A 55,727-nucleotide genomic window follows, 5' to 3' on the forward strand; every position below is an offset into this window, starting at 1 on the left:
ATGTCGACGACTATATCGATATCGTCGCCGGTGCTCCCTATGTGCCGGGCTTCCCGGGCATTCCCCCGTTTGTCTGCAACGTCCCCAATCCGAACCCGCAGATCTGCTTCCCCACCCAGCAATATCAGAACATTGCCAAGGCGCGCCTGATGGGTGTCGAACTCGAGGCCGCCTATGACTGGGGTGCCGGTTTCGTGTCGATCGCCGGATCGCACACCAACGGCAAGAACCGGGTGACCGACCAGCCCCTGAACTCGGTGGCGCCCAACAAGGTCAGCGGTACCGTCGGCCTGCGTTTCTGGGATGATCGCCTGACCGTCGGTTCGCGGGTCACCCTGGTCGGTGCGACCTCCCGCAGGGTGACCGAACCCAGCGGCGGCTATGGCTTGGTCGACGTCTTCGCCAGCTACAAATACAGCGATAATGTCAGCGCCAGCCTGGCGGTCGATAACATCTTCGATCGCCGCTACAAGGCGTTCCTCAATTCCGATTACTCCACCGGACTGGCGGCGAAGTTCGCGCTTACCGTCAAGCTCGCGGGCAAGTGAGGAGGCGGTGATGAGAACTTCCGAACTCAGCCGTCGTGATGTCCTGGCAGGGGGCGTCTTGGCCGGCGCGCTCGCCTTACTGGCCCTGCCGGGCATAGCTCGCGCCGAAGGCATCCAGCGCGTGGTCTGCGCCGGCGCTGATGTCACCGAGATCGTGGCCAAGCTTGCCGGCGTCTCGGTCATCCAGGGCGTCGATACCACCTCCAAGGCGCCGCCTGAGGTGACCAAACTGCCGTCCATCGGCTATCTCAGACAGATCTCGGTGGAAGGCATCCTCTCCCTCAAGCCGGACCTCCTGATCGCCAATCGCGATTTGGGACCGCCGACCGCGGTGGAGCAGCTGCGCAGCACCGGATTGCGCATCGAGATCGTTTCCTTCCCCTTGAACGGGGAGGGCATGGCCGCCAAGATCAAGCATGTCGGCGGCTTGCTCGGGCGCGAGAAGGAAGCAGAGGCTCTGGCGGGCACGGTGATTTCAACCATGGCCGATGTCTCCAAGCGTCTCGACGGCATCACCAGCCATCCCAAGATCGGCTTCATCCGTTCCATCGACGGCGGCACGCCGATGGCGGGCGGCAAGATGGGGCTGGTCGATGCCACCTATGCCCTGGCCGGCGGCGCCAATGCGTTCGGAGACTTCCCCTTGTTCAAGCCGGTGTCGCGCGAGGTGCTCGCCGCCACGCCGCCCGATTTCATCCTGGCGGATAGCGCTGTCGTCTCCAACACCGGCGGCGCGGCGGTCTTTCTCGAGCAGTTGGGACTGACCTCGGCGTTTGCAGGCAGGCCCGACCGGCTGGTCGAGACCGATCTTTCCACGCTGTTCAGTTTCGGGCCGTCGGCCGCCACGCAGATCCAGTCGCTGGCACGCCGCCTGCATCCGGACCGCTTCTCGGGGTAGGGTGATGAGTCTGGTGCAAGCCACGCCGCGAAGCCTTTCCCAAGCTCTCTCGCCACGCCGGCGCGAGGCACTGGTGCAGGCTGGCCTTGCACTGCTGCTGGCAGCGGCCCTGGCCATGGGCCTCAGCTTCGGCGGCGTTCGTATCCCGGTCTCGACCTGGTTCTCAACCGTGACTGGCAGCTGGGACCTCTATTCGGGCATTCTGGTCAATATCCGCCTGCCACGCGTGCTGCTGGGCATGCTGGTCGGAGCGGGCCTTGCGATGTCCGGTGCCGGCATGCAGGCGCTTTTCCGCAATCCGCTGGCCGATCCCGGGCTGACGGGGGCTGCTTCGGGTGGCATCCTCGCCGTGGTCGCCGGCATCGTCTTGCTGGAACATGTCGGCGGTACGGGTGGTCTCGGCAGCTATGTGCTGCCCGCCGCCGCGGCTGCGGCCTGCGGGCTGACCACAGTGCTCACCTACCGCATTGCGCGCGACCGTGACGGCCATGTCAGCATCGCCAATCTCCTGCTGGCCGGCATCGGCATCAACGCCCTGGCGATGGCGGTGATCGGCCTGTTCATCACCATCGCCGACGATACCCAGCTCCGGTCGATCCAGTTCTGGATGATGGGCTCGCTCTCGGGCGCCAATTGGGTCGCCGTCATGGCTACGGGCGTGGCACTCGCGATGGCGACGGTGTTGCTGGCTCGGCAGGCGCGCGGGCTCGACGCCTTCACGCTCGGCGAAAGCGAAGCCTTCCTCTCCGGCGTCGACACCGTCCATCTCAAGCGCACCGTGATCGCAGCGACCGCCCTTGCGATCGGCGCGGCCGTCGCCTTTACCGGTCTGGTCGGCTTTGTTGGCCTGATCGCGCCCCATTGCGTGCGCCTGCTGGGCGGGCAGCGCTACCGTTTCGTGCTGCCGGCTTCTGCTCTGCTCGGGGCCGCTCTGGTGGTGGCTGCCGATACGGTGGCCCGGGTCGCGATCACGCCGGCTGAGCTGCCGATCGGCCTGGTCACCAGCCTGATCGGCGGGCCGGTCTTCATCGCCATTCTGAAAAAGGCCCAGCGCGCATGAGCCTCCAAGATGGCAATCTCCAGTTCGGCAATCTTCTGGTCCGTAACCTCACGGTCGAACGCAGCGGCCGCCCGGTGCTGCACGAGATCTCGTTCTCAGCCATATCAGGCCGCGTTCTCATCGTGATGGGACCGAATGGTGCCGGCAAGACGACATTGCTGGCGGCAATCGGCGGTGCCATGAGCCCGGCCGGCGGCGGGATAGACTTCGATGGCCGCCCGCTCATCGGCCTGCGCCCGCAGGCGATGGCGGCCCAGCGCGCCTATATGGCGCAGCATTTCGATTGCCCCTTCGCCTACAGCGTCGAGGACATCGTCGCCCTGGGCCGGCTCTGCCATGCCGGCACGCCGCGCGCCGCGCGGGACAAGGCCGCGATCGCGGCCGCGCTTGCCAGCGCCGATCTCGCTTCGCTGGCCCGCCGCCCCGTCACCATGCTCTCGGGCGGCGAGCGCCAGCGCGTGGCCTTCGCCAAGGCCGCGGCCCAGATCTTCGACCGCAGCATGGCAGGCGAGCCGCATCTCGTCATTCTGGACGAGCCGGTCTCCAGCCTCGATCCCGAGCATCAGCACCGCCTGCTCGGCCAGGCTCGGCAATTGGCGAAACAGGGCGCGACCGTGGTGGTTACCCTGCATGATCTGACGCTGGCCTCGATCTATGGCGACGATGCGCTGGTGCTCGATCGCGGCCGCATTGCGGCGCAGGGCGCCATGGCGCAAACCCTTACACCTTCCCTCATCGAGCGTGTCTTCAAGGTGCGCGTGGGCACGGCCATCCAGGATGGCGGCCCCAGCATCATGCACGCCGTTTCACAGGATCAAGCCGCATGATGAAACCGTCCCGCCTCGCCGCCGTTCTCGCCGTGCTGGTGCCCGTCATGGCGCCCCTGCCGGCCCTGGCTGCCGATGTGTCGATCGATCTCAACAAGCTCGAGACCCAGAATGGCAATTGCCGGCTGACCATGGTGCTGGTGAACGGGCGAGCGGAAGCGGCGCAGAGCCTGCGCGCCGATCTGGTGATGTTCGGCGCGGACGGCGTTGTCGCCAAGCGTCTGGCCGTCGATCTTGCCCCGATCCCTGCCAACAAGACCATCGTGAAGGCCTTCGACGTCGCGGGACTCGCCTGCGACGGTATCGGCAGCATCCTGCTCAACGACGTGCCGACCTGCCAGTTCGTCAATGCCAAGGCGGGGGAAGCTTCCTGTCTCGAGGCGGTCAGCGTCAGTTCGAAGGCCGGACCCAAATTCTTCAAGTGAGGCCAAATTCTTCAATTGAGGCCTGATTCAAGCAGGCGTCGAAACAAAGAGTGAGAGCGAGAGTGCCATGACCGAAACCGCCACGCATTTTTCCTTCGTGAATATGCTGCTCAACGCCGATCCGGTGGTGAAGGCCGTCATGCTGATCCTCGTGATCTCCTCGGTGCTGTCCTGGGGGCTGAGCTTCGAGACGGTAAGGCGACAGGGGAGGCTGCGCCGGCTTCTCCGAGCCGCGACAGCCAAGGGCCTTGGCGCCGCGCCGACTTTGGCCCAGAGCCTTCACGGGCAGGGGGAGCAGTCGGCGCAACTCGCCGTCCCCGGCGAGACCGGCGGCGAGTATCGGGGGCGCATCGAGCGGGCGATGCGCGAGGCCGCTGGCGGGCTGGTCGGCGCCAGCGATGCCGGCCTGTCGATCCTCGCGACCATTGCCGCCGTGACGCCGTTTATCGGCCTGTTCGGCACGGTGTGGGGCGTGATGAATTCCTTCTCCGCCATTGCCGGCGCCAATGACACCTCGCTGGCGACAGTGGCGCCCGGCATTGCCGAGGCTCTGTTCACCACGGCGCTCGGCCTGGTGGCGGCCATTCCCGCGCTGATCTCCTATAACCGCCTGTCGCAGGGCATGGCCGGCCTCGGCCGGCTGTTCGAACAGATCCTGCGCCGCGAGGCGGAGGCCATGGCGACCCGCCGCGGCGCGCCCATCAAGGTTGCCGGCTTCAGGGAGGCGGCGGAATGAGCTTCTCCCTCCAGGAGCCCGAAGGCGGCGAAGGGTCTGGCTATGGGTCTTGGGCGCCCAAGGCCGTCTCCGACATCAATGTGACGCCCTTCGTCGACGTGATGCTGGTGCTGCTCATCGTCTTCATGGTGACGGCGCCCATGCTGGCGGCCGGCGTCAAGGTCGATCTGCCCAAGGCGAGTGGCGTGGCGGCGATGTCGCCCACCAAGGAGCCGCTGGTGGTTTCCATCAAGGCGGACGGCTCGCTCTATATCGGCCAGGAAGCCCGCAACGGCGAGGCTTTCGATGCCGATATCCGCGCCCGTCTCGCCGCCGATCCCAAGGTGATGGCCCATATCCGTGCCGACGCCAGCGTGCCCTATGAGAAGGTGCTGGATCTGATGGCCAATCTCAGCCGTAACGGCGTCAGCCAGCTCGCCTTCATCGGCAAGGCCGACAACGCGGCCCCGCGGCCGTGATCGTGCAGCCATGACATCGATCGACATCTTCAGGGACTGGCGCGTCGGCATGATCGCGGGAGCAGCGCTCCTGCATCTGACTGTCTTCGCCGGTGCCTGGGTAATGGTGCCGCATGACGGCGTGGAAACGCGTCTCGATCGTCCGATCGAGGCGTCGCTGATGCCGGCACCGTCGAATGATGCCGTGAATGAGGCGAGCACGCCGTTGTCGCAGGAGGTCGTCTCGCCGGTGGCCGAGAGCGAAACGCTGACCGAGGATACCGTCACGGCGATTCCGCCCGATGCGGTGGCTGCCGAGCCGGTGACACCCCACGAGCAAAGCGTCGAACCTCCGCCCGCTCGGGCGGCCGAAGAGGCTCCGCCGACACCTGTCGAGCCAGAGAAGTTGGCAGCTCTGGTGCCTGACGTCGTCACCACGACGTCAACGCAGCCCAGTGCGACCGTCGCGACCGTTCCCGACACTGTGCCGAGCGAGACGGTGACTGAGCCGAAACAGCCGGTGATCGAGAAACCCGCTCCGGAAAAGCCGAAGAAGAAAGTGGAAAAGCCCAAGGACCAGCCTGTCAAGAAGAAGGCGGTCGAGGCGCCGGTCAAGGACAAGCCAGAGGTCAAGCGATTGGCCAAGCTCGATACGACCACGCAGATTCGCCGCGCTCAGAAAGGCGGGGAGGGGGCCATATCGGATATCGGTGTCGCGGAGAGTGCGCACACGCGTGCTGCGGCTCTGCAAAAATATAACGCTATTCTCGTTGCCGCGGTGAATGGACGTGTAAGGGCGATGGGCGGCATTGCTTGCCAGGGTGGTAAGCGAAGCACCGTTGCCTTCAACGTCTCCGCCTCCGGCAGTGTCGGCGGCATACGCCTCAACAGTGCGTCGGGGGATTCTGCATTGGACCGAGCTGCGCTTGCAGCCGTCCGCGCGATATCGCCGCCGCCTCCACCGGGAGGCGCCGTCTCGCGCATCGTGCCCGTCCAATGTCCAAGATCTTAACTCAAGAAAGGAACTATCCATGTTCATCGCTATGAACCGCTTCCAGGTGAAGAAGGAGTCCACCGCGGACTTCGAGACCGTCTGGCGCGATCGTGAAGTGCATATCGACAAGCTGCCGGGCTTCGTCTCCTTCCATTTGCTGCGTGGTCCGGAGCGGGAGGACCATGTGCTGTATTCCTCGCATGTGGTCTGGCGTTCCAAGGCCGATTTCGAGGCCTGGACCCAGTCCGAGGCCTTCCGTCTGTCGCACCGCAATGCCGGCAAGGGCCCGGCGCTGACGCTCGGCCATCCCGTCTTCGAGGGCTTCGAGGTCCTGCAGACGCTGGATGCGCCGGCCGAGAGCAAGGCGGCCTGATCATCACGCATTTCCCCTGCTACGAGGGGAATGACGGGCGGGTTTCGGCCTCGTCCTCCCGGGAGAAGGCGACCTCCAGCTTCCGGGTCGACGAGGGCAGGGATCCGCCCGTTCCTATGCGGTGCTTTCACACTAGAGCAAAGCGCGTTCATGACTGAACGCTTGTTCGCTCTAACTCATTGTTTCGACGCGTCTTTGCGGTTCTTGGTGGCTCCGTCGAATCGCAAAACGCTTTAAGTTGCATAAAGTCTGACTCGTGTGTGCAACCTATAGTTCTGTCATTCTCAGCCCCGACTTGCGATGCAAGTCGGGGCGACGGCGCTGCTGAAGGCGGCGGGAAGGGAATCCAGAGGCCAAAAGTCGAGCCCTGCCGCCCCTGGATTCCCTTCCCCTCGCTGCGCTCGGCCGGGAATGACAGGTCAAACTTCATCCGACCTGGTATCAAAAGGTGCTCGTCTGGGATCGCAGGCATCTCAGCGACATGCTTGCTGCTCTTCCCGTCCATCTGCCGAAGTGCCCTTAAGGCAGGCAGGGACACCTGCGATCCCAGAAGTAGCGATCCCTCTCACAGCGCCGTTCGCTTGAGGATCTCCGCTGTCTCCGCATTGGCCGGATAGAAACATTCCAGCGCCAGTTCCGACAGGGTGATGTCGACGGGTGTGCCGAACACGGTGGTGGTGGAGAAGAAGCACATCAGGCCCTGCGGTGTCCTGAGCTCGAAAGGCACGACGATGCCGCCGAGATCGGCGCGGGGCTTGCCGCGCGAGGCCGGTACCGGATAGGCGGAAAGCTCATCGAGGAGCTCGGCCAGGATCTCGTCGCCGCTGACGGCGATCTGCTGGCGCAGGCGCTCGAGCAGATGATCGCGCCATTCGGGCAGGTTGGCGGTGTGGGGGGCCAGGCCGCCCGGGTGCAGGCCGAGGCGCAGGACATTGACCGGGGGCTCCAGCAGGCTCTTGTCGGAAACCCCGACCAGCAGGGGCGCGATTGCCTTGTTGGCGGCGACCAGCGTCCAATGGCGGTCGACTGCAAGGGCGGGGTAAGGTTCGTGCCCCCCGATCACCAGCTCGATTGCCTCGCGGGCCGGGGCGAGGGCCGGGTCGTCCAGCCCGCGCTCCTGAAAGACAGGCGCATAGCCGGCCGCGAGCAGCAGGGCATTACGCTGGCGCAGCGGTACTTCGAGCCTTTCAGCCAGATGCAGCACCATTTCCCTGCTTGGCTTTGAACGCCCGCTTTCCATGAAGCTGAGATGGCGTTGCGAGATCTCAGCTTCCAGCGCGAAGTCGAGCTGGCTCATGCGGCGATGCTGGCGCCAGGCGCGCAGATGGTCGCCGACCCCCCGGGCGGCCCTCGCCTGTGGCGAGGCGCCCGGGCGGCGGACGGCCTGGATGTTGCCGCGGGCGCTCATGCGGCCGCCGGAACCTGATCGAGGAAACCGCTGACTTCGTGCAGCCGTCCCTCGTCGAGCCGGGCGAAGTCGGTGCCCTTGATCGGCCCATCGGCGCCCGCCGGACCGAGCTGCCAGGAGAAACGGACATGATCGCCATGACCATCCGCTTCGCCGATCAAGGAAAAGCGAAAGTCCGGGAAGCGCTGCTGCACGGCCGTGATCAATCCGTCGATCTGGTCATGACCCTGGCCACGCATCAGCGGGTCGACATAGAGGGCGTCCTGCGTCCAGGAAGCATCGAGCAAGGCACGCCGGCGGGCGGGATCGGTCTCGTTCCAGGTGGCGATATAGATGCGGGCGATGGTGGCGGGATCGGTCATCGACGTGTTCCTTTTGGCAAGCCTGATTGCTTCAGGCCCGCTCAGCATGGCCGGGAGAAGGGGGCGTCTCAATTACGCGTCAGGTAATCAAGGCTGCCTTCTTTGACGAATCCTGCCACAGGCACATTATCGCCGTTCTCAATTGCCCGCATCGCCGGGCGGTCTCAAATTTGGGACCGCACGTCGATGGCATGATTCCCGCCCCAGTTGGCGGGGATGCCCCGGTCGGCAGGCTGCAATTGCGTGAGCGGAGAACAATGTGTCGCTTGATCCACCGCCCATCGCCCTGTTCGGCGAGCGCCTTCTGCTCAGGTCCTTCGAGCCTGATGACGCAGACGAGATCTTTGCCTGCATCACGCCGAGCCTGACGCGCTTCATGGCATGGGAGCCTTCACCGTCACGCGAGGCCTTTGCTTCGATCTGGCGCAACTGGGGAACCTTGGCCGAGGTCGGCAGCGATTATATTTTCGTCGTCCGGCGGCGGGACGGATTGTTTCTCGGTCTGGCAGGGCTGCATCGGGCCGGAAGCAAGACGCCCGAACTCGGCATCTGGATCCGGGAAGACGAACATGGACGCGGCTATGGCCGCGAGGCCGTCGCTGCAGTTGCCGCCTGGGCGTCCAGGGATCCGGCCATACAATATTTCCAATATCCCGTCGCAGAGGCCAATCTGGCGAGCCGGCGCATTGCCGAGGGCCTGGGCGGAATCCCGGCGGCGGAGCGGCGCGACAGGAAGTACACAGCCGTGATTTATCACGTTCCGCGGCGAAGCCAGTAAGCGCCTTGCCCTGCCAACCGCTTCGAACCCATGGTTCTTGCTTGCACGCGCCGGTCTGCTCGCCTAAATCCGAGCCATGATCGAGAAGGATGGGGCAGGGCGTATGGCCCGGGCGTTGGGTGCGGGCGAGGCGTTGCGTCTGCTGGTCGAGGCTGTCAGGGAAGCGGGAGACATCGGGCTCGGCTTTGCGCGCGACGGCGCCCGCATCTTCGACAAGGCCGACAAGTCGCCCGTCACCGAGGCGGACCTTGCCATCGATGCGCATCTGGCCAAGCGCATGCGCGATGTTTCCAGCGCGGTCGGCTGGCTCTCCGAAGAGGCTGTCGACACGGCCGAGCGCCTGGACAAGCGGCAGGTCTGGGTGATCGATCCCATCGACGGCACGCGTGGCTTCATCGCCGGCAATGGCGAATGGGTGATCTCGGCCGCGCTGGTCGAGGACGGGCATCCGCTGGCGGGCGTGCTCTATCGCCCGAGCAATGGCGATCTCTATACAGGCGGGCGCGGTCTGGGCGCCTTCAAGAACGGCGTCGCCCTGAAGGCCAGCCAGGGTGCCCTTGCTGCAATCCGCACGCTGGCCGGACCCAAGCCGATGTTCGATCTGGCGCAGCGTGCCCTGCCGCGGGTCGAGCGGGCCTCGTCGATGTCCTCGCTGGCCCTGCGCATCGCCATGGTGGCGGAGGGAAGCGTCGATGGCGCTTTCGCGTCGGGCTCCTCCCATGATTGGGATATCGCGGCTGCCGACATCATTCTCAGCGAAGCCGGCGGGCTTCTTACCACCGTGGCTGGCAATGACATCGTCTATAACCGCCCCGACCCCGTGCACCGGCCGCTCGTCATGGCCGGGCGCGAGCGCCAGGGCGCTTTGGTTGCCCTGTTCGAGGGCATGAATTGAGTTTTAGAGCAAAATGACTTTTTTCGAATCGTCATTTTTCTCTAACTCTTTGTTTTAGCGCGTTTTCTTGATCGAAAAGTCTGTCAACTTTTCTGAAAAACGCTATAGGAGTATGGGATGAGCGAACCTCAGAAACAATTGCTGCATCTGGTTTTCGGCGGCGAGCTGAGCTCGATCGAGGGCGTTGAGTTCAAGGACCTTCAGGGCCTCGACATTGTCGGCATCTACCCCAATTACGCCAGTGCCCAGGCGGCGTGGAAGGCCAAGGCCCAGGCGAGCGTCGACAATGCCCAGATGCGCTATTTCATCGTGCATCTGCATCGCCTGCTCGATCCCGCCACCGACACGACGAAACGCTGATAATCCTGCATGATCAAGGATATCGGCCGATCCCGCTTCGTCCAGAAGGCCATCGGCGAAGGTCTCGCCGCGTGGCTGAAGCTCGTGCACGGCACCAGCCGCTTTGCCGACAGTCCGGCCGATCTCTACGGGCCCATTCGCGATCAATATCCCTATATCGTGGCGATGTGGCACGGGCAGCATTTCCTGGTGCCCTTCATGCGCCGCGAGGGACATGAGTTCCGCATCCTGATCTCGCGCCATGGCGACGGCGAGATCAATGCTGTCGCAGTGACGCGTCTCGGCCTCGGCCTGGTACGCGGCTCGGGCGGCAGGCCTCAGCGCCAGCACCACAAGGGCGGCCCAGCGGCCCTGCGCGAACTGGTGGCCACCCTGAAGGACGGGCAGTCGGTGGGGGTGACGGCGGACGTGCCGCGCACCGGCGGCATAGCCGGGCTCGGTATCGTCACGCTCGCGCGGCTGTCGGGACGGCCGATCGTGCCGGTTGCCGTGGCGACCTCGAACATGATCCAGCTCTCCACCTGGGACAAGGCCGTGATCAACATGCCATTTTCGCGGGGCGCCTTCGTGGTCGGCGATCTCGTGCATGTGCCCGAGGATGCCGACAAGGCGCTGATGGAGGCGAAGCGCCTGGAGGTGGAACACGCCCTCGATGCGGCGCATCGCACCGCCTATGCCATGGTTGGCCGAAAATTCGTGAAGGCGGGCACGTGAGCGCGGTACTTCCCCTCAGCCTCAAGGCCTACCGGCTGGCGACCAGCTGCTTTCGCCCGTTCGCCGGCCTGCTGCTGGACAAGCGTCAGCGCCGCGGCAAGGAGGACGCTTCGCGCCGGTCCGAACGCCTCGGTATTGCCGGCCGGCCCCGCCCCGAGGGGCGCCTTGCCTGGCTGCATGGCGCCAGTGTCGGTGAAGCCATAACCCTGTTGCCCCTGGCTGCGCGCCTGGCGGCGGAGGGTTATCGCATCCTGATGACGACCGGCACCGTCACCTCAGCCGCCCTGATGGCTGAACGGCTGCCGGCCGGTGCGATCCATCAGTTCGTGCCTCTCGATATCCCTGCCTATGTCAGCCGTTTCCTCGATCATTGGCGGCCTGATATCGTCTGTTTCCTGGAATCGGAACTCTGGCCGGGGATGATCGTCGAAATCAAGGCGGCGGGCATTCCCCTGGCGCTGGTCAATGGGCGGATGTCGCCGCGCTCCTTCGCGCGCTGGTGCCGCGTGCCGCGTACCAGTGCCGCCCTGCTGGGGAGTTTCGACCTCATCGCCGCCCAGAGCGAGGATGACGGCCGGCGCTTTGCCTCGCTCGGGGCGCCGCGCGTCGTCGTCACCGGCAATCTGAAATTCGATGCTCCGCTCCCGCCCGCCGATCCGGGCGTGCTGGAGGGGCTGCGACGGGCCGTCAACAGCCGCCCGCTCTGGCTCGCAGCGGTGACGCATGAGGGTGAGGAGGCACTGGCCGGCGAGGTGCATGCGACCTGGAGGGAGCGTTTTGCGGGCCTGCTGACACTGATCGTGCCGCGCCATCCCGAGCGCGGAGAGGCGATCGCTGCCGCATTGCGGGAAAAGGGCCTGACTGTCGCCCTGCGCTCGCAGGGGATCGCTCTCGAACCACAGCATGATGTTTATGTTGCCGACACGGTCGGCGAAATGGGCGTGTTCTATCGCCTTGCCCGCATCGTCTTCATGGGCAAGTCGCTGCTCGGCAAGGGCGGGCAGAACCCCATCGAGCCGGTCAAGCTTGGCGCGGCCGTGCTGCACGGACCCCATATCCAGAACTTCGTCGAAGCCTATGGCGCGCTCGACGGCATGGGCGGCGCCGTGGTCGTGCACAGCGCGGCTGAAATGTCCGATGCCGTTGCAAGGCTGCTGGCCGAACCGGCAGAGGTCGAACAACTCGCCGCCGGTGGCGCCAGGGCGATCGCAGCGTTGACCGGAGCGCTGGATCGTACGCTTGCCGCCCTGTTGCCGCTCGGAGCGAGGCGAACATGAGCCTGCGGCGGCTCTTCAGCTTGAAGGCGCCAGCCTTCTGGTACCGGCCGCGCGGCTGGCTGGCCGGCCTGCTCACGCCGCTGGCTCGTTTCTATGGTGGCAAGGTCATCGCGCGCATGCGCCAGCCAGGCAGCCGAGTGAGCGTCCCTGTCGTCTGCATCGGCAATTTCACGCTTGGTGGGGCCGGCAAGACTCCGCTGGCGCTGGCGGTCGCCGATATCCTGATCGAGGCCGGCCAGCGCCCAGCCTTCCTGACCCGCGGCTATGGCGGCAGCGAGAAGGGGCCGCTGGTGGTGAGGCCTGATGATGCCGCCGACAAGGTGGGCGACGAGGCCCTGCTGCTGGCCCGCAAGGCCCTGACGGTGAAGTCCGTCGACCGGCCGGCCGGGGCGGCGCTCGCCATAGAGCAGGGCGCCAGCATCATCATCATGGATGACGGCTTCCAGAATCCGTCCCTCGACAAGGATTGCTCGATCATCGCCGTCGATGGCGAGACGGGCATCGGCAACGGGCTTTCCTTTCCTGCCGGGCCGCTGCGGGCCGATATCCATGACCAGATCGGCTTCGCTTCGGCGGTGGTGGTGATCGGGCCAGGCGATGCCGGAACGGCCGTCTATGATTTCGCCCGCGGCTCGAGTGTCGCCGTCTTCCGGGCCCGCATCGGCCTCGATCCACAAGCCCCGTCTCTGCGCGGCAAGCGGGTGCTCGCCTTTGCCGGCATCGGCCGTCCCGAGAAGTTCTTCAAGACCCTGGCGGATATGGGGGCGATCATCGCCGCGACCGAAGTCTTCGCCGATCATCATGCCTTCAGCGAGGAGGAGGCGGCCAGGATCGCGGCGCGGGCCCAGGCCGCAAAGCTCGTTCCGGTGACGACGAGCAAGGACATGACCCGCCTGGCCGGAGGCCCGGCGCGCACTGGCCTGGCCTCGATCAGCGAGATCGTGCCGATCCGGCTTTCCTTCGACGACGAGGAAGCGATGCACGATTTCCTGGTGAAGCGCTTCCGCCTGGCGGGGTGAGGGCGCTCGGAGCGCGGACATCCTGTCCGCTCTTGGAAGCGGAGCGTCTGCAAATGAGGAAGAGCGGACGTCGCCGCCACATTGAACGAGGTTCAATGTGGCTGTTGTCCGCGCACCCGGATTCTCAGATCTCGCCGAGGCTCTTCAGCCGCTCCAGCACGGCCTCGCGGCTGGCATAGGCTTCCTGGCGGTCGACGTTCCAATAGCGCAATTCGTCAATCGGGATGTGGGTGCCGGTAACGGCGCAGCGCACGTAATTACCCGGCTTGAGGATGCGGAAATCGGAATCGAGGTACTGGACCTGTGCTTCGCCGGGCAGAGTCATGCGGCTTTCGTGACGGTTCATGGAGGCGCTGGCCTATGCGTTTGCAGAATTTCTCGAAACTATAACAGAGCCAATTCTAATCGTCGAACAGGCTCGGTTGCGTGCGGGCCGGTCCGCCCTTTGCTTTGGCTTTCGCCGGATTTGAGGTTGGCGATGTCGCACCGTTGCCCACGATGAAATGGCCGTCGGCAAATTGCAGGTCAAGGCTCGAGGCAGCCTGCGCGGAGGCAACATTGCGTATGGGTCGACCTTCCTCGTCGCGTACCAGCGCAAAACCGCGCTGCAGTACGCCCTGGTAGGAATAGGCCTCCAGCAGCACGGCGAAGCGGCCGAGCCTTTCGCGCTGGGCCGATGTGCGCGCGGCTGCGGCCTGCAGCAGGCGGCCGGCGAGGGTCTGCAGGCGCTCGCGCCCGGCTTCGCTGCGGCGGGACAGCAGCAGTGGCGTGAGCTGTGCCGCACGGCCGGTAAAGGCCTCGCGCTTGCGGGAGAGAGCGATGCGCGCCGAAGCCTCCAGGCGTTCGGCGACGGCATGGAAGCGATCTCGGCTGCGGTCGAGCCGGTTGGCCGGGCTCTGTGTCAGCAGCCGGCGGGTCAGGGCGTCGTAGCGCTGGTGGTGACGGCGGGTGTTGAGCGTGAGTGCGTGCACCAGGCGGCCGGCGGCAAGGTCGAGTTTCTGGCGCGGCGTCGCCAGCAGCGCCTCGCCACTGGGCAGGGCCCTGCCGAGATTGCGCAGATCCTGGCGCCGGCGCTCGATCATGCGCAGGGCATGGCCGGTGAGCCGGGCACCGAGATCGTGCAGATTGGCGAAGAGGTCGGCCCTGACCGGGACGGCCATTTCGGCGGCACCGGTCGGCGTCGGCGCGCGCCGGTCGGCGACATGGTCGATCAGCGTCCAGTCGGTCTCATGGCCGACCGCCGAGATCAACGGGATCGAACACGCCGCGGCGGCACGCACCACGATTTCCTCGTTGAACGACCACAGATCCTCCAGGCTGCCGCCGCCGCGCGCGACGATCAGCACGTCCGGCCGCGGGATGGGGCCGCCGGCGGGCAGGGCATCGAAGCCGGCGATGGCATTGGCGATCTCGGCGGCGGATGTCTCGCCCTGCACCCGCACCGGCCAGACGATGACCCGGCGCGGAAAACGATCGGTGATGCGATGCAGGATGTCGCGGATCACGGCGCCGGTCGGCGAGGTGACCACGCCGATCACGCGCGGCAGGAAGGGCAAAGCCCGCTTGCGCCCCTCGTCGAACAGGCCTTCGGCGGCAAGCTTGCGGCGGCGCTCCTCCAGAAGCGCCATCAGCGCGCCGAGGCCTGCAGGTTCGAGCCGGTCGATGATGATCTGGTAGGAGGACTTGCCTGGGAAGGTGGTCAGCCTCCCGTGGGCGATCACCTCCATGCCTTCCTCGGGACGCTGGCGCAGACGGGCGAGATTGCCCTTCCAGATCACCGCATCGATCTTGGCGCCTTCGTCCTTGAGGGCGAAATAGGCATGGCCCGAAGCGACCGGGCCGCGATAGCCCGAGATCTCGCCGCGCACGCGCACATAGCCGAAGGCATCTTCCACCGTGCGCTTAAGAGCGCCGGAGAGTTCGGAGACGGACCATTCGGGGGCGTTGGAGGGCTGAGAATCAGGAGGCGTGTCGGGCATGGCGGCCATCTTATACGGAGCGCGGACATCTCAGCGACATTAAGAAATGTCGCGATGTCCGCTCTTCGCTCCGAACCCCGACGGTTCAAGAGCGGACGTCACGACATGCAAGCATGTCGCCGTGATGTCCGCGCTCCAAGGAAATGACATGCGCCGGGCACTATCCCGCAGATACGAATCCGGCCTAGAATTGTATGAACAATCAAGACAGCAGGCGGAGGCAACGATGAAGGCGGTGCGGCTCGACGCAGTGGGAGAGCTTTTTCTGAAGGATATGGAAAGGCCCAAGCCGGGGCCTGGGGATCTCCTCGTGCGGGTCGAGGCCTCCGGCATTTGCGGCACGGACCGCCATCTCCTCAAGGGCGAATTTCCCTCCAAGCCGCCAGTGACGCTGGGCCACGAATTCTGCGGCATCGTCGAGGAGGTCGGCCCGGGCGTGCAGGGCTTTCGCCCCGGCATGCGGGTGACGGGTGATCCCAACATCGTGTGCGGGCGCTGCGTGCACTGCCAGAACGGGCGGATCAATCTGTGTCGCAATCTCACCGCCATCGGCATTCACCGCGACGGCGGCCTGGCCGAATATGTGATCGTGCCGCAGCAGCAGGCCCATGAACTGCCGCTGTCCCTGAAGGCCAGCCATGGCGCCTTCTGCGAGCCGATCGCCTGCTGCCTGCACGGCATCGACATCGCCGACATCCAGGCCGGCTCTTCGGTGATCGTGCTCGGCGGCGGCGTGATCGGGCTGATCACGGTGCAACTGGCCAGGCTCGCCGGCGCGTCACGCGTGGTGCTCTCCACCCGCCAGGCCGCCAAGCGCGAGCTGGCGGAGCGCGTGGGCGCCACCGCCAGCATCGATCCCACGCAGGGCGACTTCATCGCCAACGTCACCGGTCCCGACGGCCTGCTGCCCGGCGGGGCCGACGTGGTGATCGAGTGCGCCGGCGTGGCCGAGACGGTGGAGCAGTCCTTCCAGCTCGCCCGCCCCGGCGGCACCGTGGTCATCCTCGGCGTGATGGCGCAAGGGGAGAAGGTGGCGGTCGAGCCCTTCGACATCCTGTTCCGCGAGCTGAAGGTGTTCGGCTCCTTCATCAATCCCTTCACGCATCGGCGCGCGGCCGAACTGGTGGCTGCCGGGGCGCTCAATCTCGACGAGCTGATCTCGCGCGAGGTCACGCTGGAGGAGGTGCCGGCCATCATCGCCAGGCCGGCCGGACCGGGCGAGGTCAAGATTCTCTACGTGCCCTGACAACCCGCTGGACCGTAAACATTCCGTGAACAAAATGGTGGCGCGGGGCTGGCGACTCGGCTGGGAAGACCTATCTTGCAGGGCATGAGGGCTGAGAGCGTGCTCCCAGCCGCCCCGTATCCTGGCGAGATTGCATGCCCCGTAAACCGCCTTCCCTCGACAAGACGCAGGCCCGGCGCATCTGGCTCCGGGCTCAGCGTCTCGACAGCCTCTCCCCCTTCGGCGACGGCCCCCAGGCGACCCCTGCGGCGACCGCGCATCTGGGCTATGTGCAGATCGACACCATCAACGTGATCGAGCGCAGTCACCATCACATCTTGTGGACGCGCATTCCTGACTATCGCCGCGACCATCTCATCCAGGCACAGAGCGCCGACAAATCCGTGTTCGAATATTGGACGCATGCGCTTTCCTATATTCCCACGGCGGACCTGCGCTATTTCCTGCCTGACATGAAAGCCTATCTCGACAAGCCCAATGGCTGGTTCGAGAACGTGGCGAAATCAGATCTGCGCAAGGTCCTGACCCTGATCCGCAAGAATGGGCCGCTCACCATCCGTGACATCGACGACGACGTGCTGGTGGAGAAGACCCATCCCTGGGCGAGCCGCAAGCCCTCCAAGAAAGCGCTGCAGCTAGCCTTCTATACCGGCGTGCTGACCATCAGCGCCCGCATCGGCATGGTGAAGACCTATGAACTGATGGAGCGCCATTTCGGCTGGGCCGAGCAGCAGGGCCTCAGGCCCAAGCCCGCCACCGAGCGCCAGCGGCTCGACTACATCATCGACAGGGCATTGCGTTCGCAGGGGCTGATCAGCCTCGATTCGATCTGTCATCTCGATGCCGGCCGCAAGGGCGCGGTGCGCGAGCGCCTCGAAACCCGGGTGCGGCGCAAGGAACTCGTCGCCGTCGAGGTCGAAGGGGCGGGGAAGACCGAGCATTGGGCCAGCCCTGCGACTCTCGACGCCGTTGCCGAGGCGCCGCCGGCCGAGCTCGTGCATATCCTCTCGCCCTTCGACCCCCTGGTGATCCAGCGCAAGCGGCTGAAACTCTTCTTCGACTATGATCACCGTTTCGAGGCCTATGTGCCGAAGGAGAAACGCGTTTTCGGCTATTTCGCCCTGCCGGTGCTGGTGGGCGAAGAGGTGGTGGCGGCCATCGATCTCAAGACGGACCGCGCCGCCGGCAAGGTGCTGATCCAGCAATGGAACTGGGTGGGCGATGCGACCGCCCACAAGCCGGCGATCGAAGAGGCGCTGGGGCGGTTCGAGGCCTTCCAGCTGGCGGAGTGATGCTGGAATGGCAGCGCCGACGAACTGCAAATGGTGAAGCTGCCGGAGCATCAACGGGCGGTACCGTCATTCGCAATTGCTCGCCGCGGTGCAGCCCCTCAACGACAGGAGTGAGCATATTCTCGGTCGCCCAATGCTCCTTGCGTTTATTCGTGGTGCGATTTGAGAGTGAAATGCTCCGGGCATTGCCGTGCCGTTTCACCGGCACGGCAAACCGGGCAGGCTATTTTGCGTCGGCACTCAGCTTGTCGTTGTCGCGGTTCTGGTCGGGGAGCTTGTGGTCGGGATCGAGGGTGGCCTGCACCACCTTCTTGCCGGGCTCGACGACAACGGTTGTCGCGCCCTGCCTGATCCAGCTTTCGGCGGGCAGGCGATAGTCGCGATGGCTGCCGTCGGCGAAGTCGACCCGCAAGGTCACCGGCATGACGAGCTTGTCATGGCTGCTGACGGTGATGGCCGTGCCCTTCGGCTCCTTGGCCTTGTTGCCCTTGTCCTTGTCGTCGGTCGCCGGCGCGATCTTGTCGATGGCGAGGTCCAGCGTCCAATTCTGGTCGTACCAGCCCCGCCACCACCAGGACAGGTCCTCGCCGGTGCTGCTTTCCATCGCCCGGAAGAAATCGTCCGGCTTGGGATGCCTGAAGGCCCAAGCGGCGATGAACTGGCGGAAGGCCGCGTCGAAGCGCTCCGGCCCCAGGATCTGTTCGCGCAGCAGGACGAGGCCGAGCGCCGATTTGAAATAGGTCACCGGATGGCGGTATTTCTCGATCACGGTATCGGCGCGCGAGAGGATCGGCGGTGCCTCGCGGTCCTTCAGCACCGGGATGATCTCGTCGACCGGATTGCCGCCGCCCGGCGCATATTCGACGTCGCGCTTGGGCGCATATTCGCCATGGTTGAAGTCGTCCGATTCATAGACGTCGATGAAGGTGTTGAAGCCCTCGTCCATCCAGGCATCGCGCCGCTCGTCGAAGCCGACGACCATCGGAAACCAGGTGTGGCCAATCTCATGGGCGGTGACCCAGAACAGGTCCTTGGTCTTGTCGCCGATGCCATCGAAGAGCAGGCCGGGATATTCCATGCCGGCAAGATCGTCCGGGCCGGCGATATTGACCGCGACCGGCCAGGGATAGGGATACCAGCGGGTCGAAAAGCGCTCGACGGCATCCTTGAGATATTCGGTCGAGCGGCCCCAGCGCTCGCTGCCCTGGCTTTCAGCCGGGTAGAAGGACATGGCGAGCGCCGATTTGCCGGCCGGCAGGTTGATGCGCGCGGCGTCCCAGGCAAAGGCGGCCGAGGCTGCGAAAACCACGTCGCGGCTGTTCTTCATGCGATAGTGCCAGGTCAGCGTGCCGTCCGTCTTCGGGCGCGACTTGGGATCATCGATCTCCTGGACGCTGCGGATCGTCACGGTCTTGTCGCTGGCGCGGGCCTTTTGCAGTCTGCTTTGCTGCTCTGCGGTCAGCACCTCCTGCGGGTTCGCCAATTCGCCGGAACCCGCAACCAGCATGGCGCTCGGTGCCGTCACCCAATAGTCGAAATTGCCATAGTCGAGATAAAACTCCTGGGCCAGATAGGGCAGCGTATCCCAGCCGCGGATGTCGTCGTAAACGGCCATGCGCGGATACCATTGGGCAATCTCGTAGACGGGCCCGGCCTTGGCCTTGCCCCAGCCCATGCGCCCGCCCCACTCGCCGGGAATGGTGAAGTGATAGCGGATATGGAGCTTGACCTGCCCACCCTTGGCCGCCAGGGGCGTCGGCAGGGCGATGCGCATGCGCGTGTCGCTGACGGTATAGGGAACCGGAGCTGCCTTGCCGCCGCCGATCGCGACGCTGTCGAGGACGAAACCCTCCGTCGTGCCGTCGCGCGCCTTGCCGTTGGCGTAGCCGCTGCGGCTGTCGGCCTTGTAGATGTTCTGGTCGAGCTGCAGCCAGAGCTCGGTCAGCCGGTCGGGGCTGTTGTTGGTATAGGTGATGACTTCATCACCGCTGACGGCCGGCTGGTCGGGCTGAAGGGTCGCATGAATCTGATAATCGGCCTTGTTCTGCCAATATTGAGGACCGGGCAGGCCATCGGCCGAGCGATAGGCGTTGACGGCCTGCGTCATCGGACGCGGGGCAAAGGTTTCCCGAGGCTGATACTGTGCCAGGGCCGGCGTGGCGGCCAGGCAAAGGAATACAATCGAAGAAAGGCGCGCGGGGCGCAGTCTACGGCGCAAGAAGTGTCGGTATGTTTCTACCATATTCATGGAAATACCTGCTGTCGATGGACTGTCCCCTCCATCCCAATCGGATATCCCCGATCGCTTCTTAGAGCATGAACGCTTTCCTCGCCATGGCTTGTATGACTGGCGCACCAGAATTGCGCCATCGGCTGGAGGCAGCCCGATCCCGGTATCTTGCCGGCCCTCGTCGGCATGAATAGAATGGATGCGTCGATCGGATGTTATATGTGCGACGTCCCGACATGGGAGGCCCAGGCGTGAGCGAAGCGGGGACAAGGAAGCCGGTCCGGCCCGAGAAGCGGGCGCCGCGGCTGTCCGTCGGCTTCATCCTGGCGCGGCACTTCACCCTGAATGCCTTCGCCAATTTCGTCGACGTGCTGCGGCTGGCGGCCGATGAAGGCGATCGCAGCCGGCCGATCCGCTTCGAATGGAGCGTGCTGTCCGACACCATGAGCCCGATCGCCTCCAGCAGCGGCGTGGTGATTGCCCCCACCGAGAGGCTCGGGGAACCCGGCAAGTTCGACTATATCGTGGTGGTGGGCGGGTTGATCGACGAGATCCCCAAACTCAGCCCCGCTTATTCGCGCTATCTCCAGCGGGCCGCCGCGGCGAAGGTGCCGCTCGTCGGCGTGTGCACGGGCGCCTTCATCCTGCACCATGCCGGGCTGATGGACGGCTATCGCTGCTGCGTGAGCTGGTTCCACCACACCGATTTCCTGGAGCAGTTCGACGGTCTTCAGCCGGTGTCCGACCAGATCTTCATCGTCGATCGTGATCGCCTTACCTGTCCGGGCGGAGCCAGTGCGGCCCATCTGGCGGCCTTTCTGGTCGAGCGGCATCTGGGCAAGGCCGCCGCGACCAAGAGCCTGCACATCATGATGATCAACGGGGCGGAGGTCGGCGAGGCACCGCAGCCGAGCCCGACGCTCGATTTCAACACCTCCGACCCCTTCGTCAGGAAGGCGCTGCTGCTGGTGCAGCAAAGCCTGGATGCGCCGCTCTCCGTCGGCCAGATCGCCCGGCATCTGGGAATTACCAAGCGCCGCCTCGAACGCCATTTCGAGAGCGCGCTCGCCACCTCGCCACGTGCGGCCTTCATGGAGATGCGGCTGTCGCTCGCCCGGCATATGGTCGAGACGTCCAACAAGTCCTTTGCCAAGATCGCCATCGAGTGCGGCTTCTCGGATTCAGCCCATTTCAGCCGGCGCTTCCGCCAGCGCTTCACGACGACACCGAGCGAATTTCGCAAGGAGCGGCAGGAAGGGCAGGAAGGGATGGCTAAGGCCTGACCTGGGCCGACGGTGATGCACCCGAGCGTTACCATTTGCCGACGAATTCCCCGGACCTATCCGGGTTGTCGTTTCGCGCCGTGCAGCCAGCTGAGCAGCGCGAGGCCGAGGACGATGGCGACGAAATTATAGACAGTCGCGATGGCGAAGGCCGCACCATAAGCTCCTGTCGTCGCGAGAGTGGAAACCGCCTCGGTCTCGATCCGGCACAGCGTGTCGAACAGGATGACGCCGACGATCGTCACGCCGAAGGCAGCCCCGACGATCTGGATGGTGCTGAAGGCGCCGGAGACCATGCCGGCCTCGTCATTGGACACCGTACTCAAGATCATGTCGAGCAGGAGGGGCATGACGATGCCCTGGCCGAGGCCATTGAGGATCAGCGAGAGGCTCAAGGCCTTCAGGTCCTCGCCGCCGTCGAGGCCGACCACGATCGCGATTGCCAGACCGATCGCGAAGACGAGCATGCCGGCGAGCGGCGCCCATCGCCCCCATTTTCGGGCCAGTGGCGCCGACAGAAGCGAACCGGTGAAGAAGGCGATGGTGGAGGGAAGAAAGAGCATGCCGGCTTCGAGCGGAGACAAGCCCAGACCGACCTGCAGCAGGATCGTCAGCGACAGGGACAGCGAGCCGATGGCCGAGAAGAACAAGAAGGTCGCGAGGATTCCCAGGTTGAAGCTTTCCTTGCCGAAGAGGGACATGGCGATGATGGGAACGCCGCCGCGTCGGGCCAGCCGGGCTTCATGGCAGGCGAAGCAGGCAAAGGCCGGGATGGACAGGACGATGCTCGCGATCATCCACCACGGCCAGCCATTGTCCCGCCCCATGGTCAGCGGCAGCAGGACCAGGGTGAGCGTGGACGCACCCATGGCCGCGCCGCCTATGTCGAGCTTCGCGGGCAGGGGCGATCGCGTCTCGGTGATCAGCCACCGGCCCGCGATCAGGGCATAGAGGGCGATCGGCAGGTTGACGAGGAAGATCAGGCGCCAGCCCAGGCCCCCGATGTCGAGTGCGATCAGATATCCCCCGATGACCTGCGATGCGGCGCCTGCGACGCCCTGGACCGCCCCCATGACGGCCAGGGCCCGCCGCCGCTCCTCGCCCTCGAACAGGAGCCGCAGCGAGGTGTAGACCTGCGGCATCAACAGGGCCGCGCCGCCGCCCTGGACTGCGCGAGCCGCGATGAGGGCCCATGAGGAAGGCGCCAGGGCGCAGGCCAGGGAGCTGAGCGCGAAAACCGCCATCCCGGTCAGGAACAACAGCCGCCGTCCGTAGAGATCGCCCAGGCGGGCCGCATTGAGGAGCAATGCGCCATAGGGAACTTCATAGGCGACGATGATGAGTTGCAGGCCGGCATTGGAGGTGTGCAGCTCATGCTGGATGTCGGGCAGGGCGACATTGATGATGAACAGATCGAGGATGGTGACGAAATTGCCGACCAGAAGCACCGCGAGCGAGGACCAGGATCCCGCCTTCTTCGTTTCGAGGGGTAGTGAGGTCATGATGCTTCCTTTCCAGCCGAAGGGGCACGAGACCGTCTTCAGGAAAAGGAATGATATTTTGTCTTCAATATTGAACAATCGCGGCCAATGTCAGTATATAAAAGACAAAATGTCTCAAATCTGAAGAGCTATGGAAAGCTTCACCGGTATTGTGGCCTTCGTGCACGCCGCCGAGCAGCAGAGCTACGTCGCGGCTGCCCGTATCACGGGCAGTTCTCCTTCCGCCATCGGGAAGGCGGTGGCTCGCCTCGAGGCCCGCCTGGGCGTCCGGCTGTTCAATCGCACCACGCGCACCATGAGCCTGACGGAAGAGGGCAGCGTCTTTTATGAACGCTGCAAGCGCATCCTCGATGAACTCGGAGATGCCGAAGCCACGTTGTTGCGAAGCCGCGAGCGACCGGAGGGGCGCCTTCGCGTCAGCCTGCCGCATATCGTGGGGCACCATCTTTTCATGCCGCTCCTGCCTGCCTTCACCCGGGCCTTCCCGCGAATCGAACTCGACATCGAATTCGAGGACAGGGTTGTCGACCTCGTCGCCGAAGGCGTCGACGTGGTGGTCCGCAGCGGAGAATTGGCCGATACCGGCCTGATCGCCCGTCTGCTTGGCCAGCAGCATTTCGTCGTCTGCGGCAGTGCCGCTTATCTCGCCCGGCACGGCCTGCCGACGACACCGGCGGAGCTTTTCGGGCATGCCTGCATCCACTTCAAATATCCCTCCAGCGGCCGCATCGCGCCATGGTCTTTCCTGCCGCCCCATGAACGGTTGCTGCTGCCCAGGAATCTCGTCTTCAACAACACCGATGCCGCGCTGCGGGCGGCGAAGGATGGGCTGGGGCTGGCGCACCTGCCTGTCTATGTGGCCGAGCCCTCCATACGCGGCGGCACGCTGAGGCCGGTTCTCACCGCCTTCATGCAGCCTTTCGGTTCGCTGTCGCTGGTCTGGCCGTCCAACCGCCAGCTTTCACCCAAGGTCCGGGCGTTCGTCGACTTCATGGTCGAGAATCTCGTCACCCGCACCAATGCATTTCAGGCCGCTTCGGCCCTGCAGACCTAGTTGGCAGGGTCCTGCGACCCCTGCAAGCTGCGGCAATGTCCAGTGCCGGGCAGGGTGCGATTGAGCTCTGCTGGGAGAATGCTGCTCGATGCCGTCCGCACAATCGAGCATCCACTGCACGCCGAAGCGATCGGTCAGCTTGCCGTAAAAGCTTCCCCAGGGCTGTACTGCGAGCGGCGTCGTGACCGTGCCGCCATCGGCCAGGCTGGCGAAGAGGCTGGCGGTCGTGCCGCGGTCACGCATGATCAGCATGTGGGCGGAGCCGCGCATCGGCTCCGCGTCCTGATTGTCCGAGGCAAAGAACAGGATGCCTGGCCCCTCGAAACGGGCATGCATCACTTTTCCCCGCATTGCCTCGTCGGCAAGAGGGATGCCGAGGTCGCCATGGCGCAGCAGGATCGAGGCCCGCCCCAATCCGCATTGGGCGTAGAAGGCGAGCGCTTCCTCGCAATGCCGGGTGAAGAATAGGTAATTGGCAAGCTGCATGGTTCATCCCCACCGAGGTGCCGGACCTTCGAAATCAATGGCTTGGTGAAGCAGCCTGAATGGCATCGACGAGGTCGTTGTTGCCGAGACCGCGGCCGGCGATGCCCCACGCCCATTCGGGCGCGTAGACGATGTTGGTCCAGATGTGCTCGCGTTTCAGCCGGCCTTCGGCTGCATGTTCCAGGATATCCGTCGCTTTTTCGATGAAGGCTGTTTTCGCCTCGGGTGAAGCCAGGGCGATCTCGGGCAGCTTGAGTTCGATGAAGGCGGCGGGCGCCGGTTTTCCCGCGGCGAACACGTGGTCCCGCGCAAGCACGTTGATGGTGCCGACGATATTGGCTGTCATGAAGTTGTTGCCGGTGAGGCCGGAGACTTCGAGAAGCGCGTTCGTCAAGGCGGCAAAGGCCTCGGCCTGAGCCTGCGGGGACAGCAGGCCGTCTGGCAGGGTGAGCGTGATCGGCATCGAAAGCTCCTTGTTCGAGGGATGGCTGACGTCATATATATCGATTGCTCTCTATGGATACAGACCGATCACTCTCTTTGCAAGCAATAAAGAGCGATCGCTCTCAATAGGTGATATCATGCGCTATAACGCCGAGCATAAGCGGGAAACCCGGGAGCGGGTGATCGCGGCGGCAGGACAGATCTTTCGCAAGGAAGGCTATGGCGGCGCCGGCATCGATGCGCTGACCAAAGCGGCCGGCGTGACCAACGGCGCCTTCTACGGACATTTCAAATCCAAGAGCGAAGCCTTTCGCACGGCCGTGCTGACGGGGCTGGACGAGTTGCGGCAGGGGATTGCGACCTTGAAAGCGGAGCAGCCGCGCGGGTGGCTGAAGAGCTTCGTCGGCTATTATCTCGGCTACAAGCGCACCTGCGGCCTGGACGAGGCCTGTGCCCTGCCGAGCCTGTCGCCCGACGTCATGCGCGCGGATGACGAAACGCGGCGCATCTACACGGCCGAGCTGCGCCGACTGATCGAAGAGGTTGCCGGCGGCCTGTCCAAACGCCCGTCAGGTACCAACGATCCGGGGGGTGCGGAGGAACGGGCAATCTTGCTGCTGGCCATGCTCAGCGGTGGCGTCACGCTGGCGCGCGCCGTTTCCGATCCGAGCCTCTCCGAGCAGATCGCCGCCGCCGTTGCGCGTATGGCGCTGGCCCTGGAGGGCCCGGAGGATGCGCCCGGCTGAGCCGAAAGCAGCTCCCAGGCCGTCGGGTGTCCGACCGCTCGCAGGAGAGTGACGGCGGGTCAATCATAGGGGCAGGCCATGACGATGGCCTGATTTCCGAACCAGGTCGTGCGAAAGACCTCCTTGCGCCCTCCCATCGTATGGAAGGTATCGGTCCGGCCATCCGCCGTCGTGCCCTTGCAGAACAGCTCATCGGTCGTTTTCTCCGGCGGTCTGCATTTCAAGGTTCCTATCTTCACCACCGGGCTTTCGACCGTAAGAGTCGCCGTCTGGCCATCCATTGCAGCTGTCAGGGACGTTCCGATGAGTTTGGTCAATCGGAAGATGCCCTCGCCATGTTCGTCGATGATCCATGCTGCTTCGATCTTGCAGGCGATGGTTTGTGCAAGGGCCGGAGCTGGCGATATGAAAGTCAGGGAGGTGGCAAGTCGCGCGAGGCCGGCGACTACGCTCGTTGCGCTGGTGGGGCGGGAAGTGGGTTGGATGCTCATGGCTGTGTTCAATAACAGGCGACATCGCATGATGTGGTGCAGATGATGGCGAGAATCATTGCATTTGAAGTGGAGATTTGGCGCAGGGCATCCCTCTCCATCCCCTTCGGACCAAGTTTGCATCGCCATAGCTGCGTCAGCCCAGATGGCTCGTCATTTCTCACGGTATCAGATCGGTGTCCTTGACCGATTCCATCACCACGAAGGTCGAGGTGTTGGCGACATGGGGCAGGCTCGAGATGCGCTCGCCCAGCACCTGGCGGTAGCGGCGGATATTGGCGGTGCGCACTTTGAGGAGATAGTCGTAGGAGCTTGCGATCATGTGGCATTCCTCGACTTCAGGGATCTTGAACACCGCCACGTTGAAGGCCTTCAGCGCGGCCTCGCGTGTGTCCGAAAGCTTCACCTCGGTGTAGGCGATATGGTCCAGGCCCATCTTGCCGGAGTCGAGGATGGCGCGGAAGCCGCGGATATAACCCTCGTCGATCAACCGCTTCAGGCGCTGATGGCACGGCGTCTTGGAAAGTCCAATCTTTTCAGACAGTTCGGTAATGGAGATGCGGCCGTTCTCGACCAGTGCGTCGATGATCTTGCGGTCGTAACTATCCAGATTTCCTGTTTCTGTCGATTTTGACATTCAAAAATCCTGCATAATTCAAGAACAAAAGATTTAATGCCTATGGATGCACATATCGTTGGTGAAAAAGCAACATCGGGCTGTGCTATCTGATCGTCGAAACGCCAAAGCGTTTTGCTTGAGGTATCATCGCCGATCCGGGCCAATGGCACCTGACGTTTTCAAGAGCGAGACCGCCATGACGACATCTGCCGCACTCAGCCAAAATCCTCAGTCAGCCGCCATGCCCTTCGCCGATTTCGCGCCGCCGATCCGGCCGCAGACGCCGCTGCGCCAGGCCATCACGGCGGCTTATCGCCGCTCCGAGGAGGAATGCGTGGCGGCGCTGCTGGAACAGGCCAGCCTGCCCGTCGGAACCCGGGAGGCGATCAGCGCCACGGGCCGCAAGCTGATCGAGGCGTTGCGTTCCAAGCGCCGGGGCGGCGGCGTCGAGGCGCTGGTGCATGAATATTCGCTCTCCAGTCAGGAAGGCGTCGCGCTGATGTGCCTTGCCGAGGCCCTGCTGCGCATCCCCGACATGGCCACGCGAGATGCCCTGATCCGCGACAAGATCTCTGATGGCGACTGGCGCTCCCATATTGGCGGCGGGCGCTCGCTTTTCGTCAATGCCGCGACCTGGGGCCTGGTCGTCACGGGCAAATTGTCGAATACGGTCAACGACCGTGGTCTTTCGGCCGCACTGACCCGGCTGATCGCCCGTTGCGGCGAGCCGGTGATCCGTCGCGGCGTCGACATGGCTATGCGCATGATGGGCGAGCAGTTCGTCACCGGCGAGACCATCGAGGAAGCCCTCAAGCGCGCCCGGCCGCTGGAGGAGAGGGGCTTTCGCTATTCCTACGACATGCTGGGCGAGGCGGCGACCACCGCCGCGGACGCGACACGCTATTACAAGGACTACGAGACCGCCATCCATGCCATCGGCCGCGCCTCGGCCGGCCGTGGCATCTATGAGGGGCCAGGCATTTCCATCAAGCTTTCGGCGCTGCATCCGCGCTATGTGCGCGCCCAGGCCGAACGGGTGATGGCGGAATTGCTGCCCAAGGTGAAGGCGCTGGCGGCGATCGCCAAGCAGTATGACATCGGCCTCAACATCGACGCCGAGGAGGCCGACAGGCTGGAACTCTCGCTCGATCTGCTCGAGAGCCTGTGCGAGGACCCCGATCTCAAGGGCTGGGACGGCATCGGCTTCGTGGTGCAGGCCTATGGCAAGCGCTGCCCCTTCGTGCTCGATTTCATCATCGATCTGGCGCGCCGCACCGGGCATCGCGTCATGGTGCGCCTGGTCAAGGGCGCCTATTGGGATGCTGAGATCAAGCGGGCGCAGGTCGACGGCCTCGCCGACTTCCCGGTCTTCACCCGCAAGGTGCACACCGACGTTTCCTACATCGCCTGCGCGCGCAAGCTGCTCGAAGCCACCGACGCCGTCTTCCCGCAATTTGCCACGCACAACGCCCAGTCGCTCGCCACCATCTACAATCTCGCCGGTGCCGACTTCAAAACTGGCCAGTATGAGTTCCAATGCCTGCACGGCATGGGCGAGCCGCTCTATGACGAGGTGGTCGGGGCACACAAGCTGCGCCGGCCGGCCCGTATCTATGCGCCCGTCGGCACGCATGAGACGCTGCTCGCCTATCTGGTGCGCCGCCTGCTCGAGAACGGCGCGAATTCCTCCTTCGTCAACCGCATCGGCGATAGCAATGTTTCGGTCGACGAACTGATCGCCGATCCGGCCGAGGTGATCAGGTCGATGGCGGTAGTGGGCGCGCGCCACGACCAGATTTCCCTGCCCTCCGAACTCTATGACGAGCGCGCCAATTCCGCCGGGCTCGACCTTTCCAACGAGACGACGCTCGCCGAGATCAGCGCTATCCTCAAGGAAAGCGCCGGCCGGGCCTGGACGTCCGTGCCGCAGCTCGCCGGTGCCGCCAGTGCTGGAGAGAGCCGGCCCGTGCTCAATCCCGGCGACCACAACGATGTCGTCGGCCAGGTGACGGAGGCCACCGAGGCCGATGTCGCGACGGCGATGGCGAACGCGCAAAAGGCGATGCAGGGCTGGTCCCGCTGGACGCCGAGCGAGCGCGCAACCTGCCTGGCGCGCGCCGCCGACATCATGCAGAGCGAGATGCCGGTGCTGCTTGGCCTGATCATGCGCGAGGCGGGCAAATCCATGCCGAACGCCATCGCCGAGGTGCGCGAGGCCATCGACTTCCTGCGCTATTACGCCGACCAGGCCCGCCTTACGCTTGGCGTGGCCCATAAGGCGCTCGGTCCGGTCGTCTGCATCAGTCCGTGGAACTTCCCACTGGCGATCTTCTCCGGCCAGGTCGCCGCGGCTTTGGTGGCGGGTAATGCCGTGCTCGCCAAGCCGGCGGAGGAAACGCCGCTGATCGCGGCCCAGGCCGTGCGCATCCTGCACGAGGCCGGTGTCCCGGCCGACGCCCTGCAACTTTTGCCGGGAGATGGCCGCGTCGGCGCCGGGCTGGTGGCCGCGCCACAGACCGCGGGCGTGATGTTTACCGGTTCGACCGAGGTGGCACGCCTGATCCAGGCCCAGCTCGCTACGCGCCTTGGATCCAATGGCAAGCCGATCCCGCTGATCGCCGAAACCGGTGGCCAGAACGCCATGATCGTCGATTCCTCGGCCTTGGCCGAACAGGTGGTCGCAGACGTGATCGCCTCCGCCTTCGACAGCGCGGGACAGCGCTGCTCGGCCCTGCGCGTGCTCTGCCTGCAGGAGGATGTCGCCGACCGCACCCTCGCCATGCTCAAGGGCGCGTTGAAGGAGCTGCGTATCGGTTCGACCGACAGCCTGAAGGTCGATATCGGCCCGGTGATATCAGCCGAAGCCAAGACCACCATCGAGGGTCATGTCGAGGCCATGCGCGGCCGCGGCCGCAAGGTCGAGCAGGTGGAACTCGGCGAGGAGACGCAGGGCGGCACCTTCGTGGCGCCGACGATCATCGAGATCAACGAGCTGGCCGATCTGCAGCGCGAGGTCTTCGGGCCGGTACTGCATGTGGTGCGCTACAAGCGCGACGACCTGGAGCGCCTGATCGATGCGATCAATGCAACCGGCTATGGCCTGACCTTCGGCCTGCACACCCGCCTCGACGAGACCATCGCCCATGTCACCAGCCTGGTGAAGGTCGGCAATGTCTATATCAACCGCAACACCATCGGCGCGGTCGTCGGCGTGCAGCCCTTCGGCGGGCGCGGCCTGTCAGGCACCGGCCCCAAGGCGGGCGGTCCGCTCTATCTCGGGCGCCTGGTCGACACCCCGCCGATCCCCCCGCGGCACAGCTCCGTTCATACCGATCCGGTGCTGACCGACTTCGCCAAATGGCTGGGACAGCGCGGCATGAACAATCTGGCCCAGGACGCGCGCGAAATCGGCGGCGACTCCGCCCTCGGCCTGGAGATCGAGCTCACCGGCCCCGTCGGCGAGCGCAATCTCTATGCCCTGCATCCGCGCGGCCAGATCTTGCTGGTACCGCAGACTGAGATCGGCCTGCACCGGCAGCTCACGGCGGCGCTCGCCACCGGCAACAGCGTGGTCGTCGACACGACCTCCGGCCTGCAGCCCGTGCTCAAGACCCTGCCGGTCAGCGTGGCGGCGCGGGTGAGCTGGAGCAAGGACTGGAAGAAATCAGGTCCGTTCGCCGGTGCCCTGGTCGAGGGAAGCGCGGGTGAGATCCAGGAGGCGAGCAAGGCCATTGCCGGCCTGCCGGGCCCGCTCGTCCTGGTGCAGGCGGCCTCCTCGCAGGAACTGGCGGCAAAGGCGGACGCCTATTGCCTCAACTGGCTGCTGGAAGAGGTTTCCACCTCCATCAACACCACGGCCGCGGGTGGTAATGCCAGCCTGATGACGATCGGGTAGGGCGCAGCAGAAAAAGGCCCGTTTTGCCTCCCCTAGCTTCATCTAGGGCATCTAAACTTCTCGACCGAGACGAGTAAGACTCAAATATCCCTCCCCGACTTCGGGGAGGGTGGGCCGGCGAAGCCGGGTCGGGTGGGGTAGAGTAGCGCGATCCCGCCTTTTTCGGCTCCGTGGCGCCACGCTCCCCTATCCGCCGGTGCTGCGCACCGGCACCTTCCCCGAAGTCGGGGAAGGATTCTCGCGCCCTGTTCTGAAACCGCGAGATATGTCTATGCCCTAGACGAAGCTGGGGGAGGAAACGCCTGCCTTCCTCGGCAGGGCCGCGATGCAGTCCTGTTCCCGGCGAAACCCCTATCCCCAGTCGAGCTTGAAACTTCGCACCATGGTGATTGTCTTGTCGCCGCGTGCCGATATCTTGGCGCCTGCGCCGATCCCATGAATCGGCGACAGTGGAGACGACGATGACGGATGGACGGCGGGCTGTAGCGAACACCGGGAGAGGCCGGACTTTCCTTGCTGCATCTTTGGCAAGCGCATTGATGCTGGGTGCCCCGGCGGTCCCGGCTTTGGCCGCGGCGATGGGCATGGGGGACGAGCCGCCCTCCACCAGCAGCGAGGTCAAGGGCGTGGCGTTCCGCCTTCTCACCACCCTGCCGCGCGCGCGGGGGGCCGTGGAAGGACTGGACGAGTGCAGCCATCTGACCGTCAAGCCGAGTTCGGAGGCCGGCCGCGCCGTGGCTGAGCGCGGTTGGGCCGTGACGGGCGAGGCCAAGCTGGGGACATCCCTGCGCGCCGTCAGTTTCGCCGGCGGCTTCGAGCCGGGAACCAGCGGTACCTGTCTCGTCAATGACGGCAATGTCGGTGTTTTCGACGGCAGCAAACTGGTTGCCCTGCTCTATGCCGAAAAGGGCTCCAAGCAGTCGCTGGGCCGCGTCCAGGCCCTCGAAGGGGGCGGGGTTCGGGTCATCGACGGTGATTTTCTCGCCACGCCGCTCGGCGACATCCGCTCGATCGACGACTACAAGTTCGAGTTCAACCCCGTGGCGGCCAATGACGGCGTCTGCAACGGCCGCGCCAAGGTGCCTAACATCAACAACATGCCGATCGACAAGGCGCGTGCCGCGCTGAAGGCGAATGGCTGGGAACCCGTGCCTTCGAGCGAGCAGGATCGTACGGACAGCCGCGTCGCCGATCTCGTCAAGCTCGGCGTGGTCGAGGCGGAGAGCTGCTCGGGCACCGGCCTTGGCTATTGCAGCTACAATTATCGTGGCGCGGCGGGTACCCTGTCGGTCACCACGGCCGGCGACAACGACTACCCCTCGGTGTCGGACTATGACGTGAAGTGCAATTGAGGCTTTCTGGGATCGCAGGGATGCCTGCGATCCCAGAAAATGCCTGCCCTCACACCGCCGGGTTGACCCAGCCGAAGGGTGGCTCGAAGCCGGCCATGGTCGCGGGTCCCCAGGTCCCGGGCTGGTAGGGGGTCACGGGCACGATGTTGCCGATGACGGGGTCGAAGATGCGCCAGGCGATTTCGGCGGCATCCTGCCGGGTGAACAGGGCGTTGTCGCCTTCCATGGCATCGCCGATCAGCCGCTCATAGGGCGCGAGGTCGCCGGTGCCGTCATCGACGGCCACGAGTTCGACTGGCTCGCCCACCAGGTTCTCGCCGGGCGCCTTGATGCGCGAGCCGAGCCCGATGGTGATCTGCGGATTGATGCGGAACCGGAGCTCGTTGGAAGGCCCTTGCAGCCGTTCGGCGAACACGTCGTGCGGCGGCTTCCTGAACCTGACCACCACCTCGGTGCAGCGCACCGGCAGGTTCTTGCCGGCACGGATATAGAAGGGTACGTCGGCCCAGCGCCAGCTGTCGACAAACATCCTCACCGCCGCGAAAGTCTCGACGGTGGAAGCAGGCGCTACGCCGGGCTCGTCGTGATAGCCGACGAACTGGCCGCGCACCACGTCCTGCGGCGTCAGCGTGCGGATCGCCTTGAAGATCTTGACCTTCTCCTCGATCAGATCGTCCTCGAGCCGGCCGGCCGGCGGCTCCATGGCGAGCAGGATCAGCACGTTGACGAGATGGTTCTGGATCACGTCCCTGATCGTGCCGACCTCATCATAGAACTTGCCGCGGCCCTGCACGCCGAAATTCTCGGCCATGGTGATCTGGATGCTCTCGACGAAATTGCGGTTCCAGACCGGTTCGAGGAAGGCATTGGCGAAGCGGAAATAGAGCAGGTTCTGGATGGCTTCCTTGCCGACATAGTGGTCGATGCGGAAGATCGCGCTCTCGTCGAAGAAGCGATGCAAGACGGCGTTGAGCTCCCTGGCGGAGGCCTCGTCATGCCCGAAGGGCTTTTCTACCATCAGCCTGGCATTGGCGGCGCAGCCCGATTCCTGCAGGCCCTGCGCCACCGTTTCGAACAGGCTCGGCGGGATCGCCAGATAATGCAGGGGGCGGGTCGCCTGGCCCAGGGCCGCCTTCAACTTGGCGAAGGTCTCGGGACTGCGATAATCGCCGCTGACATAGCCGAGGAGGTTGGAGAACCTGGCGAACACGCTTTCGTCGAAGGCATCGCCATAGGCCTTCACCGAGCTCTCGCGGGCCCGAGCGCGCAGCTTCTCCACGTCCCACGGATCGAAGGCGACCCCGATCACCGGCACATTGAGGGCGCCGCGCCGGACCATGGCATAGAGGGCGGGGAAGATCTGCTTATAGGCAAGATCGCCCGTGGCGCCGAAGAGAACGAGAGCGTCGGAATGCGGTGCCGGCATGATGTCTTCCCGAATTGAACTGCCACCCAGCGCAGCCCTCACGTTGGTAAAACGGAAGAGGCCTGATGGGAAGCCGGAAAGACGCTACGTCAGCTATGCGCTCCTCACCGGCACGGCCCGCCAGTTCGGCAACGCGGCGATGGTGAGCGCCCTCAGCAGCCATTCCAGCGGACCATAGGCGTGGTGGCGCAGCCACCAGGCGCTGAAGGCAAGCTGGAAGAGATAGAGCACGGCGGCGATCGCCAGCACGCCCAGGGCCGGTAGCTGGCCGACCAGGCCGAGGCCATAGGCGGTGAAGATCAGCGAGCAGGCGAGCGACTGGCTGAGATAGTTCGACAGGGCCATCCGTCCGGCAGGCGCGAGGACGGCCGCGAGGCGCATGCCGACCGTGGTGCGGAACAGCAGCATGGCTGCCGCGATATAGCCGCCGGCGAGAAAGGGGCCGGTCAGGATGCCGGCCGCCAGGCCCAGAACTTCCCAGCCGGTGCCGGGCAGGGCCATCGAGGTGCAGGTGTAGAAGGCGCTGCCCGGCAGGCCGATCAGCAACGCATGGCGCAGCAGCCGGCGGAGCAGGGGACGGGCCTCCTCGTCCTGCTCGAACAACCGCCGCCGGCCGGCGACGAGGCCGCACAGGAACATGGCGAGGGCCGAGGGCGCCTGGATCAGGCCCAGCAGGACCCAGATTCCGCTGAGTTCCTGCAGATGGGCGCCGATCACGGTGCCGGGCGTGCCGGCATAGGCGGCGAGGGCCGCTGCCGCCTCGGCATGGACGGTGAGGGGATCGACGGCCTCGCCCGCCAGCAATTGCAGCCCGCCGAGCGCTGCCCAGACCAGGCCGGTCGCCGCAATCAGCCAGGCAGCGAGGCGCATGGCACCCCGATCGCTGCAATGCCGCAGCATCAGCAGGATGACGCCGAGCACGGCATAGGTGGTGAGGATGTCGCCATGGAACAGCAACACGGCATGGGTGAGGCCGATCAGCCACAGGCCGATCTGGCGGCGCAGCATGCGCGGCACCAGCGGTTCCCCGGCCCGCTCGGCCGAGCGCATCTGCAGCGTGAAGCTGTAGCCGAACAGGAAGGAGAACAGCAGGTAGAACTTGGTCTCGAAGACGAAGGAGACCAGGCCTTCCACCAGGCGTCCGGTCAGGCTGGTGAAGGCTGGATCGGTGACGCCGCGCCCGTAATAGACCGAGGCGAAGGCGGTGATGTTGACGACAAGGATGCCGAAGAGGGCGAAGCCGCGCAGGGCGTCGACATTGGCGAGACGGGCGAGGGTGGTGGAGCGGCTCATGGCTGGCTGACCAATGGTGCATATTAATTAATAGACTAGTCGATCTAATAATTGGTGCCAATTGCGGATTTTTCAAGGTGGCTGGTCAGACCGATATCGTCAGGTCACGACGCCCGGGCGCAGGAAACGCGTGAGCAGCAGTTGCAGCACGTCCCGCTGGCGGTGAAGCTCGAAGCCCGGATCCACCGCGAAGCGATTGAAGATGCCGTCGATCAGGGCGGCGATCCAGCGGGCGCCATCGGCCGGCGCCAGGGTCGGATCGACCTGTCCGCGCGCCACCGCATTGCGCAGAAGCATCCTGAGCGAATCCTGCAACGCCTGGTCATTGGCGGCGACTAGGGCGCCGATCTCGGCATCGCGCAGGGCTTCGGCAGCGATTTCGAGCTGCAGCCTGAGATAGGTCTTGTTGCTGCCGAGTTCGAGAATCAGGCCCATGAATTCAAGCAGTTCCGCGAACAGGTCCTGCGCCCGCTGGATCCGATCGAAATGAACCTTGGTCTGCCGTCCCTCCTCCTCGACGATGGCGGCGATGATGGCCTTCTTGTTCGCGAAATAGTGGAAGAGGTTGCCCGGACTCATGCCGGCCTCGGCGCAGATCTCGGCCGTCGAGGTCTGGTGGAAGCCCTTGCGGGAAAAGCAGGCGATCGCCGCATCGAGGATATGGCGGCGCTTGGCCTCGTATTTCTTCGGATCGACCTTGCGCATCGCCTGTCCGCTCAAAGATAAATGGATTGGTCGATCGAAGAATAAGCCTGCCGCAGCCCGACGCAACACGCATGGGCGGTACCTGATCTCGCGAGTGCAAAAAAGGACGCAATCGTAAGGTCTTGCAGGGATTTTCCGCCAAGTGACTCGAGAGACGGCTCGAAGCGTTCCTACAGTTTCATGCCCATATAGATGCTTGCCGGCCGCGCGATTTCCCGAAAACCCAGCTTCTCGTAGAAGCCGAGCACCTTGGCGTTGCCGGCGCTGACGCCCAGATGCAGGCCCGGCACGCCCTTGGCCCTGAGAGCCGCGAGTTCGGTCTCGACCAGGCGGCGGCCCCAGCCGCTGCTTTGGAACGGCGGCAGCAGATTGATATGGAGATGGGCCGGATAGCCGGCGAGCATGGCTGGATCCTTGCGCTCTGGGCGGCGGATCAGCGACAGCACCCGTTCGTCACTGGCCTTGCTGGGCGTGATGCCGGCGACCTGCAGGCGCACCCGCGGCCACCACTCGCTATCCAGCCGGTCGGCAAAGGCATCGGTATCGGGCGCGGCCACGACATAGCCCACGGCTCCGCTCCCTGCGTCGAGCACGAAGGCGAAGTCGGGTGCCAGGACCTGGTAGGGCACGGCCCAGATGAAGCCGGGCAGGCGCGGCTCGGAATAGAGATGGCTGGCGTCCGAACCATTGTCGGCCGTCCGCAGGCAGATCTCGTAGAGGGCAGGGCGGTCGGCCTCGGTGGCGGGACGGATGACGGCAGTGTCGGCCAAGAAGGGGCTCCGTGCAGAACGCGAGGAAGGAAGAGCCGGGAGGAAACCCTCACCAGCCCTGCCGATCATGGGGGACTGCCGTTTCAAGCGGAGCCCGCCTGTACGTCGTCTCCCCGAAACTTGGCCGATGCTGAAACGCCAGCCATTTCAGCACTATCGTCTTACCAATGAACAATTGCAACTTGCCAACCGCCTGCTTCCCCGTGATGGTAGCGCCAACGAAGAAAGGGCGCGGCCGTTCGCACATCCAAGTCGGACCGGTGACCGGCGCCCAACATAGCGCAACGCAGAGAGGGACCACCGATGTTGCGGACTGGGACGTCTTCTTTGAGAACCGATACTCTATTGCGTCGGCTTTTGCCTTGCCTGGCAGTCGCCACCCTGTGGTGGGGAAGTACCCTCCACGGCGCGGGAGCACAGACGCTGACCGTCTGGGACGATCAGGCCCTGCCTTCCCAGGCCAAGGTCATCTCGGAGATCAACGCCAAATTCGAGGCGGCCCATCCCGGGGTGAAGATCGCCCGCACGGCGCGCACTTTCGAGGATCTGGGCCTGACGCTCAAGCTGACCCTCTCCTCCGGAGGCGGGCCGGCGGTCACCAAGGCCAATCAGGGCGCGCAGCAGATGGGGGCCCTGGTCAAGGAGAAGCTGCTGCTGCCCATCGACGTCTATATCGCCAAATATGGCTGGGACAAGAAGCAGTCCGACGGCGTGCTGGCGCGCGACCGCTGGTCGGACAAGGGTGAGTTCGGCACTGGGCCGACTTACGGCATCTCCGCCCTCGGCGAACTGGTCGGCCTTTACTACAACGCCAAGGTGCTGAAGGAAGCCGGCATCGACAAGCCGCCGGCAACCCTGGACGAACTCGCCAAGGATGTGGAGGCGCTGAAGGCCAAGGGCGCCGTGCCCTTCACCATCGGCACCACCAAGGGCGACATGGCCCTGCACATGTTTGCTTCCCTGTCGCAGGCCATGATCGGCGCCGCCGACCGCAAGAGCCTCGACGATCTCGTCTATGGCCGGGGCGGCAGCTGGAACACGCCCGGCAATGTCGCCGCCGCCAAGCAGGTTCAGGATTGGGCCAATGGCGGGGCCTTCAACGAGGGTTTCCAGGGCATCGCGGATGACGATGCGGTGCAGCTCTTCGTGGGCGGGCAGGGCGCTTTTCTGATCAGCGGCACCTGGCGGCTCGGCGACATGCAGGCCAATCCTGACATCCACTTCATGGCACTGCCGCCCGCAGCCAGCGTGAAGGACCCGCTCATTGTCGGCGGCGTCGAGCTGGCCTGGACCATCACGGCACTCGCCAAGGACAAGGCGACGCAGGACCTTGCCGGCGACTATATCAACTATCTCCTGTCCGATGATGCGGCGGCGGCCTGGGCGGCGGCCGGCTATCTGCCGGTGGCGGCCCTCGAAAAACCCGACAAGGTCCAGATCCCCGCCTTGCTCGGCGAGACCATCAAGGTGTGGAATACGGTGAATGCCGCCAATGCTCTTGGCCACTATCCCGATTGGGCCAGCCCCACCATGCTGAAGACCTTAACCGATGGCCTGACCCGGGTGATTGCCAAGGAGGATACGCCGGAAGTCTTCATTGCTGCCGTCGACAAGGACTATCAGGGCTATATGGCCAGCCAGAAGAAATAAGGGACACAAGGCTCGTTCACGCCGCGTGACCTTGCCGCAGAAGGCACGACTTGCCCTCTCCGCGAAGCGGAGGGGGGCGAGCGAAGCGAGGTCGGGTGAGGTGCGGCGGGCAGCGAATGGCCTTTGAAGGCTTGCACGACGGTCGTGCAAGACTATCGCGCTGAGCGGGGTGCCCGCCACAACACATCCGTCACGACTTCGTCGTGAACAGCCATATCTTCTTTTCGAAGATATGGCGGCCTTCCCCATTTCGTGGAGAGGGCTTCTCGCGCCTCTCAGGATCGGATCCGAGACAGCTCCATGCTCGACGCCTCCAAATATCGTAATCTTCTCTATGTATTGCCGTCGCTCTTGATTTATGGCGCCTTCGTGCTGGTGCCGATCCTCAGCTCCATCGTCCTTGGTTTTACCGCCTGGGGCGGCATCAGCGCCCCGCGCTTCGTCGGCCTGGAGAACTATATCGCGCTGTTCTCCGATCCGGTGTTCTACATCGCGCTCAAGAACAACCTTGTTTTGCTGATCTTCTATGTGGCGTTGCCCCTGCTGCTCGGCCTGGTGATGGCCGCCGTCGTCACCTCGATCCGTTCGCGCGAGCAGCTCGTCCTGCGCACGCTCTATTTCATGCCCTATGTGATGCCCACCGCGGTGCTCGGCATCATCTGGCGCTGGCTCTACAATCCCGCCTTCGGACCGTTGAACCAGGCCCTGAAGGCGATCGGCCTCAAATCGCTCGCTTTGCCCTGGCTCGGCAGCTTTACCTTCGCCTTGCCGGCCGTCGGTCTCGTCGCCACCTGGTATTATGCCGGCTTCTGCATGGCCATCTTCATGTCTGGCCTGCAGCGCATCGAGCCCTCGCTCTACGAGGCCGCCAAGGTCGATGGCGCCACGCCCGTGCAGTCCTTCCGCCACATCAGCGTGCCCTCGCTGCTGCCGGAAGTGCGCATCGTTCTGCTTTTGACCATCATCTTCTCGATCAAGAGTTTCGACCTCGTCTTCACCATGACGCGAGGCGCCCCCGCCAATGCGACCTTGGTGCCCAATCTCTACATGTATCAGCTCGGCTTCGATCTCGGACGCTACGGCTACGCTTCGGCGGTGGCGGTGGTCGGGGCGATTCTGATTTTCTTGGTGAACGGCGTGATCCATCGCTTCATGCCCGAGCGGGAGAGGGAGCGCTGATGGCCGCTTCTTCGCGCACGGCGCCTGCCTTGCTGCCGCTTCGGGCTCTCATGTGGCTGTTTGCCCTGCTCACCGTCTCGCCCTTCGCGCTCTTGGTGCTGACCTCGCTCAAGAGCCAGAAGGACGTCCTGGCAGGCGCCTTCGCCCTGCCGCAGCAACTGCATTTCGAGAATTTCGCCAGGGCCTGGGTGGACGGGCATTTCGACACCTATTTCCTCAATTCCATCCTGGTGGTGGTGCCGGTGGTCGGCATTTCCGTCATGCTCGGCATTCTCTCGGGCTTTGCCTTCGCCTTTCTCACACTGCCGCTCAAGCGCACGTTCTTCGTGATGCTGACGATCGGCATGATGGTGCCGACCGAGGCCTTCATCATTCCGTTGTTCCATGAGTTTCGCTGGCTCGGTCTGCTCAATACCTATTGGGCGCTCATCCTGCCGCAGATCGGCATGTCGATCCCCTTCGCGACCCTGTTCATGGCGAGCGCCATGCGGCAATTGCCGATCGAGCTCGTCGATGCGGCCGTGATCGATGGCGCCACGCGGCTACAGGTGCTGCGCCACGTCATCCTGCCCTTGATGAAGCCGGCGATGTCGACGCTTGCGCTCTTCCTGTTCATCTGGACCTGGAACGAATTCCTGATCCCGCTGATCCTGGTCAACAATGACGAAGTGCGCACGCTGCCGATCGGCATGCTGTTCTTCCAGGGCCGGTATATCGTCGATATTCCGACCCTGACGGCAGGCGCAGTGATCATCGTGGCGCCCATCATCGTGGTCTATCTGATCTTCCAGCGCAATTTCATCCACGGCCTCACGGCCGGAGCGGTGAAATGAGGCACCTCCAGGCTGTGGGCGAACTGTTCATGCCACCAAGGATGTGTTCAATCGGTCGCGGAAGCCCTGTAGGAATTGTCTGAACAGTGATGGAGCAAGGTAGGATGAAGGTCGGCATTATCGGGCTCGGCTATCGCATGGGCTATCTCGCCCGCATCTTCAGCTTGATGGTGCCGGGCTTCACCGTGGTGGGCTATGTCGACCCGGCACCGGCGGGCCTGGGCTACATGAAGGAGCATGGCATCGAGGCGGGGCGGGTTCATGACAGCCCCCAGGCCTTGCTCACCGCCGAAAAGCTCGACCTTTTGATGGTCGGCTCCCCCAATGCGATGCATCTCGGCCATATCCAGGTTGGGCTTGAGCATGGCGTAAAGGTCTTCGCCGAAAAGCCGGTGGTGACCTCGCAGGAGGACACCTTCAAGCTGCTCGAACTCCTGCGCATCCACGGCACCGACAGCGTGATGGTCGGCCTGGTGCTGCGCTATGCCTCGCTCTATCGCGATCTCACCCGCATGCGGGACGAGGGCGTGCTGGGCGACATCGTCTCGATCGAGGCGTCCGAGCATCTGGCGCCCTATCATGGCGCCTTCTTCATGCGGGACTGGCGGCGCTACCAGCATTATTCCGGTGGTTTCATGCTGGAAAAATGCTGCCACGACATCGACCTCTACCAGGGCCTGGTCGGCTCTCGCCCGGTGCGGGTGGCAAGTTTTGGCGGCCGCCGCACCTTCCTGCCGGGCAATGCCCCGAATGCCCAGGGCATCAACGATCTCGAAGTCTATCATCGCAAGCCGAGCGGCTGGCTGAGTACGGACAAGGTGTTCGACTCCGATGCCGACATCATCGACTTCCAGGTGGCGATCGTCGAATTCGAGAACGGCGTCGCGCTCAACTTTCACACCAATATCAACGTACCCGACGAGTTCCGGCGCTTCTGCGTGATCGGTTCGAAGGGCATGGCGGAAGGGGACTTCGTGCGCAATTACTTCCGGGTGCACGACGCCCGCACTTCGGAAAAGCTGGTCGACAAGACCTACGAGATGACGGAGCTTTCGGCCCATTACGGCGCGGACGAGCAGATGGCCGCCGATATTGGCAAGCATCTGATCGAAGGCGCTCCGCTGCCGGTCTCGGTGGTGGACGCGCTCGCGGCGGGCCTGACCGCCATCAAGATGGACGAGGCCCGAGCCAGCCGAGCCGTACTCGACCTCACCGACAGTTGGCGCCGCTTCGACGAGGCGCTGACCGGCGGATAATACCGGGCCTTCGAAGAGCTATTTTCTGGGATCGCAGGCATCCTTGCCCATAGGCGCTAACTTTGCGGACAAAGGCTCAGGTTCTTACCCTCCCCTGGAGGGGGAGGGTCGACACACAGTGTCGGGGTGGGGTGATTTCTTGGCAGAAAAAGCAGTCATATCAACGAAAAATTGCGCAATTTCACCCCACCCCGGCCTTCCAGGCCGACCCCAGGCCATTCCAAGAGGAATGGCCGATCCCTCCAGGGGAGGGTAAGAAATTGGCGCTCGCCGGATTTAAGTCAGCGCTCGTGGGCATCCTTGACGGCTCTTCCCATTCATCCGCCGAATCGCTTCCAAGAGCAGGCAGAAATGCCTGTGATCCCAGGAAGAGTCGGCTTCAATCCGACCTGGTATGAGCCCTAAAGTTCCACCACGCGGTTCGGCAATTGGTTCCGCGGCTGGCTCTCGGGCGGGAAATGCTGTGCCAGCAGGCCCCCGCATTGGCCGATAGCGGCAATCAGGCCGTCGGCGAGACGCCCGGTCGCGGCAGCCTTGGTCAAGTCGGTGACCGTATCGTCCCAGACCTGTTGCTCGACCTTGGCATTGATGCCCTCGTCGGCGATCAGTACGGCCTGCCGCTCGGCCATAGCGATGAAGATGAGGAGGCCGGTGCGGTCGGCGGTCTGCTGCAGGCCCTGGGCCAGGAATTGGCTGTGGGCCGTCAGCATCACCTTGTGGCGGCGCATGGGCGACGGCGCAAACCAGAGCCGCACGCGCCGCGGCCAGCTCAAGGCCGTCACCACCGTGAAGACGGCGATCTGGATCAGGCTGAGAGTGAGCAAGCCCTTCCTGAGGCCGGAAACCATGTCGACCTGGCTGAAATTGCCGCTGCTCCAGTCCGCTCCGAACAGCGAGGCGTGCAGCAACCCGGATGCCAGCAGACCGATCAGGACCGGAGTAAGGAGCACCGCCACCGCGCCCAGGGTCACCGGAATCCAGCGATAGCTCGCCACGGCATGGCTGACGACGCAGTAGATCTCGCCGGAAGTGTTCGTTTCCGCCGCGGTGATGGCCGCCGCAATGCGCCGGTGATCGTCTTGGGTCAGCACCCGGGTCATCTCACCAGCTCCCACTCGAACCGCCGCCGCCGAAGGAGCCGCCGCCGCCCGAAAAGCCGCCGCCGGACGATCCTCCCCCACCGCCCCAGCTCGAACCGCCGCCCCAGCCCGACGAGGTCGGGATGAAGATGGGGCCGGAGCCGCGCCGCCTGGCGCCCGGTCCACGGGGGCCACCGCGGAAGGTATCGATCCAGCCGGAGGCGATCACGAAGATAAAGAACAGGATGAAGAGAATCACGAGGACGGTTTGCGGGTCGAAGCCGTCGTCGCTGCGGGCACCATCCTTGGCCCGCTGCTTCCATTCGCTCTCATTGTTGAGCAGCACGTCCTCGATGGCGGCGACACCGGCCGTGATGCCGGCGGGCATGTCGCCGGCCTTGAATTGGGGCAGGATGGCCTGCTGGATGACCACGCTGGAGAGCGCGTCGGTCAGCGTGCCTTCCAGCCCATAGCCGACCTCGATGCGTACCTTGCGTTCAGTGGGGGCGACGATGAGCAGCACGCCATTGTTGAGCTTGCCCTGGCCGATGCCCCAATGACGGCCGAGCTGATAGCCGTAATCGGCGATTTCCAGGCCTTCCAGGCTCTTGAGGGTGACGACGACGAGTTGGTCGCTCGATTTGTCCTCCAGCGCTTTCAGGGACTGTTCGAGGCTGGCGCGCTCGCCGGCGGGAATGATGCCCGCCTGGTCGACCACGCGATCCGTCAGCGCGGGAAAGTCGAGGGCGAGAGCCGGAGAGACGAGGAAGAGAAGCAGAAGGGCGAGCGCAGCAAAGAACGGTGTGCCGGTCTTCTCATCTCCATCGCGAGATGGAGGCGGACCGGCATGTCCCGTCTTTGCTGCCGGTCCCGCTCCATCTCGCGATGGAGATGGGAAGACCAGCACACCCAGGGATGCGCGTCCATTCATGCCGATTGCGGCCTCAGTTGAAGTTCACCTTGGGAGCCGCCTGGTTTTCCGGCGCGGCGCTGAAGGTCTCCATCGGCTTGGTGCCGCTGTAGAAGATCGCCTTGTAGATGCTCTGCGGGAAGGTGCGCAGGTCGGTGTTGAAGACCCGGACCGCCTCGATATAGTCCTTGCGCGCCACGGCGATGCGGTTCTCGGTGCCTTCGAGCTGCGATTGCAGCGACAGGAAGTTCTGGTTCGATTTCAGGTCCGGATAGGCTTCCCGCAAGGCGATCAGGCGGCCGAGAGCACCGGACAGGCCCTGCTGAGCCTCCTGGAACTGCTTGAACTTGTCGGGATCGGTGATCGTGCTGGCATCGATCTTCACGCTCGTCGCCTTGGCGCGGGCCTCGACCACTTCGGTCAGCACCTTTTCTTCCTGCTTGGCATAGCCCTTCACGGTTTCGACCAGGTTGGGCACGAGATCGGCGCGGCGCTGATACTGGTTCTGCACTTCGCTCCAGGCGGCCTTGGCCTTTTCCTCGTCGGTGGGAATGGTGTTGATGCCGCCGCTGACCACCAGCCCGACGACAACCACGATGACGGCAATGATCGCAAGAATTCGTGCCAGTCCCGACATGCAAGGGCCCCCTTTGTCGCGCCGACGATGAGCCGGCCATCATGTCCTTATATCGACGCGACCGGCAGGGGCAAAGCATCCCGAAAAACAGCCCACAGGCCCGTCGGGCGTTGTCACGGCGTGATAACGCCCGCTGTTGCATGAGAAGAGCCGGAACGTTCGGCACGACGGCAGGCAGGGGGAAGTCATGAGATCCTATGTCATTCTGCGTCGACCCAAGGCGGACGCGCCCGGTCGAATGGGGCTTGAGAGGCTCCAGCCCAAACCGCCGGAAATCACGGTCGAGAACCTGCCCGACCATGCCCTGCCCGAGCTGGATGCCGATCCCGATACCTCCTATGCCGAGAACATGCCGACGGCGCTGATCGAGCCTCTCGACAGCCCCGCACCGGCAGTGGCCGGCGCGGATTGGGGGATCGCGGCTGTCGGCGCCGATGCCAGCCCCTTTACCGGCGCCGGGGTCACGGTTGCCGTGCTCGATACCGGCATCGATGCGGCCCATCCGGCCTTTGCCGGCGTGACACTGGTCGAGAAGGATTTCACCGGCAGCGGCAATGGCGACGTCAAGGGCCATGGCACCCACTGCGCCGGCACCATTTTTGGCCGCGACGTCGGCGGCCAGCGTATCGGCATTGCGCGCGGTGTCGGCAAGGCCCTGATCGGCAAGGTGCTCCGCAATGATGGCAAGGGCGATTCCGGCATGATCTTCGAAGCCCTGCAATGGGCTCTGAGCGAGAAGGCCGACATCGTCTCCATGTCGCTCGGCTTCGATTTCCCGGGCCTGGTGAAAAACTTGACCTCGGAGGGCTGGGACATCGAACCGGCGACCTCGATGGCACTGGTCGGCTATCGCAGCAATCTGCGCATGCTCGACACCATCATGGCCATGCTCAAGGCCCACGGCGCCCTCGGCACCTCGCCGCTGGTGGTGGCGGCGGCGGGCAATGAGAGCAAGCGGGCGGCCGTGACGCCCTATCGCATCGCCGCATCCCTGCCGGCCGCGGCCGATGGCGTGATAGCGGTGGCTGCGATCGGGCGGGACGCCGACACCTACAAGGTGGCGCCCTTTTCCAACATGCTGGCGGCAGTGGCGGCACCCGGGGTCGACATCACCTCGGCCTGGCCTGGCGGCGGCCTTCATACCATCAGCGGCACCAGCATGGCCTGCCCGCATGTCTCGGGCGTGGCCGCCTTGTGGTGGCAGGCGCTCGAGCAGAAGGGCATCAGCGCCAGTGCCGCCAGCGTCGGCGCCCGTATTCTCGCCAGCGCCCGCCGGAACGTGTTCCCCGCGGATGTCCCCGAGGTCGATATCGGCCAGGGCATGGTCACGGCGCCGCCGGCAAACTGACGGCAGCGCTCGCTCAGACGAGGAGGGCGGGAGACAGCGGATCCGCCCGATCGAAGGGCTGCTGCAAGGCTCCGACCGTTGCCGGGGCGGCGCCTTGCCTCGCCCTCGTGATCGCCGCGTAGAAGGAAAAGAAGCTTCCGGCGGGGTAGCGGATCAGGGCATCGCAGCGGGCCAGCAGCAGCATTTCCACCAGGGCGTCCTCGAAGCCTGCTGCGGCGGCGCCGGGTGCGTGCAATTCCCCGGCGGCGGGCGGGCGATAGGTCTTGGGACGGCAGATCACGCCGGGTACCTGGGCCCTGAAAGCGGTCTCCACCTCGACGCTGTCGGTGCAGAGCAGTACCGGGGCCTCGTGGCCGAGCCTGGCGCGAGCGGCCTCGACGGCCCGCCGGCAGCGCTGGAGGGCGGCGTCGAAGGAATGCCAGGAAGGCGCGTGCCCCATGATGTCGCCGCCATTGCCATGGCGCATGTGCAGGCCGATCACCGGCGCTTGTGGAAGCTGGGTTCGCCGGAAATCCTCGACCGCTGCGGCGATGGCGGGCAGGGGACGCAGGGCTGCGAGACAGGCATGCGCGTCGGCGAAGGGGAAATGCTCGCTCGACAGGCAAGCATGGAAGGCGACCGTCGCGGCTGGAAAATCCTCGCCGGCCAGGATCGCGGCCACCGCCTTGTCCCGTTCCTCGGGATAGGAATCGGTCGGCATCAGCCATGGCATGGCCAGCATGCCCGGCTGTTCCCAGGCAAGCGGATAGGCCGGCCGGGGCAGATCGGCGGTATCGAGCTCGTCGCCCGTGATCAGCGGCACGCCGGCAAGCGTGGGCCCGGCTTCAAAGCAGTGGGTAAAAAGGTTGCCGGCGCCCGGCGCATAGCGGGCGTGGCGCCAGTCGACCACCAGCGTGCGCGCGCTCAGACGCGCGAAACGCCAGGCTGCGCAGAGGCAGACGAGCCGGTCGCCCAATCCCGTCTTGCGCAGCGACAGCGCATAGCGACCGGCATCAGGACGGGCCGAGACGGGATCCGGCACGTTTCCCGTCTATTTCTTGGCCTCGAGCGCGGCCTGTGCGGCTGCCAGTCTGGCGATCGGCACGCGGAAGGGCGAACAGGAGACATAGTCGAGCCCGGTGCGCTCGCAAAAGGCGATCGAGGCCGGGTCGCCGCCATGCTCGCCGCAGATGCCGAGCTTGAGATTGGGCCGCTGCTTGCGGCCACGCTCGACGCCGATCTCCACCAGCGCGCCGACACCCTCCTGGTCGATCGAGACGAAGGGATCGATGGCGAAGATGCCCTTCTGCACATAGGTGCCGAGGAAGGAGGCCGCGTCGTCGCGCGAGATGCCGATCGTGGTCTGCGTCAGGTCGTTGGTGCCGAAGGAGAAGAATTCGGCGCTTTCGGCGATCTCGCCAGCACGGATGGCCGCGCGCGGCAGCTCGATCATGGTGCCGACCTGATAGACCAGCTTGACGCCCTTCTCCTTTTCCACCGCCTGCGCCATGGCATCGATGCGCGCCTTGACGAGGTCGAGTTCGGCTCGCGTCGCCACCAGCGGCACCATGATCTCAGGCGTCACCGGCTGGCCGGTCGAGGCGGCAGCTTCGACCGCCGCCTCGAAGATGGCGCGCGCCTGCATCTCGGCGATTTCCGGGAAGGCGATCGCCAGGCGGCAGCCGCGGAAGCCGAGCATCGGGTTGAACTCGTGCAGTTCCTGGGCGCGGGCCCTGAGCTTGGCGGCCGAGGCTCCCATCGCGGCCGCGACTTCGGCGACCTCGTCTTCCGAATGCGGCAGGAACTCGTGCAGCGGCGGGTCGAGCAGACGGATGGTGACCGGCAGGCCCGACATGATCTCGAAGAGCTGGCGGAAATCCTCGCGCTGCATCGGCAGGAGCTTGGCGAGGGCGGCGCGCCGGCCCTTCTCGTCGTCGGCCAGGATCATCTCGCGCATGGAGACGATGCGGCCCTCGTCGAAGAACATGTGCTCGGTGCGGCACAGGCCAATGCCCTCGGCCCCGAAGCTGCGCGCCTGGCGGGCATCGGCGGGGGTTTCGGCATTGGTGCGTACCTTCATGCGCCTGACGCCGTCGGCCCAGGTCATCAGCTCGGCGAACTCGCCGGAGAGCTCGGGCTGCACCATGGCGATCTTGCCGGCCAGCACCTGTCCCGTCGAGCCGTCAATGGTGATGACGTCGCCCTTCTTGTAGGTCTTGCCACCAGCCACCAGCGTGCCGGTGGCGGTGTCGACGCGGATGCTGCCCGCGCCGGAGACGCAGGGCTTGCCCCAGCCGCGGGCCACCACGGCGGCGTGCGAAGTCATGCCACCGAGACGGGTGAGGATGCCGGAAGCGGCCAGCATGCCCTTGATGTCCTCCGGGCTGGTTTCCTGGCGCACCAGGATGACGGTCTTGCCGGCTGCCTTGCCGGCTTCGGCCTCGTCGGAGGTGAAGACGATCTCGCCGGAGGCCGCGCCAGGGGAGGCTGGCAGGCCGCGCGCGATCTCGATGCGTTCGGCCTTGGGGTCGATGGTGGGGTGGAGAAGCTGGTCGAGGGCGCCCGGGTCGATGCGGCCGACGGCCTCTTCCTGCGTGATCAGGCCTTCCTTGGCCATTTCAACCGCGATGCGCAGCGAGGCCTTGGCCGTGCGCTTGCCGGAACGCGTCTGCAGCATCCACAGCTTGTTGTCCTCGACCGTGAACTCGATGTCCTGCATGTCGCGGTAGTGCTTCTCGAGCACCTTGGTGATGCCGACGAATTCGGCGAAAGCTGCGGGCATCGCCTCTTCCATCGAGGGCTTGTTCGAGGCGCCTGCCTGCGCGGCGGCCTTGGAGATCGGCTGCGGCGTGCGGATGCCGGCCACCACGTCCTCGCCCTGGGCGTTGATCAGGAACTCGCCATAGAGTGCGTGCTCGCCGGTGGACGGGTTACGGGTGAAGGCGACGCCGGTGGCTGAGGTATCACCGCGATTGCCGAACACCATGGCCTGCACATTGACGGCCGTGCCCCATTCGGCGGGGATGGCGTGCAGCGAGCGATAAGTGATGGCGCGCGCGTTCATCCAGGAAGCGAAGACAGCGCCGACAGCGCCCCAGAGCTGTTCCTGCGGATCCTCGGGGAAGGGCTTGCCGAGCTCTTCGAGCACCAGAGCCTTGTATTGGCCGACCAGTATCTTCCAGTCCGCGGCCTGGAGGTCGGTGTCGAGCACATAACCCTTGCGCTCCTTATAGGTGTCGAGGATCTCCTCGAAATGGCCGTGGTCGACGCCGAGCACCACGTCCGAGAACATGGTGATGAAGCGCCGGTAGGAATCCCAGGCGAAGCGCTCATTGTTGGAGGCCGCCGCCACCGCAGCGACCGTGGTGTCGTTGAGGCCGAGATTGAGCACCGTATCCATCATGCCCGGCATCGAGGCGCGCGCGCCCGAGCGCACCGAGACCAGCAGCGGATTCTCGGCATCGCCGAAGGCCTTACCGGTGATGCGGCCGATCTCGGCCAGGGCCGTTTCGACCTGGCGCTTCAGCTCCGGCGGGTAGCTGCGGTCATTGGCGTAATAATAGGTGCAGACTTCGGTGGTGACGGTGAAACCGGGCGGCACCGGCAGGCCCAGATTCGACATCTCCGCCAGGTTGGCGCCCTTGCCGCCCAGCAGGTTCTTCATGCTCTGTTCGCCTTCGGCCTTGCCGTCGCCGAACCCATACACCCACTTCGTCATTGCACTTCCTCAGTGATTTCGGATTGGCCGATTGCGCCGGCACGTATTTGGCGCAGAGCCTTTCCACAGCCGGCCGATAAATTCAATTCTTCAAACGTCTAAATCGATAGGTTGGACGGATAACAAAATGTGTCAGAGTGTAATAATTGCGCGTGATCCCGCTTTTGTCTGAAGAACGGGCACGTCTAGAGCGCGATATGTCTGATTAATCGAGCCGAATCGTTGAAGATGGCGGGGAGACAGTATCAGGGACCGCTGTCTTCCGGCCGGCCCTTCCTCTACAACCAGCGTTGCGTTTCCAGGAGCCGGCTGGAAGCCAGCGGTCCCAGCAAGGCTCTGCGGCCATTTTTCCCCTTGCCTTAACCGGCCCGGGCCTCGAAAACGCCAGTATACCAATTGCAGGAGCGTGCATGTCGACTTTCAAGGCTCTCGTCGTCACCAAGCCCGATAGCGGCTATGCCTGCAACTTCGCCGAGTTCGACGAGCGCGATCTCATGGACGGCGATGTCACAGTGCGCGTCACCCACTCGACCGTCAACTACAAGGATGGCCTAGCCATTACCGGCAAGGGACCGGTGGTACGGCGCTTTCCGATGATTCCGGGGGTCGATTTCGCCGGCGAGGTGATCGCCACTTCCAGCAAGGACTGGGATCCCGGCGACCATGTCATCCTCAATGGCTGGGGCGTGGGCGAGACCCATCTCGGTGGTTATGCCGAGCGGGCCCGCGTCAAGGGCGAGTGGCTGGTACGGGTGCCCTATGGCATGACCCATGCGCAGGCGATGGCTGTTGGCACCGCCGGCTACACCGCCATGCTCAGCCTGATGGCGCTGGAGGCTCATGCCATCACGCCTTCGCGCGGGCCGGTGCTGGTGACCGGGGCTGCCGGCGGCGTGGGTTCCACGGCAGTCGCTTTGCTGGCTCGGGCCGGCTACAGCGTGATTGCCTCCACCGGGCGGCCTGAAGAAGCCGACTATCTCAAGAATCTCGGTGCCGCCGAGGTGATCGATCGTGCCGAGCTGACCGGGCCCGCGCGCCCCCTCGGGAAGGAGCGCTTTGCCGGCGCGGTCGATACGGTCGGCTCGCTTACCCTCGCCAATGTGCTGTCGCAGATCAAATATGGCGGTGCCGTCGCCGCCTGCGGCCTTGCCGGCGGGGCCGACCTGCCGTCCAGCGTGATGCCCTTCATCCTGCGCGGGGTCTCGCTGCTCGGCATCGATTCGGTGCAATGCCCCCAGGTCGTCCGCCAGGAGGCCTGGCGCCGCCTCGCCAACGAACTCGACCGCGACAAGCTCGATGCGATGACGAGTTCGATCCCCTTCGACGAGGTCCGCGAAACCGCCGCCAACATTCTGGAAGGTAAGGTGCGCGGCCGGGTCGTGGTGGAGATCGGCTGACGGTTCGGCAAAGGTCCGATGCGGTATAGCTTGCACGACCTTTGTCATTGCCGGGCTTGACCCGGCAACCCAGCTTCAGCCGCCGAACCGCTGGATGCCCGGGTCGAGGCCCGGGCATGACAAAAAGCTGCGTTTCTTTCTTAAGCAAACCGCAGGGGGACAGGGCCGGCTGGGCCCCTCCGTTTGCAGGGCGCCTCCTCAGTGGGCGTTCCTCTTCCTCATGCCAAGGCTGCCATGCGCAAGGATCTTATTCTGGGCATCGTCCTCGTGCTGGTCGGGGCCTCCTGCTATGGGCTGCAATCGACCTGCGTGAAGCTCGCCTACGGCCAGGGCTATTCGCCGGGCGAGGTCATCGGCACGCAGTTCGTCATCGGGGCCATCGCCCTCGGCCTGATCAAGCTGGCCAGCCAGATGCGGCCGTCCAGATCAGGCGCAATGCCGGTGCGTTGGTCCGATCGGCTCAAATTGATCGCCGGCGGTGCCAGCATCGGCTTCACCGGCTCGTTCTATTACCTGTCGGTTGCCTATACCTCGGTCTCGGCCGCGATCGTGCTGTTGATGCAGAGCGTGTGGATGGGCGTGGCGCTCGATGCCTTACTGACCCGGTCCTGGCCGTCGCCGATCAAGCTGGCATCATCCGCATTGGTGCTGCTCGGCACCGTGCTGGCAACCAATCTCCTCGGGGATACAGACCATCTGAGTGTCCTCGGCATCACCTTTGGCCTGATGGCGGCCGTGAGCTATACGGCCGTGATCTGGTGCTCCAATCACGTGGCCGTCCATGTCGACGTGATCAGCCGGAGCTTCCTGATGGTGTTCGGTGGCGCGGTGGTCGCCGTGCTCATCGCCCTGCCACAACTCTCGGTGCGGTTCGATCCGAGCATCATCTGGGGCTGGGGCCTCGTCATCGCCCTGTTCGGCACGGTGCTGCCGCCCTTCCTGTTCAACAAGGGTATTCCAGCCACAGGCGTCGGCCTTGCGGCGATGCTCTCCTCCGTGGAGCTGCCAGTGGCGGTCGTCATGGCCGGCCTGATGCTGCACGAGGCCTTCCTGCCCTCGCAATGGGCCGGTGTCGGCATCATTCTCGGCGCGATCGGGTTGGCCAATGTCGGCGCTGGACGGGCGGCAGCTTGATGCCGCCTAGCCGGACGATTGTTCCAATGGTGCCGATTTCCTGCTATTCAGGGCTTTAAAGGGATAACCGAAGCGCTGCCTCGAAACCCGACATCCTTGGCCTCACCAGGCGGATCGTCGGCACCATCCCGATCCCGGACGTGAGGTCTCATGATCGGGAAGACCAGATGGATCGCCGCGTCCTACTCCTTGCACTCGCCACTTTCGTCACCGGCACCGCCGAGAACATCGTCATCGGCATCCTGCCCGACATTGCCGGTGGGCTCGGTGTTTCCATCGGCCTTGCCGGCCAGCTCACGGCAGTCTTTTCGATCACGTTTGCGCTCGCAGCTCCTGCCGCCCTGCTGTTGACCGCGCGTTTGGAGCGCAAGGCCGCCTTTGTCGCGGCCCTCGCGGCCTTCGTCCTTTGCAACCTCCTCGCCGCAGCCAGCCCCGGCTACAGCGTGTTGTTCGTCGCCCGCGTCGGCATGGCGGCGGCGAGCGCCACCATCGCCCTGCTGGCGACCATGCTGGCCACCGAACTCGTCGACGAGAGCATGAAAGGCCGGGCGATCGGCGTGATCTTCATGGGGGTCAGCGGCTCACTGGTGCTCGGTGTGCCGATCGGCATGCTCGTCTGCTCGCTGGCGGGTTGGCGCAGCGTGTTCCTGGCGCTCGCCGCCCTGGCGGTCGTCGTCCTGATCGTCTGCCGCCTGAAGCTGCCCGATGTCGGGGCCCGCCGGCAGGGCACGCCCGATTACCTCGCCCATTTGCGATCGCGCCCCCTGGTCTGCGCACAGCTGGTGTCGATCCTGATGATCTCAGGCCATTTCGTGCTGTTTGCCTATTTGGCTCCCTATCTCGGTGGTGTTCTCGGCATCGCCGGAACCGGGATCGTGCTGGCCTTCATCGCTTTCGGCGTTGCCGGTGTGTCGGGTGGCTATCTCGGCGGCCTCACCGCCGACAAGCTCACGCCGCGCCGGGCGATCGTGCTGGTGCCGCTGGGCTATCTCACAGCGGTCATGCTGATCCCGCTCGCGGCCGGCACGAGCCTGTCCTTCTTTCCGGTGATGATGGTCTGGGCCTGCCTGAGCTGGATGATCTCGCCGGCGGTGCAGAGCTTCCTGATCGCGATGGGGCCGGATACCGCCGAAGCGGGGGTGAGCCTCAATCTTTCCGCCATGCATATCGGCGTCGGCCTGGGCACGGCCCTGGGCGGCGTCGCGGTGGAACGGGTGCCGATCAGCTCTCTGCCGGGCATCGGCGCGATCCTGGCCGCCATGGCCTTGATGATGGCAATGCTGGCCTATCGGGGCGCAGGCAGGCGGGCAGGGCTGGCGGTGTAGCGGGAGAGCGAATAACCCTCCGGCTTTACGGGTGAAGCGGCGAACGAGCCGGGGCGGATGCTCAGGATTCCCCGGTTCCCTCCAGCACGGGCCTCAGCTTCGTCAGCGCTTCCCAGCCATGGTCCATGAAGGCGCGGACCTTGGCCGAGTGCTTGAGATCGGGATGGGTCAGGAGCCATAGGCCGGCGCCAACACCCGGCAGGGGCTCCGACAGGCGCGGCAGCGGCAGGGTATCGCCGATATAACAGGGCAGCAGGCCGACCCCGAACCCCGAACGCAGGGCCTCGGCGACGCCGACAATGGTGTTGAGGCGCATGATGATGCGCTCGTTCGGCACTTCGCGTTCCACCCAGCGCGCCGGTGGAATGTTGGAAAGCCCTTCGCCGGTGGCGATCCAGCGCTCGGCGAAAAGGTCGGTGAGTTCGGCTCCCTTCAGCCGCTCCGGGCCGTAAATGGCCCAGGCAATAGTGCAGACCCGCCGGCCGACCAGCGTGTCCGGCGGCGCGGAGGTGGCACGGATCGCCACATCGGCGTCCCGCTTGGACAGGTTCAGCGGCAGGTTGGAGACCACGACGTCGAGGCGGATGTCGGGAAAGCTGGTCAGGAAACTGGTGAAAACAGGCATCGTCAGGTGGGCCATGATGCTGTCATTGGTGGTGACGCGCAGTTCCCCCGACGGCTTGACGTCCCGTCCCGCAACGCGGCGCTCGAAGCCGCTGATGTCGTCGGCAATGCGGCCGGCGAGGGCCACCATCTCCTCACCGGCCGCGGTGAGGGCGTAGCCGCTGCGCCCTCGCTCGAACAGGCGGGCGCCGAGCAATTCCTCGACGGCATTGATGCGGCGAAACACGGTGGAATGATTGACCCCGAGCGCGATTGCCGCACCCACCAGGGATTTCGTCTCCGCCACGGCGCGGACATAGCGATAATCATCCCAATTGGGGGATGGACGCTGTAGAGCGGAGTCAGAAACGGTCATACAGGCGCCCCTGGCGACAAGAAACGCGGATCCAGCGAAGGCTTTCTATTGTTAGCATCGGTGAGCAACGGTGCAAGATCGACTTGCTGGCGGCAATTCGGTCCGTGTTTTCATAGCAAGCATATTCGTCATTGCGAGCGCAGCGAAGCAATCCAGTCTTCGCAAGATCGTGGGCTATGGCCCCTGGATTGCTTCGCTGCGCTCGCAATGACGGGTCGATTGGGCTTGTGGGTGCCGAGTACGAGAGCAAAGCGCGTTTAGCCGGAAACGCTTGTTTGCTCTCGCTCTTTGGTTCCAAGCCAATCCTACGGATTGGCTTGGGCGTCTTTGCGATTCTTGGCGATTCCGCCAAATCGTAAAACGCTTCAGCCCTCGATGCGCGAGAAGTCGGCGACGCTGCGGGTTGCGGTCCGGATCTCCTCGAGCAGCTTCAGACGGTTGAGACGCAGAGCGGCATCCTCGGCATTGACCAGGATCTTGTCGAAGAAGGCGTCGACGGGCCGGCGCAACTGCGCGAGGGCCGTCATGGCGCCTTCATAGTCCTCGGTCGCAATGGCGGCAGCGACAGCCTGCTTGGCCGTCTGCAAGGCCATCTGCAGGGCTTTCTCCTCCGGCTCGGTGAGGAGAGAAGCGTCCGCACCGCCGGAATAGGCGCCGGCGCCGTCCTTCTTCTCCTCGATGCGCAGGATGTTGGCGGCGCGCTTGGCGCCAGCCAGCAGTGCCTTGCCGTCCTCGTTGCCGAGAAAGCGGCCAAGAGCCTCGACCCGGCGGACGATGAGCAGGAGATCGTCCTGCCCGCCCAGGCCGAACACCGCGTCGACGAGGTCGTGGCGTGCGCCCTGTTCGCGCAACTGCACCTTAAGGCGATCGGCGAAGAAGGCCAGGAGATCGCCGGCGATGTCATTGCTCTTGGCGAAGGGCGCCTGGGCGATGACAGCCAGAAGAGGCAGGCGCAGCTCGTTGTCGAGGACCAGGCGGATGACGCCGAGAGCGGCCCGGCGCAGCGCATAAGGGTCCTTGCTGCCGGTCGGCTTCTCGTCGATGGTCCAGAAGCCGACCAGTGTGTCGAGCTTGTCGGCGAGCGCCACGGCGACCGCAACCGGATCGGTTGGCGCACTGTCGCCGGCGCCCTTGGGACGGTAGTGATCTTCGATCGCGGCGGCGATGGCGGCGTCCTCGCCCTGGGCGGTGGCATAATAGCGGCCCATCAACCCCTGCAATTCGGGGAATTCGCCGACCATTTCAGTGGCGAGATCCGCTTTTGCCAGCTTTGACGCGCGTTCGGCCTTGGCTGGATCCGCGCCGACGGCTGGCGCCAGCGCCTTGGCCAGGGCGGCGATGCGATCGATGCGCTGGCCCTGCGTGCCGAGCTTCTCGTGGAACACCACGTTCGAGGCGATGATCTTGGCGAGGCGCTGGTCGAGCGGCTTGCCTTCTTCCTCATAGCCGGGCAGCGGCCTCTGGTCGGTCTCCCAGAAGAATTTGGCGTCGGACAGGCGCGCGCGGATGACGCGCTCATTGCCGGCGACGATGGCCTCGCCGCCATCGACAGCCTCGATATTGGCGATCAGGATGAAGCGGTTGGCCAGGCGCCCCGTCCTGGGATCACGCACCACGAAGCATTTCTGGTTGGCGCGGATGGTAGCCTGGATTGCTTCATCCGGCACGGAGAGGAAGGTCTCCTCGAACGAACCCATCAGCACCACCGGCCATTCCACCAGGCCGGCAGCTTCATGCAGCACCGCATCGTCCTCGACCAGTTCCAGCCCCTGGGCGAAAGCGAGGTTGCGGGCGTCGGTGAGGATGATGTCGCGCCGGCGGGCCGGATCGAGCACCACCTTGGCGGCCTCCAGCTTGGCGACATAATCTTCGAAGCGCCTGATCTGGATGGTGCCCGGCGCCATGAAGCGGTGGCCCTTGGTGGTGTCGCCGACGGCGACGCCCTCGATCTCGAAGCGCACCACCTCCGGGTCCTCGGTCTCGGGACCGAAGGTGCAGATGATGGAATGCAGCGGGCGCACCCAGCGCAAGCTTCCCGACCCCCAGCGCATCGATTTGGGCCAGGGAAAGCTACGCACGACTTCCGGCACGATCTCGGCGATGAGTTCGGGCACGGCGCGGCCGGCTTTCTCCACCACCGCGACGTAGAACTCGCCCTTCTTCGGATCGCTCTCGATGCGTGCCTGATCGAGCGAGGCGAGACCGGCGGCCTTCAGGAAGCCCTGGATCGCCCCGTCGGGGGCGCCGACCCGGGGACCCTTGCGTTCCTCGCGCGTATCGGGCTGGCGGATCGGCAGGCCGTGCACGGTTAGCGCCAGGCGGCGCGGCGTGGCATAGGCCGAGGCGCCCTCATAGACGACGCCGCGCTCGACGAGCGCA

The 55,727-nt window shown here is 64.7% G+C and carries 50 protein-coding genes and 1 pseudogene (2 of these 51 cut by a window edge); 30 read left to right on the top strand and 21 right to left on the bottom strand.

The genetic code is table 11. The features are described from left to right. From AB4037_RS20305 to AB4037_RS20345, 9 genes are all read left to right on the top strand, one after another. Nucleotides 1-548, top strand: partial view of a TonB-dependent hemoglobin/transferrin/lactoferrin family receptor gene (locus AB4037_RS20305; protein ID WP_434955340.1) — the 3' portion only. Its footprint begins 1,579 nt before the window's first position; only the last 548 of its 2,127 coding nucleotides appear in the window; its start codon lies off the left edge, out of view; the stop codon is at nt 546-548. A 10-nt stretch (nt 549-558) separates the two neighbouring features. After that, complete coding sequence (locus AB4037_RS20310; RefSeq protein ID WP_434955341.1) at nt 559-1,446, top strand: heme/hemin ABC transporter substrate-binding protein; 888 nt, start codon at nt 559-561, stop codon at nt 1,444-1,446. A 4-nt stretch (nt 1,447-1,450) separates the two neighbouring features. Further along, a complete protein-coding gene (locus tag AB4037_RS20315; protein ID WP_441772740.1) occupies nt 1,451-2,506 on the top strand; it encodes a FecCD family ABC transporter permease in 1,056 nt (351 codons plus the stop codon). Further along, nucleotides 2,503-3,333 (top strand): ATP-binding cassette domain-containing protein, encoded by an 831-nt coding sequence (locus AB4037_RS20320; RefSeq protein WP_441772741.1) that lies wholly within the window; start codon nt 2,503-2,505, stop codon nt 3,331-3,333. The genes AB4037_RS20315 and AB4037_RS20320 overlap by 4 nt, the downstream gene beginning before the upstream one ends. Further along, nucleotides 3,330-3,758 (top strand): hypothetical protein, encoded by a 429-nt coding sequence (locus AB4037_RS20325; RefSeq protein WP_434955344.1) that lies wholly within the window; start codon nt 3,330-3,332, stop codon nt 3,756-3,758. Before AB4037_RS20320 ends, AB4037_RS20325 begins: the two co-directional genes overlap by 4 nt. Nucleotides 3,759-3,825: 67 nt before the next feature. Further along, entirely contained in the window at nt 3,826-4,494 is a 669-nt protein-coding gene (locus tag AB4037_RS20330; RefSeq protein ID WP_441772742.1) for a MotA/TolQ/ExbB proton channel family protein, read from the top strand. Further along, complete coding sequence (locus AB4037_RS20335; RefSeq protein ID WP_441772743.1) at nt 4,491-4,952, top strand: ExbD/TolR family protein; 462 nt, start codon at nt 4,491-4,493, stop codon at nt 4,950-4,952. Before AB4037_RS20330 ends, AB4037_RS20335 begins: the two co-directional genes overlap by 4 nt. A 10-nt stretch (nt 4,953-4,962) precedes the next feature. After that, entirely contained in the window at nt 4,963-5,943 is a 981-nt protein-coding gene (locus AB4037_RS20340) for a TonB family protein (RefSeq protein WP_434955347.1), read from the top strand. Nucleotides 5,944-5,962: 19 nt separating this feature from the next. Beyond that, entirely contained in the window at nt 5,963-6,298 is a 336-nt protein-coding gene (locus AB4037_RS20345; RefSeq protein WP_105862441.1) for an antibiotic biosynthesis monooxygenase family protein, read from the top strand. 565 nt (nt 6,299-6,863) lie between these two features. Here the strand turns inward: AB4037_RS20345 and AB4037_RS20350 are convergent. Next, nucleotides 6,864-7,706, bottom strand: a complete 843-nt coding sequence (locus AB4037_RS20350) for a helix-turn-helix domain-containing protein (RefSeq protein ID WP_434955348.1) — start codon at nt 7,704-7,706, stop codon at nt 6,864-6,866. Further along, complete coding sequence (locus tag AB4037_RS20355; protein ID WP_434955349.1) at nt 7,703-8,068, bottom strand: nuclear transport factor 2 family protein; 366 nt, start codon at nt 8,066-8,068, stop codon at nt 7,703-7,705. The genes AB4037_RS20350 and AB4037_RS20355 overlap by 4 nt, the downstream gene beginning before the upstream one ends. A 259-nt stretch (nt 8,069-8,327) precedes the next feature. Between AB4037_RS20355 and AB4037_RS20360 the strand changes: the two genes are divergently transcribed. From AB4037_RS20360 to lpxK, 6 genes are all read left to right on the top strand, one after another. Continuing rightward, nucleotides 8,328-8,846, top strand: coding sequence for a GNAT family N-acetyltransferase (locus AB4037_RS20360; RefSeq protein ID WP_441772744.1), 519 nt, complete (start codon nt 8,328-8,330; stop codon nt 8,844-8,846). A 76-nt stretch (nt 8,847-8,922) separates the two neighbouring features. Then, nucleotides 8,923-9,741: a 3'(2'),5'-bisphosphate nucleotidase CysQ gene (locus AB4037_RS20365; RefSeq protein ID WP_441772745.1), complete on the top strand. Its 819-nt coding sequence runs from the start codon at nt 8,923-8,925 to the stop codon at nt 9,739-9,741. Nucleotides 9,742-9,858: 117 nt separating this feature from the next. Then, entirely contained in the window at nt 9,859-10,101 is a 243-nt protein-coding gene (locus tag AB4037_RS20370) for a DUF4170 domain-containing protein (protein WP_149251781.1), read from the top strand. A gap of 9 nt (nt 10,102-10,110) precedes the next feature. Then, nucleotides 10,111-10,815: a lysophospholipid acyltransferase family protein gene (locus tag AB4037_RS20375; protein WP_434955352.1), complete on the top strand. Its 705-nt coding sequence runs from the start codon at nt 10,111-10,113 to the stop codon at nt 10,813-10,815. Then, complete coding sequence (locus tag AB4037_RS20380) at nt 10,812-12,092, top strand: 3-deoxy-D-manno-octulosonic acid transferase (RefSeq protein ID WP_441772746.1); 1,281 nt, start codon at nt 10,812-10,814, stop codon at nt 12,090-12,092. Before AB4037_RS20375 ends, AB4037_RS20380 begins: the two co-directional genes overlap by 4 nt. Further along, nucleotides 12,089-13,111: a tetraacyldisaccharide 4'-kinase gene (gene lpxK / locus AB4037_RS20385; RefSeq protein ID WP_441772747.1), complete on the top strand. Its 1,023-nt coding sequence runs from the start codon at nt 12,089-12,091 to the stop codon at nt 13,109-13,111. The genes AB4037_RS20380 and lpxK overlap by 4 nt, the downstream gene beginning before the upstream one ends. Before the next feature lie 124 nt (nt 13,112-13,235). Here lpxK and AB4037_RS20390 read toward each other — a convergent pair whose 3' ends face one another. Next, nucleotides 13,236-13,457, bottom strand: coding sequence for a DUF2093 domain-containing protein (locus tag AB4037_RS20390; RefSeq protein ID WP_434955355.1), 222 nt, complete (start codon nt 13,455-13,457; stop codon nt 13,236-13,238). Between the two features lie 55 nt (nt 13,458-13,512). Next, entirely contained in the window at nt 13,513-15,090 is a 1,578-nt protein-coding gene (xseA, locus tag AB4037_RS20395) for an exodeoxyribonuclease VII large subunit (RefSeq protein WP_441772748.1), read from the bottom strand. A gap of 226 nt (nt 15,091-15,316) precedes the next feature. Between xseA and AB4037_RS20400 the strand changes: the two genes are divergently transcribed. Together AB4037_RS20400 and AB4037_RS20405 are read left to right on the top strand one after the other, a co-directional pair. Then, a complete protein-coding gene (locus AB4037_RS20400; protein ID WP_441772749.1) occupies nt 15,317-16,336 on the top strand; it encodes a zinc-dependent alcohol dehydrogenase family protein in 1,020 nt (339 codons plus the stop codon). Nucleotides 16,337-16,470: 134 nt separating this feature from the next. Beyond that, a complete protein-coding gene (locus tag AB4037_RS20405) occupies nt 16,471-17,628 on the top strand; it encodes a winged helix-turn-helix domain-containing protein (protein ID WP_441772750.1) in 1,158 nt (385 codons plus the stop codon). Nucleotides 17,629-17,851: 223 nt separating this feature from the next. On the opposite strand, the gene AB4037_RS20410 is transcribed toward AB4037_RS20405, so the two are convergent. Continuing rightward, nucleotides 17,852-19,735 (bottom strand): M1 family metallopeptidase, encoded by a 1,884-nt coding sequence (locus tag AB4037_RS20410; protein WP_441772751.1) that lies wholly within the window; start codon nt 19,733-19,735, stop codon nt 17,852-17,854. Between the two features lie 359 nt (nt 19,736-20,094). Here AB4037_RS20410 and AB4037_RS20415 point away from each other — a divergent pair, with 359 nt between their 5' ends. Continuing rightward, nucleotides 20,095-21,141 (top strand): GlxA family transcriptional regulator, encoded by a 1,047-nt coding sequence (locus AB4037_RS20415; protein ID WP_441772850.1) that lies wholly within the window; start codon nt 20,095-20,097, stop codon nt 21,139-21,141. A gap of 56 nt (nt 21,142-21,197) precedes the next feature. Here the strand turns inward: AB4037_RS20415 and AB4037_RS20420 are convergent, their stop codons facing one another. Beyond that, nucleotides 21,198-22,643 carry an MFS transporter gene (locus tag AB4037_RS20420; protein WP_441772752.1) on the bottom strand — a complete coding sequence of 482 codons (1,446 nt, stop codon included), beginning with the start codon at nt 22,641-22,643 and terminating at the stop codon, nt 21,198-21,200. A 130-nt stretch (nt 22,644-22,773) separates the two neighbouring features. On the opposite strand from AB4037_RS20420, the gene AB4037_RS20425 reads away from it, so the two are divergent. Then, nucleotides 22,774-23,697, top strand: a complete 924-nt coding sequence (locus AB4037_RS20425; RefSeq protein ID WP_441772753.1) for a LysR family transcriptional regulator — start codon at nt 22,774-22,776, stop codon at nt 23,695-23,697. Between the two features lie 99 nt (nt 23,698-23,796). On the opposite strand, the pseudogene AB4037_RS20430 reads toward AB4037_RS20425, so the two are convergent. Then, nucleotides 23,797-24,183 (bottom strand): annotated as a pseudogene (locus AB4037_RS20430) (VOC family protein); the annotation flags it as partial. Nucleotides 24,184-24,217: 34 nt separating this feature from the next. Continuing rightward, a complete protein-coding gene (locus AB4037_RS20435) occupies nt 24,218-24,646 on the bottom strand; it encodes a tautomerase family protein (protein WP_434955361.1) in 429 nt (142 codons plus the stop codon). 118 nt (nt 24,647-24,764) lie between these two features. On the opposite strand from AB4037_RS20435, the gene AB4037_RS20440 reads away from it, so the two are divergent. Further along, nucleotides 24,765-25,373, top strand: a complete 609-nt coding sequence (locus AB4037_RS20440) for a TetR/AcrR family transcriptional regulator (protein WP_441772754.1) — start codon at nt 24,765-24,767, stop codon at nt 25,371-25,373. 59 nt (nt 25,374-25,432) lie between these two features. On the opposite strand, the gene AB4037_RS20445 is transcribed toward AB4037_RS20440, so the two are convergent. After that, complete coding sequence (locus tag AB4037_RS20445) at nt 25,433-25,993, bottom strand: hypothetical protein (RefSeq protein ID WP_441772755.1); 561 nt, start codon at nt 25,991-25,993, stop codon at nt 25,433-25,435. 31 nt (nt 25,994-26,024) lie between these two features. Continuing rightward, nucleotides 26,025-26,501, bottom strand: a complete 477-nt coding sequence (locus AB4037_RS20450; RefSeq protein ID WP_441772756.1) for an Lrp/AsnC family transcriptional regulator — start codon at nt 26,499-26,501, stop codon at nt 26,025-26,027. 178 nt (nt 26,502-26,679) lie between these two features. Between AB4037_RS20450 and putA the strand changes: the two genes are divergently transcribed. Both putA and AB4037_RS20460 read left to right on the top strand, forming a co-directional pair. Beyond that, nucleotides 26,680-30,378: a trifunctional transcriptional regulator/proline dehydrogenase/L-glutamate gamma-semialdehyde dehydrogenase gene (gene putA, locus AB4037_RS20455; RefSeq protein WP_441772757.1), complete on the top strand. Its 3,699-nt coding sequence runs from the start codon at nt 26,680-26,682 to the stop codon at nt 30,376-30,378. Nucleotides 30,379-30,917: 539 nt separating this feature from the next. Further along, nucleotides 30,918-31,730, top strand: a complete 813-nt coding sequence (locus AB4037_RS20460) for a hypothetical protein (RefSeq protein ID WP_441772758.1) — start codon at nt 30,918-30,920, stop codon at nt 31,728-31,730. 49 nt (nt 31,731-31,779) lie between these two features. Here the strand turns inward: AB4037_RS20460 and zwf are convergent, their stop codons facing one another. From zwf to AB4037_RS20480, 4 genes are all read right to left on the bottom strand, one after another. Further along, nucleotides 31,780-33,156 carry a glucose-6-phosphate dehydrogenase gene (gene zwf, locus AB4037_RS20465; protein WP_441772759.1) on the bottom strand — a complete coding sequence of 459 codons (1,377 nt, stop codon included), beginning with the start codon at nt 33,154-33,156 and terminating at the stop codon, nt 31,780-31,782. Between the two features lie 93 nt (nt 33,157-33,249). Next, nucleotides 33,250-34,449 (bottom strand): DUF418 domain-containing protein, encoded by a 1,200-nt coding sequence (locus AB4037_RS20470; protein WP_441772760.1) that lies wholly within the window; start codon nt 34,447-34,449, stop codon nt 33,250-33,252. A gap of 99 nt (nt 34,450-34,548) precedes the next feature. Next, on the bottom strand, nt 34,549-35,154 hold the full coding sequence (locus tag AB4037_RS20475; RefSeq protein WP_441772761.1) for a TetR/AcrR family transcriptional regulator: 606 nt from the start codon (nt 35,152-35,154) through the stop codon (nt 34,549-34,551). A gap of 170 nt (nt 35,155-35,324) precedes the next feature. Beyond that, on the bottom strand, nt 35,325-35,924 hold the full coding sequence (locus tag AB4037_RS20480; protein ID WP_434955370.1) for a GNAT family N-acetyltransferase: 600 nt from the start codon (nt 35,922-35,924) through the stop codon (nt 35,325-35,327). Between the two features lie 345 nt (nt 35,925-36,269). Between AB4037_RS20480 and AB4037_RS20485 the strand changes: the two genes are divergently transcribed. The 4 genes from AB4037_RS20485 (at nt 36,270) to AB4037_RS20500 (ending at nt 40,842) form a co-directional block, all read left to right on the top strand. After that, complete coding sequence (locus AB4037_RS20485; RefSeq protein ID WP_441772762.1) at nt 36,270-37,574, top strand: extracellular solute-binding protein; 1,305 nt, start codon at nt 36,270-36,272, stop codon at nt 37,572-37,574. 300 nt (nt 37,575-37,874) lie between these two features. After that, nucleotides 37,875-38,753: a carbohydrate ABC transporter permease gene (locus AB4037_RS20490; RefSeq protein ID WP_441772763.1), complete on the top strand. Its 879-nt coding sequence runs from the start codon at nt 37,875-37,877 to the stop codon at nt 38,751-38,753. Continuing rightward, the gene (locus AB4037_RS20495; protein WP_441772764.1) at nt 38,753-39,586 is read left to right on the top strand and encodes a carbohydrate ABC transporter permease; all 834 of its coding nucleotides are present in this window, start codon (nt 38,753-38,755) and stop codon (nt 39,584-39,586) included. Before AB4037_RS20490 ends, AB4037_RS20495 begins: the two co-directional genes overlap by 1 nt. Nucleotides 39,587-39,690: 104 nt before the next feature. Next, nucleotides 39,691-40,842, top strand: coding sequence for a Gfo/Idh/MocA family protein (locus AB4037_RS20500; protein ID WP_441772765.1), 1,152 nt, complete (start codon nt 39,691-39,693; stop codon nt 40,840-40,842). A 401-nt stretch (nt 40,843-41,243) separates the two neighbouring features. Here AB4037_RS20500 and AB4037_RS20505 read toward each other — a convergent pair whose 3' ends face one another. Genes AB4037_RS20505 through AB4037_RS20515 form a run of 3 tightly spaced genes read right to left on the bottom strand, consistent with a single transcriptional unit; the run spans nt 41,244 to nt 43,468 of the window. Then, on the bottom strand, nt 41,244-41,942 hold the full coding sequence (locus tag AB4037_RS20505) for a TPM domain-containing protein (RefSeq protein WP_441772766.1): 699 nt from the start codon (nt 41,940-41,942) through the stop codon (nt 41,244-41,246). A 1-nt stretch (nt 41,943) separates the two neighbouring features. After that, nucleotides 41,944-42,852, bottom strand: a complete 909-nt coding sequence (locus tag AB4037_RS20510) for a TPM domain-containing protein (protein ID WP_441772767.1) — start codon at nt 42,850-42,852, stop codon at nt 41,944-41,946. A 13-nt stretch (nt 42,853-42,865) separates the two neighbouring features. Beyond that, nucleotides 42,866-43,468: a LemA family protein gene (locus AB4037_RS20515; protein WP_434955377.1), complete on the bottom strand. Its 603-nt coding sequence runs from the start codon at nt 43,466-43,468 to the stop codon at nt 42,866-42,868. 187 nt (nt 43,469-43,655) lie between these two features. Here AB4037_RS20515 and AB4037_RS20520 point away from each other — a divergent pair, with 187 nt between their 5' ends. After that, the gene (locus AB4037_RS20520) at nt 43,656-44,816 is read left to right on the top strand and encodes a S8 family peptidase (RefSeq protein WP_441772768.1); all 1,161 of its coding nucleotides are present in this window, start codon (nt 43,656-43,658) and stop codon (nt 44,814-44,816) included. 13 nt (nt 44,817-44,829) lie between these two features. Here the strand turns inward: AB4037_RS20520 and AB4037_RS20525 are convergent, their stop codons facing one another. Further along, entirely contained in the window at nt 44,830-45,837 is a 1,008-nt protein-coding gene (locus tag AB4037_RS20525) for a nodulation protein NodZ (RefSeq protein WP_441772769.1), read from the bottom strand. A 9-nt stretch (nt 45,838-45,846) separates the two neighbouring features. Further along, nucleotides 45,847-48,513: a pyruvate, phosphate dikinase gene (gene ppdK / locus AB4037_RS20530; protein ID WP_441772770.1), complete on the bottom strand. Its 2,667-nt coding sequence runs from the start codon at nt 48,511-48,513 to the stop codon at nt 45,847-45,849. A gap of 410 nt (nt 48,514-48,923) precedes the next feature. On the opposite strand from ppdK, the gene acuI reads away from it, so the two are divergent. The 3 genes from acuI (at nt 48,924) to AB4037_RS20545 (ending at nt 52,369) form a co-directional block, all read left to right on the top strand. Beyond that, entirely contained in the window at nt 48,924-49,910 is a 987-nt protein-coding gene (gene acuI, locus AB4037_RS20535) for an acrylyl-CoA reductase (NADPH) (RefSeq protein ID WP_434955381.1), read from the top strand. A gap of 234 nt (nt 49,911-50,144) precedes the next feature. Continuing rightward, the gene (locus tag AB4037_RS20540) at nt 50,145-51,044 is read left to right on the top strand and encodes an EamA family transporter (protein ID WP_441772771.1); all 900 of its coding nucleotides are present in this window, start codon (nt 50,145-50,147) and stop codon (nt 51,042-51,044) included. Between the two features lie 167 nt (nt 51,045-51,211). After that, nucleotides 51,212-52,369, top strand: a complete 1,158-nt coding sequence (locus AB4037_RS20545; RefSeq protein ID WP_441772772.1) for an MFS transporter — start codon at nt 51,212-51,214, stop codon at nt 52,367-52,369. Between the two features lie 61 nt (nt 52,370-52,430). Here the strand turns inward: AB4037_RS20545 and AB4037_RS20550 are convergent, their stop codons facing one another. Both AB4037_RS20550 and glyS read right to left on the bottom strand, forming a co-directional pair. Continuing rightward, nucleotides 52,431-53,348 (bottom strand): LysR family transcriptional regulator, encoded by a 918-nt coding sequence (locus tag AB4037_RS20550; RefSeq protein ID WP_441772773.1) that lies wholly within the window; start codon nt 53,346-53,348, stop codon nt 52,431-52,433. Nucleotides 53,349-53,713: 365 nt separating this feature from the next. Next, nucleotides 53,714-55,727, bottom strand: the 3' portion of a protein-coding gene (gene glyS / locus AB4037_RS20555) for a glycine--tRNA ligase subunit beta (RefSeq protein ID WP_441772774.1). It continues 92 nt past the right edge of the window; 2,014 of the gene's 2,106 nt are visible here — the last part of the coding sequence; the start codon falls outside the window, past its right edge; its stop codon occupies nt 53,714-53,716.

The sequence above is a fragment of the Labrys sp. KB_33_2 genome, assembly GCF_052114505.1.
GTDB lineage: Bacteria > Pseudomonadota > Alphaproteobacteria > Rhizobiales > Labraceae > Labrys.

Excerpts from the sequence above, each read along its gene's own strand:
- AB4037_RS20310 (WP_434955341.1), top strand. The coding sequence starts at position 559 with ATGAGAACTTCCGAACTCAGCCGTCGTGATGTCCTGGCAGGGGGCGTC.
- AB4037_RS20315 (WP_441772740.1), top strand. The coding sequence starts at position 1,451 with ATGAGTCTGGTGCAAGCCACGCCGCGAAGCCTTTCCCAAGCTCTCTCG.
- AB4037_RS20320 (WP_441772741.1), top strand. The coding sequence starts at position 2,503 with ATGAGCCTCCAAGATGGCAATCTCCAGTTCGGCAATCTTCTGGTCCGT.
- AB4037_RS20325 (WP_434955344.1), top strand. The coding sequence starts at position 3,330 with ATGATGAAACCGTCCCGCCTCGCCGCCGTTCTCGCCGTGCTGGTGCCC.
- AB4037_RS20330 (WP_441772742.1), top strand. The coding sequence starts at position 3,826 with ATGACCGAAACCGCCACGCATTTTTCCTTCGTGAATATGCTGCTCAAC.
- AB4037_RS20335 (WP_441772743.1), top strand. The coding sequence starts at position 4,491 with ATGAGCTTCTCCCTCCAGGAGCCCGAAGGCGGCGAAGGGTCTGGCTAT.
- AB4037_RS20340 (WP_434955347.1), top strand. The coding sequence starts at position 4,963 with ATGACATCGATCGACATCTTCAGGGACTGGCGCGTCGGCATGATCGCG.
- AB4037_RS20345 (WP_105862441.1), top strand. The coding sequence starts at position 5,963 with ATGTTCATCGCTATGAACCGCTTCCAGGTGAAGAAGGAGTCCACCGCG.
- AB4037_RS20350 (WP_434955348.1), bottom strand. The coding sequence starts at position 7,706 with ATGAGCGCCCGCGGCAACATCCAGGCCGTCCGCCGCCCGGGCGCCTCG.
- AB4037_RS20355 (WP_434955349.1), bottom strand. The coding sequence starts at position 8,068 with ATGACCGATCCCGCCACCATCGCCCGCATCTATATCGCCACCTGGAAC.
- AB4037_RS20365 (WP_441772745.1), top strand. The coding sequence starts at position 8,923 with ATGATCGAGAAGGATGGGGCAGGGCGTATGGCCCGGGCGTTGGGTGCG.
- AB4037_RS20370 (WP_149251781.1), top strand. The coding sequence starts at position 9,859 with ATGAGCGAACCTCAGAAACAATTGCTGCATCTGGTTTTCGGCGGCGAG.
- AB4037_RS20375 (WP_434955352.1), top strand. The coding sequence starts at position 10,111 with ATGATCAAGGATATCGGCCGATCCCGCTTCGTCCAGAAGGCCATCGGC.
- lpxK (WP_441772747.1), top strand. The coding sequence starts at position 12,089 with ATGAGCCTGCGGCGGCTCTTCAGCTTGAAGGCGCCAGCCTTCTGGTAC.
- AB4037_RS20390 (WP_434955355.1), bottom strand. The coding sequence starts at position 13,457 with ATGAACCGTCACGAAAGCCGCATGACTCTGCCCGGCGAAGCACAGGTC.
- xseA (WP_441772748.1), bottom strand. The coding sequence starts at position 15,090 with ATGCCCGACACGCCTCCTGATTCTCAGCCCTCCAACGCCCCCGAATGG.
- AB4037_RS20400 (WP_441772749.1), top strand. The coding sequence starts at position 15,317 with ATGAAGGCGGTGCGGCTCGACGCAGTGGGAGAGCTTTTTCTGAAGGAT.
- AB4037_RS20405 (WP_441772750.1), top strand. The coding sequence starts at position 16,471 with ATGCCCCGTAAACCGCCTTCCCTCGACAAGACGCAGGCCCGGCGCATC.
- AB4037_RS20410 (WP_441772751.1), bottom strand. The coding sequence starts at position 19,735 with ATGACGCAGGCCGTCAACGCCTATCGCTCGGCCGATGGCCTGCCCGGT.
- AB4037_RS20415 (WP_441772850.1), top strand. The coding sequence starts at position 20,095 with ATGGGAGGCCCAGGCGTGAGCGAAGCGGGGACAAGGAAGCCGGTCCGG.
- AB4037_RS20420 (WP_441772752.1), bottom strand. The coding sequence starts at position 22,643 with ATGACCTCACTACCCCTCGAAACGAAGAAGGCGGGATCCTGGTCCTCG.
- AB4037_RS20425 (WP_441772753.1), top strand. The coding sequence starts at position 22,774 with ATGGAAAGCTTCACCGGTATTGTGGCCTTCGTGCACGCCGCCGAGCAG.
- AB4037_RS20435 (WP_434955361.1), bottom strand. The coding sequence starts at position 24,646 with ATGCCGATCACGCTCACCCTGCCAGACGGCCTGCTGTCCCCGCAGGCT.
- AB4037_RS20440 (WP_441772754.1), top strand. The coding sequence starts at position 24,765 with ATGCGCTATAACGCCGAGCATAAGCGGGAAACCCGGGAGCGGGTGATC.
- AB4037_RS20445 (WP_441772755.1), bottom strand. The coding sequence starts at position 25,993 with ATGGCGATGCAAACTTGGTCCGAAGGGGATGGAGAGGGATGCCCTGCG.
- AB4037_RS20450 (WP_441772756.1), bottom strand. The coding sequence starts at position 26,501 with ATGTCAAAATCGACAGAAACAGGAAATCTGGATAGTTACGACCGCAAG.
- putA (WP_441772757.1), top strand. The coding sequence starts at position 26,680 with ATGACGACATCTGCCGCACTCAGCCAAAATCCTCAGTCAGCCGCCATG.
- AB4037_RS20460 (WP_441772758.1), top strand. The coding sequence starts at position 30,918 with ATGCTGGGTGCCCCGGCGGTCCCGGCTTTGGCCGCGGCGATGGGCATG.
- zwf (WP_441772759.1), bottom strand. The coding sequence starts at position 33,156 with ATGCCGGCACCGCATTCCGACGCTCTCGTTCTCTTCGGCGCCACGGGC.
- AB4037_RS20470 (WP_441772760.1), bottom strand. The coding sequence starts at position 34,449 with ATGAGCCGCTCCACCACCCTCGCCCGTCTCGCCAATGTCGACGCCCTG.
- AB4037_RS20475 (WP_441772761.1), bottom strand. The coding sequence starts at position 35,154 with ATGCGCAAGGTCGATCCGAAGAAATACGAGGCCAAGCGCCGCCATATC.
- AB4037_RS20490 (WP_441772763.1), top strand. The coding sequence starts at position 37,875 with ATGCTCGACGCCTCCAAATATCGTAATCTTCTCTATGTATTGCCGTCG.
- AB4037_RS20495 (WP_441772764.1), top strand. The coding sequence starts at position 38,753 with ATGGCCGCTTCTTCGCGCACGGCGCCTGCCTTGCTGCCGCTTCGGGCT.
- AB4037_RS20500 (WP_441772765.1), top strand. The coding sequence starts at position 39,691 with ATGAAGGTCGGCATTATCGGGCTCGGCTATCGCATGGGCTATCTCGCC.
- AB4037_RS20505 (WP_441772766.1), bottom strand. The coding sequence starts at position 41,942 with ATGACCCGGGTGCTGACCCAAGACGATCACCGGCGCATTGCGGCGGCC.
- AB4037_RS20510 (WP_441772767.1), bottom strand. The coding sequence starts at position 42,852 with ATGAATGGACGCGCATCCCTGGGTGTGCTGGTCTTCCCATCTCCATCG.
- AB4037_RS20515 (WP_434955377.1), bottom strand. The coding sequence starts at position 43,468 with ATGTCGGGACTGGCACGAATTCTTGCGATCATTGCCGTCATCGTGGTT.
- AB4037_RS20520 (WP_441772768.1), top strand. The coding sequence starts at position 43,656 with ATGAGATCCTATGTCATTCTGCGTCGACCCAAGGCGGACGCGCCCGGT.
- ppdK (WP_441772770.1), bottom strand. The coding sequence starts at position 48,513 with ATGACGAAGTGGGTGTATGGGTTCGGCGACGGCAAGGCCGAAGGCGAA.
- acuI (WP_434955381.1), top strand. The coding sequence starts at position 48,924 with ATGTCGACTTTCAAGGCTCTCGTCGTCACCAAGCCCGATAGCGGCTAT.
- AB4037_RS20540 (WP_441772771.1), top strand. The coding sequence starts at position 50,145 with ATGCGCAAGGATCTTATTCTGGGCATCGTCCTCGTGCTGGTCGGGGCC.
- AB4037_RS20545 (WP_441772772.1), top strand. The coding sequence starts at position 51,212 with ATGGATCGCCGCGTCCTACTCCTTGCACTCGCCACTTTCGTCACCGGC.
- AB4037_RS20550 (WP_441772773.1), bottom strand. The coding sequence starts at position 53,348 with ATGACCGTTTCTGACTCCGCTCTACAGCGTCCATCCCCCAATTGGGAT.